Origin of the sequence: Psychrobacter sp. T6-4, assembly GCF_052258425.1 — a bacterium.
GTDB lineage: Bacteria > Pseudomonadota > Gammaproteobacteria > Pseudomonadales > Moraxellaceae > Psychrobacter.
This window is the reverse complement of record NZ_JBQQEZ010000015.1, coordinates 1-57671: the sequence shown is the minus strand read 5'-3', so window position 1 is coordinate 57671 and position 57671 is coordinate 1. Positions and strand designations below refer to the sequence as shown.

Annotated in this window: 51 protein-coding genes, 4 pseudogenes and 1 riboswitch (1 of these 56 running past the window's edge); of the genes and pseudogenes, 37 read left to right on the top strand and 18 right to left on the bottom strand. The window is 44.9% G+C overall.

Annotated features, from left to right (window positions below; all coding sequences use genetic code 11):
- Window positions 1-1016, top strand: the 3' portion of a protein-coding gene (gcvP, locus tag ACTXGE_RS11010) for an aminomethyl-transferring glycine dehydrogenase (RefSeq protein WP_443543373.1). 1888 nt of this gene lie to the left of the window's left edge; only the last 1016 of its 2904 coding nucleotides appear in the window; its start codon lies beyond the left edge, outside the window; it ends in the stop codon at window positions 1014-1016.
- A gap of 131 nt (window positions 1017-1147) precedes the next feature.
- Window positions 1148-1825: a lipase family alpha/beta hydrolase gene (locus ACTXGE_RS11005; RefSeq protein WP_443543375.1), complete on the top strand. Its 678-nt coding sequence runs from the start codon at window positions 1148-1150 to the stop codon at window positions 1823-1825.
- A gap of 2 nt (window positions 1826-1827) precedes the next feature.
- Here the strand turns inward: ACTXGE_RS11005 and ACTXGE_RS11000 are convergent, their stop codons facing one another.
- The 4 genes from ACTXGE_RS11000 to ACTXGE_RS10985 form a co-directional block, all read right to left on the bottom strand.
- A complete protein-coding gene (locus tag ACTXGE_RS11000; protein ID WP_443543377.1) occupies window positions 1828-3108 on the bottom strand; it encodes a ribonuclease D in 1281 nt (426 codons plus the stop codon).
- 174 nt (window positions 3109-3282) lie between these two features.
- Window positions 3283-3876 (bottom strand): recombination mediator RecR, encoded by a 594-nt coding sequence (gene recR, locus ACTXGE_RS10995; protein ID WP_443543379.1) that lies wholly within the window; start codon window positions 3874-3876, stop codon window positions 3283-3285.
- Between the two features lie 108 nt (window positions 3877-3984).
- Complete coding sequence (locus tag ACTXGE_RS10990) at window positions 3985-4314, bottom strand: YbaB/EbfC family nucleoid-associated protein (RefSeq protein WP_317198533.1); 330 nt, start codon at window positions 4312-4314, stop codon at window positions 3985-3987.
- Window positions 4315-4372: 58 nt separating this feature from the next.
- Window positions 4373-5656: an O-succinylhomoserine sulfhydrylase gene (locus tag ACTXGE_RS10985; protein WP_435949254.1), complete on the bottom strand. Its 1284-nt coding sequence runs from the start codon at window positions 5654-5656 to the stop codon at window positions 4373-4375.
- A 384-nt stretch (window positions 5657-6040) separates the two neighbouring features.
- Between ACTXGE_RS10985 and ACTXGE_RS10980 the strand changes: the two genes are divergently transcribed.
- From ACTXGE_RS10980 to dusA, 3 genes are all read left to right on the top strand, one after another.
- Window positions 6041-7666 (top strand): phospholipase D family protein, encoded by a 1626-nt coding sequence (locus ACTXGE_RS10980; protein ID WP_443543382.1) that lies wholly within the window; start codon window positions 6041-6043, stop codon window positions 7664-7666.
- A 148-nt stretch (window positions 7667-7814) separates the two neighbouring features.
- Window positions 7815-9143 (top strand): MFS transporter, encoded by a 1329-nt coding sequence (locus tag ACTXGE_RS10975; RefSeq protein WP_443543384.1) that lies wholly within the window; start codon window positions 7815-7817, stop codon window positions 9141-9143.
- A 66-nt stretch (window positions 9144-9209) separates the two neighbouring features.
- Window positions 9210-10181, top strand: coding sequence for a tRNA dihydrouridine(20/20a) synthase DusA (gene dusA, locus ACTXGE_RS10970; protein WP_443543386.1), 972 nt, complete (start codon window positions 9210-9212; stop codon window positions 10179-10181).
- Here dusA and ACTXGE_RS10965 read toward each other — a convergent pair.
- The 4 genes from ACTXGE_RS10965 to ACTXGE_RS10950 all read right to left on the bottom strand — a co-directional run bounded on the left by ACTXGE_RS10965 (window position 10178) and on the right by ACTXGE_RS10950 (window position 15924).
- The gene (locus ACTXGE_RS10965) at window positions 10178-10951 is read right to left on the bottom strand and encodes a CPBP family intramembrane glutamic endopeptidase (RefSeq protein ID WP_443543388.1); all 774 of its coding nucleotides are present in this window, start codon (window positions 10949-10951) and stop codon (window positions 10178-10180) included. The genes dusA and ACTXGE_RS10965 overlap by 4 nt on opposite strands.
- Window positions 10952-10961: 10 nt before the next feature.
- Window positions 10962-11849, bottom strand: coding sequence for an alpha/beta hydrolase (locus ACTXGE_RS10960; protein ID WP_443543389.1), 888 nt, complete (start codon window positions 11847-11849; stop codon window positions 10962-10964).
- A 101-nt stretch (window positions 11850-11950) separates the two neighbouring features.
- Entirely contained in the window at window positions 11951-12997 is a 1047-nt protein-coding gene (gene sppA, locus ACTXGE_RS10955; protein WP_443543391.1) for a signal peptide peptidase SppA, read from the bottom strand.
- 110 nt (window positions 12998-13107) lie between these two features.
- Window positions 13108-15924: a ComEC/Rec2 family competence protein gene (locus ACTXGE_RS10950; RefSeq protein ID WP_443543393.1), complete on the bottom strand. Its 2817-nt coding sequence runs from the start codon at window positions 15922-15924 to the stop codon at window positions 13108-13110.
- Between the two features lie 266 nt (window positions 15925-16190).
- On the opposite strand from ACTXGE_RS10950, the gene ACTXGE_RS10945 reads away from it, so the two are divergent.
- Complete coding sequence (locus ACTXGE_RS10945; RefSeq protein ID WP_317198542.1) at window positions 16191-16769, top strand: DUF2062 domain-containing protein; 579 nt, start codon at window positions 16191-16193, stop codon at window positions 16767-16769.
- A gap of 58 nt (window positions 16770-16827) precedes the next feature.
- On the opposite strand, the gene ACTXGE_RS10940 is transcribed toward ACTXGE_RS10945, so the two are convergent.
- From ACTXGE_RS10940 to ACTXGE_RS10930, 3 genes are all read right to left on the bottom strand, one after another.
- A complete protein-coding gene (locus ACTXGE_RS10940; protein ID WP_317198543.1) occupies window positions 16828-17136 on the bottom strand; it encodes a hypothetical protein in 309 nt (102 codons plus the stop codon).
- 72 nt (window positions 17137-17208) lie between these two features.
- Complete coding sequence (gene lolD / locus ACTXGE_RS10935; protein ID WP_443543396.1) at window positions 17209-17889, bottom strand: lipoprotein-releasing ABC transporter ATP-binding protein LolD; 681 nt, start codon at window positions 17887-17889, stop codon at window positions 17209-17211.
- 81 nt (window positions 17890-17970) lie between these two features.
- Window positions 17971-19206: a lipoprotein-releasing ABC transporter permease subunit gene (locus tag ACTXGE_RS10930; protein ID WP_443543398.1), complete on the bottom strand. Its 1236-nt coding sequence runs from the start codon at window positions 19204-19206 to the stop codon at window positions 17971-17973.
- Window positions 19207-19670: 464 nt separating this feature from the next.
- On the opposite strand from ACTXGE_RS10930, the gene ACTXGE_RS10925 reads away from it, so the two are divergent.
- Complete coding sequence (locus ACTXGE_RS10925) at window positions 19671-20615, top strand: hypothetical protein (RefSeq protein WP_317198546.1); 945 nt, start codon at window positions 19671-19673, stop codon at window positions 20613-20615.
- A gap of 119 nt (window positions 20616-20734) precedes the next feature.
- Here the strand turns inward: ACTXGE_RS10925 and ACTXGE_RS10920 are convergent, their stop codons facing one another.
- The gene (locus ACTXGE_RS10920) at window positions 20735-21124 is read right to left on the bottom strand and encodes an SCP2 sterol-binding domain-containing protein (RefSeq protein ID WP_443543400.1); all 390 of its coding nucleotides are present in this window, start codon (window positions 21122-21124) and stop codon (window positions 20735-20737) included.
- 697 nt (window positions 21125-21821) lie between these two features.
- On the opposite strand from ACTXGE_RS10920, the gene ccoN reads away from it, so the two are divergent.
- The 6 genes from ccoN to ACTXGE_RS10890 all read left to right on the top strand — a co-directional run bounded on the left by ccoN (window position 21822) and on the right by ACTXGE_RS10890 (window position 27690).
- Window positions 21822-23303: a cytochrome-c oxidase, cbb3-type subunit I gene (ccoN, locus tag ACTXGE_RS10915; protein ID WP_317198548.1), complete on the top strand. Its 1482-nt coding sequence runs from the start codon at window positions 21822-21824 to the stop codon at window positions 23301-23303.
- Window positions 23304-23312: 9 nt separating this feature from the next.
- Complete coding sequence (ccoO, locus tag ACTXGE_RS10910) at window positions 23313-23951, top strand: cytochrome-c oxidase, cbb3-type subunit II (protein ID WP_317198549.1); 639 nt, start codon at window positions 23313-23315, stop codon at window positions 23949-23951.
- Window positions 23951-24133 carry a cbb3-type cytochrome oxidase subunit 3 gene (locus ACTXGE_RS10905; RefSeq protein WP_317198550.1) on the top strand — a complete coding sequence of 61 codons (183 nt, stop codon included), beginning with the start codon at window positions 23951-23953 and terminating at the stop codon, window positions 24131-24133. Before ccoO ends, ACTXGE_RS10905 begins: the two co-directional genes overlap by 1 nt.
- On the top strand, window positions 24130-25278 hold the full coding sequence (gene ccoP / locus ACTXGE_RS10900; RefSeq protein ID WP_317198551.1) for a cytochrome-c oxidase, cbb3-type subunit III: 1149 nt from the start codon (window positions 24130-24132) through the stop codon (window positions 25276-25278). The genes ACTXGE_RS10905 and ccoP overlap by 4 nt, the downstream gene beginning before the upstream one ends.
- A 340-nt stretch (window positions 25279-25618) precedes the next feature.
- Window positions 25619-27025 (top strand): cytochrome c oxidase accessory protein CcoG, encoded by a 1407-nt coding sequence (ccoG, locus tag ACTXGE_RS10895; protein ID WP_443543403.1) that lies wholly within the window; start codon window positions 25619-25621, stop codon window positions 27023-27025.
- A 77-nt stretch (window positions 27026-27102) separates the two neighbouring features.
- A complete protein-coding gene (locus ACTXGE_RS10890; protein WP_317198553.1) occupies window positions 27103-27690 on the top strand; it encodes a FixH family protein in 588 nt (195 codons plus the stop codon).
- 46 nt (window positions 27691-27736) lie between these two features.
- Here ACTXGE_RS10890 and ACTXGE_RS10885 read toward each other — a convergent pair.
- Window positions 27737-28066, bottom strand: a pseudogene (locus tag ACTXGE_RS10885) (tRNA 2-thiocytidine(32) synthetase TtcA); the annotation flags it as partial.
- A gap of 120 nt (window positions 28067-28186) precedes the next feature.
- On the opposite strand from ACTXGE_RS10885, the gene queC reads away from it, so the two are divergent.
- The 11 genes from queC to ACTXGE_RS10830 all read left to right on the top strand — a co-directional run bounded on the left by queC (window position 28187) and on the right by ACTXGE_RS10830 (window position 40054).
- Window positions 28187-28924, top strand: coding sequence for a 7-cyano-7-deazaguanine synthase QueC (queC, locus tag ACTXGE_RS10880; RefSeq protein ID WP_443543406.1), 738 nt, complete (start codon window positions 28187-28189; stop codon window positions 28922-28924).
- A 151-nt stretch (window positions 28925-29075) separates the two neighbouring features.
- Window positions 29076-29405, top strand: coding sequence for a hypothetical protein (locus ACTXGE_RS10875; RefSeq protein ID WP_443543408.1), 330 nt, complete (start codon window positions 29076-29078; stop codon window positions 29403-29405).
- A gap of 147 nt (window positions 29406-29552) precedes the next feature.
- Window positions 29553-30050, top strand: coding sequence for a peroxiredoxin (locus ACTXGE_RS10870; RefSeq protein ID WP_443543410.1), 498 nt, complete (start codon window positions 29553-29555; stop codon window positions 30048-30050).
- Between the two features lie 67 nt (window positions 30051-30117).
- Window positions 30118-31611 (top strand): dihydrolipoyl dehydrogenase, encoded by a 1494-nt coding sequence (locus ACTXGE_RS10865; RefSeq protein ID WP_443543412.1) that lies wholly within the window; start codon window positions 30118-30120, stop codon window positions 31609-31611.
- 116 nt (window positions 31612-31727) lie between these two features.
- On the top strand, window positions 31728-32915 hold the full coding sequence (locus ACTXGE_RS10860; RefSeq protein WP_443543414.1) for a mechanosensitive ion channel family protein: 1188 nt from the start codon (window positions 31728-31730) through the stop codon (window positions 32913-32915).
- Window positions 32916-33072: 157 nt separating this feature from the next.
- A complete protein-coding gene (gene rlmKL, locus ACTXGE_RS10855; RefSeq protein WP_443543416.1) occupies window positions 33073-35367 on the top strand; it encodes a bifunctional 23S rRNA (guanine(2069)-N(7))-methyltransferase RlmK/23S rRNA (guanine(2445)-N(2))-methyltransferase RlmL in 2295 nt (764 codons plus the stop codon).
- A gap of 128 nt (window positions 35368-35495) precedes the next feature.
- Window positions 35496-36071 carry a TerD family protein gene (locus tag ACTXGE_RS10850; protein ID WP_317198560.1) on the top strand — a complete coding sequence of 192 codons (576 nt, stop codon included), beginning with the start codon at window positions 35496-35498 and terminating at the stop codon, window positions 36069-36071.
- Window positions 36072-36444: 373 nt separating this feature from the next.
- The gene (locus ACTXGE_RS10845; protein ID WP_317198561.1) at window positions 36445-37545 is read left to right on the top strand and encodes a DUF475 domain-containing protein; all 1101 of its coding nucleotides are present in this window, start codon (window positions 36445-36447) and stop codon (window positions 37543-37545) included.
- A 335-nt stretch (window positions 37546-37880) separates the two neighbouring features.
- Complete coding sequence (locus ACTXGE_RS10840; protein ID WP_317198562.1) at window positions 37881-38456, top strand: TerD family protein; 576 nt, start codon at window positions 37881-37883, stop codon at window positions 38454-38456.
- Window positions 38457-38617: 161 nt separating this feature from the next.
- A complete protein-coding gene (locus ACTXGE_RS10835; RefSeq protein ID WP_317198563.1) occupies window positions 38618-39370 on the top strand; it encodes a TIGR00266 family protein in 753 nt (250 codons plus the stop codon).
- A gap of 75 nt (window positions 39371-39445) precedes the next feature.
- Complete coding sequence (locus ACTXGE_RS10830; protein WP_317198564.1) at window positions 39446-40054, top strand: TerD family protein; 609 nt, start codon at window positions 39446-39448, stop codon at window positions 40052-40054.
- A 115-nt stretch (window positions 40055-40169) separates the two neighbouring features.
- On the opposite strand, the gene ACTXGE_RS10825 is transcribed toward ACTXGE_RS10830, so the two are convergent.
- Window positions 40170-41447: a TerD family protein gene (locus tag ACTXGE_RS10825; RefSeq protein ID WP_443543419.1), complete on the bottom strand. Its 1278-nt coding sequence runs from the start codon at window positions 41445-41447 to the stop codon at window positions 40170-40172.
- A 151-nt stretch (window positions 41448-41598) separates the two neighbouring features.
- Here ACTXGE_RS10825 and ACTXGE_RS10820 point away from each other — a divergent pair, with 151 nt between their 5' ends.
- Entirely contained in the window at window positions 41599-42744 is a 1146-nt protein-coding gene (locus ACTXGE_RS10820; RefSeq protein WP_443543421.1) for an ATP-grasp domain-containing protein, read from the top strand.
- A gap of 63 nt (window positions 42745-42807) precedes the next feature.
- Here the strand turns inward: ACTXGE_RS10820 and ACTXGE_RS10815 are convergent, their stop codons facing one another.
- Window positions 42808-44007 (bottom strand): sugar transporter, encoded by a 1200-nt coding sequence (locus tag ACTXGE_RS10815; protein WP_435949278.1) that lies wholly within the window; start codon window positions 44005-44007, stop codon window positions 42808-42810.
- Between the two features lie 343 nt (window positions 44008-44350).
- Between ACTXGE_RS10815 and ACTXGE_RS10810 the strand changes: the two genes are divergently transcribed.
- The 9 genes from ACTXGE_RS10810 to ACTXGE_RS10770 all read left to right on the top strand — a co-directional run bounded on the left by ACTXGE_RS10810 (window position 44351) and on the right by ACTXGE_RS10770 (window position 53667).
- Window positions 44351-45403: a S1 family peptidase gene (locus tag ACTXGE_RS10810; protein WP_443543423.1), complete on the top strand. Its 1053-nt coding sequence runs from the start codon at window positions 44351-44353 to the stop codon at window positions 45401-45403.
- Window positions 45404-45644: 241 nt separating this feature from the next.
- The gene (locus ACTXGE_RS10805; protein WP_443543427.1) at window positions 45645-46907 is read left to right on the top strand and encodes a phosphoribosyltransferase domain-containing protein; all 1263 of its coding nucleotides are present in this window, start codon (window positions 45645-45647) and stop codon (window positions 46905-46907) included.
- Window positions 46908-47005: 98 nt separating this feature from the next.
- Window positions 47006-47827 carry an HAD hydrolase family protein gene (locus ACTXGE_RS10800; RefSeq protein WP_435949281.1) on the top strand — a complete coding sequence of 274 codons (822 nt, stop codon included), beginning with the start codon at window positions 47006-47008 and terminating at the stop codon, window positions 47825-47827.
- Window positions 47828-47878: 51 nt separating this feature from the next.
- Window positions 47879-49042, top strand: a complete 1164-nt coding sequence (locus tag ACTXGE_RS10795; RefSeq protein ID WP_443543429.1) for a cysteine protease StiP domain-containing protein — start codon at window positions 47879-47881, stop codon at window positions 49040-49042.
- 80 nt (window positions 49043-49122) lie between these two features.
- Window positions 49123-50190: an HpcH/HpaI aldolase/citrate lyase family protein gene (locus tag ACTXGE_RS10790; protein ID WP_443543431.1), complete on the top strand. Its 1068-nt coding sequence runs from the start codon at window positions 49123-49125 to the stop codon at window positions 50188-50190.
- 115 nt (window positions 50191-50305) lie between these two features.
- Window positions 50306-50394, top strand: a riboswitch (TPP riboswitch).
- A gap of 57 nt (window positions 50395-50451) precedes the next feature.
- Window positions 50452-51249 (top strand): hydroxyethylthiazole kinase, encoded by a 798-nt coding sequence (thiM, locus tag ACTXGE_RS10785; RefSeq protein WP_435949284.1) that lies wholly within the window; start codon window positions 50452-50454, stop codon window positions 51247-51249.
- Entirely contained in the window at window positions 51246-51905 is a 660-nt protein-coding gene (gene thiE / locus ACTXGE_RS10780; protein ID WP_435949285.1) for a thiamine phosphate synthase, read from the top strand. Before thiM ends, thiE begins: the two co-directional genes overlap by 4 nt.
- A complete protein-coding gene (thiD, locus tag ACTXGE_RS10775; RefSeq protein ID WP_435949286.1) occupies window positions 51902-52684 on the top strand; it encodes a bifunctional hydroxymethylpyrimidine kinase/phosphomethylpyrimidine kinase in 783 nt (260 codons plus the stop codon). Before thiE ends, thiD begins: the two co-directional genes overlap by 4 nt.
- A 44-nt stretch (window positions 52685-52728) precedes the next feature.
- The gene (locus ACTXGE_RS10770; RefSeq protein WP_435949287.1) at window positions 52729-53667 is read left to right on the top strand and encodes a DMT family transporter; all 939 of its coding nucleotides are present in this window, start codon (window positions 52729-52731) and stop codon (window positions 53665-53667) included.
- 31 nt (window positions 53668-53698) lie between these two features.
- Here the strand turns inward: ACTXGE_RS10770 and ACTXGE_RS10765 are convergent, their stop codons facing one another.
- Complete coding sequence (locus ACTXGE_RS10765; protein ID WP_435949288.1) at window positions 53699-54511, bottom strand: alpha/beta fold hydrolase; 813 nt, start codon at window positions 54509-54511, stop codon at window positions 53699-53701.
- Window positions 54512-54754: 243 nt separating this feature from the next.
- Between ACTXGE_RS10765 and ACTXGE_RS10760 the strand changes: the two genes are divergently transcribed.
- The 3 genes and pseudogenes from ACTXGE_RS10760 to ACTXGE_RS10750 form a co-directional block, all read left to right on the top strand.
- Window positions 54755-55552 carry an enoyl-CoA hydratase/isomerase family protein gene (locus ACTXGE_RS10760; protein ID WP_435949289.1) on the top strand — a complete coding sequence of 266 codons (798 nt, stop codon included), beginning with the start codon at window positions 54755-54757 and terminating at the stop codon, window positions 55550-55552.
- 157 nt (window positions 55553-55709) lie between these two features.
- A complete protein-coding gene (locus ACTXGE_RS10755) occupies window positions 55710-56150 on the top strand; it encodes a transposase family protein (protein ID WP_319052147.1) in 441 nt (146 codons plus the stop codon).
- A gap of 8 nt (window positions 56151-56158) precedes the next feature.
- Window positions 56159-56542: pseudogene (locus ACTXGE_RS10750) on the top strand (transposase family protein); the annotation flags it as partial.
- Here the strand turns inward: ACTXGE_RS10750 and ACTXGE_RS10745 are convergent.
- Window positions 56537-57226 (bottom strand): annotated as a pseudogene (locus tag ACTXGE_RS10745) (IS3 family transposase); the annotation flags it as partial. The pseudogenes ACTXGE_RS10750 and ACTXGE_RS10745 overlap by 6 nt on opposite strands.
- A 155-nt stretch (window positions 57227-57381) precedes the next feature.
- A pseudogene (locus tag ACTXGE_RS10740) lies at window positions 57382-57671 on the bottom strand (helix-turn-helix domain-containing protein); the annotation flags it as partial.

Genomic DNA, 57671 nt, shown 5'->3' with positions numbered 1-57671 from the left:
ACGACAACGGCAACATCGATATCGATGATCTAAAAGAAAAATGCGAGGAGCACAGTGCCAATTTAGGCGCGTTGATGATCACTTATCCATCGACGCATGGCGTGTTTGAAGAAGGTATCCGTGATATCTGTAGCCTCATTCATAAGCACGGCGGTCAAGTCTATATGGACGGCGCTAACATGAACGCTCAGGTCGGTATCATGCAACCTGCTGATGTTGGCGCAGACGTCTTGCACATGAACTTGCACAAAACCTTTTGTATTCCGCATGGCGGCGGCGGTCCAGGTATGGGCCCTATCGGTATGCAAGCGCATCTAGCACCGTTTAAAGCCAACCATGTCCTAAGCCCTGTACACAATGCGCCAAATGACTGCTCAGCGGTATCAGCCGCGCCGTATGGTTCTGCGAGTATCTTACCGATCTCATGGATGTATATTGCGATGATGGGCCGTGACGGTCTGCTTGAAGCCACTAAACTGGCGCTTCTTAATGCCAACTACGTCGCTGACAGCTTACGGGATCACTACCCTGTACTCTATACGGGCAAAAACGGCCGCGTCGCGCACGAATGTATCATCGATATCCGTCCGCTAAAAGAAGAGACGGGCATCACTGAGAGCGATATCGCCAAGCGCTTGATGGATTACGGTTTCCATTCGCCAACGATGAGTTTCCCAGTAGCAGGTACGCTCATGATAGAGCCGACCGAGTCTGAATCTAAAGAGGAGCTAGATCGTTTTATCGACGCGCTCAAATCTATCAAAGATGAGGCGATGAAAGCCAAAGCTGGCGATGACGGTTGGACACTAGAGGACAATCCACTAGTAAACGCGCCGCATACGGCATCGATGATTACCGATAGCGAGTGGTCGCATCCGTACAGCCGTGATACCGCTGCGTTCCCGCTGCCCTATATCCGCGCGCATAAGTTCTGGCCTAGTGTTGCTCGCGTGGATGATGTCTATGGCGACAAAAACTTGATGTGTTCATGCCCAAGTATCGAAAACTATATGTAGCACTAAAAATTTTTGAATTAAAAAACCTCCATATTAATCATTGATATGGAGGTTTTATTTTGCCAGTTCGTCACGACTCCTTTATGATAGCGAAGTCTGCTCATTTTATAACCTAGGGTATCAAAACAAACATGTCACAAAAAAACCGCGTTATCCTCATACACGGTCTCCATCAAACCGCTTGGGTCATGCGCCCATTAGCCAAACGCTTGCAAGCACAAGGCTATAGGACTCACCAGTACGGCTATCGCAGCATGCGCGATGGCATCAAAACCAATAGCGCACGACTCAATGAGTGGCTTAAGAATAATCACTTTCCTGATCAGTCGATAGATCTCGTCGGTCATAGCTTAGGCGGTTTGATCATTCGAGATTTTGTTGCACATTACCCCAAGTGGAAAATCGGGCGCTGCGTCACCTTGGGAACGCCCCACTTGGGCAGCGTAAGTAGCGATTATATCTGGCGATTAGCGCCTGCTATCGTCGGTAAATCCTATGAGCAAGCGTTGGATGGTACAGTTGCGCCACTGCCAAAAGGTATCGAGCTTGGCGTTATTGCAGGCAATAAAGCGCAAGGTTTAGGTCAGCCCATTTTAAGTTATCATAATCGTAAATTACGTAAAGCGGATAGCTCATTGACTGTTAAGCGGTTAGCGCATGATGGTACCGTTTATGTGAGCGAGACTCAGCTTGCCGGCGCCACTGATCATATTATTTTGCCTGTCACGCACACGGGTATGCTTTTTAAAAAGCAAGTCGCTTGGCAAGTGGTGTATTTCTTAGACAATGGAGCGTTTAATCGTGACTAGCTCTACCGAACCCCCATGCCCTGCTTTAGCTCAACCTTGTGCTCTTCAATGACGGGTATCAAAGTCTGCGTGACCCACTCATAGCGCCAGCCTTGTAAACCTAGTGGCATATCAGACAAATCCTTGTCATAGGCAATCACTTCATATAACTGATGTAGCCACTTTTTGCGCATGAGCACGCTGGTAGGCACGCCTATCTTTTCAGCTTGTTTGTCTATTGCCTGTTGCACCGCTTTTGAGAGTACTTTGTTTTTTGAGCGATAAGGCGGCGCTATGAGCGCTGGTTGCTCGGCCGCAGGTAGCGCCTTTGCATCCTTGATGATAGTGAGTAACTCCTCACCATATAGACGCAGCATACTACGATGCATGGTCGTCTTGTGCGCCAGTTCACGCATGGTGTTAGGCTTTTCGGTGATGATCTCACGTACCGCTTGTTTTTTGATGACAAAGGTGCGCGGCTGATTGGTCGCGCGCGCCAGCTGCTCGCGCCAAGTCGCTACCGCTTGCAAAACTGCCATTTGCTGCGCGTTGTATCGATAATCTGCCATGGTCAAATACATAGCATCATCTTCGATATGCTGCGTCTCATATAGCTCTGAGGCATAGAGCTGGCAATCGGCCCAGACATAATCGTATAAACCTTTTGATTTGAGCGCGTGCTCTATACTTAAATACAGCGCAGGCAAAAAGCGCACATCATCAATAGCGTACTGCTCTTGCTCATCGGTTAATGGACGCTGGAGCCAATCGGACTGGCTGTGCTCCTTATCAATGTGCATATCGAGCTGCTCATCTAGCGCCTGCTGATAACCCATTTGCAACTGTCCTGTTAAATAAGACAGTGCAATTTGGGTATCAAAAATATTGGTCAATGGCGGGCAACCTGATAGCAAATAAAATATCCCTAAATCCTCGCCGCAGGCATGCCAAATAGCCACATCCACTTCTGTTAGCGCTTGCCAAAACTCGCTCAATTGCAATTTTGGTGCATCAAGTAAGTAAATATGATCGCCGACATTAAGCTGCACAAGTGCCAAACGCGGATAGTAAGTATCACGCTTGATAAATTCGGTATCTAATGCCACACGCCCGCACACTTTGAGCGCTTTGATGACTGCCCCTAACTGATACTGCTCGCGTACCCAAGTAACTTTGGCCTCATCGGCGATGTCTAACAAAGCATCGATATCGGGTTCTTTGGGCATTGATGTCTGCATGTCGTCTGCTTTTAAAATACTAGCATCGGACACTTGAGTGTTTGTATCAGTTAGAGCATGGGACACGGACAGATACCTGCATAGATAGGAATAAGGAGAAAACGTTGCCAGAACGGTCAAACGCTGGCAACGTTTAAGATTAGATACTAAAAATAAAGTATAGCAACACAAATGGGCAATTGCTCACTTATTATAAGTCAATTTGACTACTACAATAAGCAGCTTACTACAGATTTTAATTTATAAAAAAGAGCGATTTTGTAGCGCTTGCCCCAAGGTCATGCTGTCAAGGTACTCAAGCTCGCCGCCCATAGGAACGCCTTGCGCGAGGCGCGTGACCTTTTTGACATGGCGACTGACCGCCTCACTGATAAAATGCGCGGTCGTCTGTCCTTCTACCGTCGTCCCTGTTGCAAGTATCAGCTCATCGACAGGCTCTTGTTTGACGCGCCAAACCAGCTGATCAATATTGAGATCATCAGCGCTGATACCATCGATTGGGGACAAGTGACCCCCTAATACAAAATACAGACCGCGATAGCCTGCTGTTTGTTCAATAGCCATCACGTCAGCTGCCGTTTCTACCACGCATAGCACCGTATCATCACGCCTAGGGTCTTGGCACAGCGGACAGACGTTATCATCACTAAAACTATGACAACGCTGACACTCAACGATGTCTCGCATAGCTTCATCGAGCGCTTGCGCGAGCGCCATACCTTGTGGACGTTTTTTTGTGAGTAAATGCAGCGCCATACGTTGGGCGCTCTTTTGGCCCACACCCGGCAAAATACGCAGCTGCTTAACCATCTGATCAAATTTAGCTGTTAGCAAAATTGTTTCCTTTATCTATAAACCGTAGCTATAAAAATGGGGTCGTATCATAGTGATAACAACCCCATAATTGACCCTAGCAGGTCATAGTTTTTGGCAAATTTGATACTAGAACATGCCTTGCATACCAGGTGGCAAGCCCATACCAGAGGTCGCGCCTGTCATCGTTTCTTCGTATAACTCATCCGCTTGACGAACCGCATCATTGATAGCGGCAGCGATCAAATCTTCGATCATATCAGGCTCGTCCTCTAAAAGACTTGGATCGATGCTGATACGCTTGACCACGTGACGACCAGTCATGGTCACTTTGACCAGACCACTGCCCGCTTCTGCTTGTACTTCTTTATTAGCCAGCTCTTTTTTGGCGTTCTCGACGTTGGCTTCGACTTTCTTTTGCATCGTTTGCGCTTGTTGCATGAGTGCTTGAATGTTCATAATGGTCTCTTCTTTTGATAAATAAGTAAAATTGTAATAAGTGATTATAGCGCTATCTTTATAAACTGTCTAAACCGCGCGCCAAATCTTTGATAATATCCTCAGCGTCTTCTAGCCCCACTGACAGACGTATCAAGCTATCTTTGACGCCAGCCTCAGCGCGCGCCTCAGGGGTTAGGCGAAAGTGCGTGGTGGTCGCAGGATGGGTAATCGTCGTTTTAGCATCACCAAGGTTGTTGGTAATGGAGATCATTGTAGTTGAGTCTATCACATGCCAAGCCGCCGCTTTTGCATCATGAGTCTCAGACGCTGCAACCTCAAAGCCCATGATAGCCCCGTAGCCGTCTTTCATATGGTGCTGACGGGTCGCTAAGTCATGAGCAGGATGATCAGGTAAGCCTGAAAAATGTACGCATCTGACCTTGGGGTGATTGACCAAAAACTGCACGACTTGGTTGGCATTTTGGCAATGCGCTTGCATGCGTAATTTAAGCGTCTCAAGTCCTTTGGTAAATACCCACGCATTGAACGGGCTCATACTGATACCGCCTGAGCGTACCACAGTAAACGCCTCTTGCATGAGCTTGTCGCTACCCACAAGTGCACCGCCCAATACGCGGCCTTGACCATCTAAGTATTTAGTTGCTGAGTGAATCACCACGTCTGCGCCTAAATCTAGGGGACGCTGAATGGCAGGAGAAGCAAAGCAATTATCAACGACTAACAAGATATCATTAGCGCGGCATAGCTCACTTAAATAGCCGATATCGCAAATTTGTGCTAATGGATTGCTCGGGCTTTCGCAATAGATCACCTTAGTATTCGGTTGAACCGCATTCGCCCAAGCGTCGTTGTCAAAGCAATCTACATAGCTGACCTCGACCCCAAACTTGGCAACATAATTATTAAACAGTCCAATGGATGAGCCAAATAATTGATTGGCAGCGAGCAGGTGATCGCCCTGTTTAAGATACGCCAAACACATAGTTAAGATTGCGCCCATGCCAGAGGCAGTTGCTACTGCGCGCGCGCCGTTTTCTAACGCGGCTAAGCGGCGCTCAAAAGTGCGTACGCTTGGATTGGTATGACGCGAGTAGACATTGCCCGTCTTAGTACCATTGAAATGGGCCGCAGCGTCTTCTGCTGAAGCATAGACGTAGGAGCTAGTCGTATAGATAGGTTCTGAGTGCTCACCTTCATCGCTGCGGTGCTGTCCTGCGCGTACAGCAATCGTTTGCATGCCGTAGCCTGCGTCCAAATCTAACGCGTCAGAACGCCAGTTTGTATCTAGGCCACTATCATCACTGTCTATAAGATTACTCTGCTCTTGCGAATCACTCATAACACTTTTTTCCGTGGTTCTTGCTCTTATTAATGTTTAGTTAATGTTTGGGCTAATTTTTACTGACCGCTATCATAACATGTCACTTTATCTCAAACATCTGCTTTGATGATGTCTGTTGAATATTAAGCACTCTCAAGCTGACTTTGATAAGTTTTTGACAGCAGTAAGCAAACCAGTATGAGGCACAAAACAATGTCGATTATCACTCGCAAAAAGTAACGTAGTTTATCTAGGCAGCTTTAGATGCACCTGATAAGATGAGCGCCGAATAAAGAGCTCTATTAAAAATCTGCAGTGAGTACAGCTATTTGGTCTGATTCAATTAGTGCTATTATCCTCTTGTATCCTTTAGCACTTCAAGCTCATTAAGGTAAACCCGTTATGTCATTGTCTCATTTAACCCCAAGTCGTCTGCATCTAAGTCTGGTACTTGGACTATCTCTAGCGCTTGGTGGCTGTCAGGCTCTGCCCAATCAGCCGCACCTACCTGATAGCCAAAACCTATCAGCACGGCTAAATGCGCTTTATCAAGACAATAATAATGACAATACGGTACGTGTCAGCACTGATTTGATCAATGCAATCAGTGAGCAAAACGACATTCATCCAGAGCTTTCAGGCTATCATCCGATTGTCACTGGTGCCAATGCCTTTGCCGCGCGTAGTATCTTGACGGATATGGCGACGCGCAGTATCGATGTGCAGTACTATATCTGGCACAATGATCAAGCCGGTCAGCTCATGCTCAAAGACTTGTGGGAGGCCGCTGAGCGCGGCGTTATCGTGCGCCTGCTTATAGATGATTTTAATAGTAATGCTAATCTTGATCAGACCTTGCTACGCTTTGCCAGTCACCCTAATACCGCTGTACGTATTATCAATCCTTTGATGCATCGCAAATTTCAGACCCTAAACTTTGTTACCGGTCTGCCGCGTATTAATCGGCGCATGCATAATAAGAGCATGATTTTTGATAAGCAAATCACTATTATTGGTGGCCGTAATATTGGTAATGAATACTTAAGTAATGATCAAAGCAGCCAGTTTGCAGACTTAGATGTTTTGCTCATTGGTAAAGTCGTCGCCGATATCGACAACAGCTTTACCAGTTATTGGTCCGCGCCCATCTCCTTTGATATCGAAACTCTAGTCACTCTAGACAAAGGGGCGACTACTGACTTTTTAGACGGTTTAAACGAGCTTAAAGAAGAAGAGAAAAGCAACGCAAAGAGTAGCTTGGCGGTATACCGTAGCGCGATTGAGGACTCGACGATTGACAAGGATTTAGTCAATAAACAAGTGCCATTTCGCTGGACGGATATGCAGTTTTTGAGTGACGATGTCGGCAAGCTGACCAAATCCGTTGCTAGTGATACCAACTTGGTGCATCAACTGCGTACGCTACTTGGCAGTCCCTCCGAGAAGCTCACGATCATCTCCTCTTACTTTGTACCGACCAAAGACGGCGTTGAAACCCTCGTTGCCTTGGCAGAATCAGGTATTGAGATTAGAATTTTGACCAACTCCTTTGATGCCACTGACGTAACTGCCGTGCATTCAGGCTATAGTAAATGGCGACCTGAGCTTTTGCGCGCCGGCATCAAAATATACGAGCTAAAATCAACGGCAAGTGAAGAAAAGCGCGATAATAAACTATGGAAAGCCCGTAGCCAATCATCAACCAGTCTGCACGCCAAAACCTTTGCCATCGATGACCATCAAGTATTTATTGGCTCGTATAATGTTGACCCGCGCTCTGCTAACATTAATACCGAAATGGGCGTTATTATCAACGACGACGAGCTGGCACAGCAATTGCACCAAGCATTAAGTGATGATCTACTCGCGCAGGCCTATGAGGTCAAACTTATAGATGACGATACTCTTGAATGGCATACCATCAAAGATGGCAAGCCCATCGTTTATGATAGTGAGCCGCGCGTTGATATGGCTGATCACATCTGGCTAACTATTATGTCGCTCCTCCCTATTGATTGGCTACTGTAATTTATTCACACAACTGTTTTGACTCATACCTTTTGATATCTATTACCTTTTTATGATCAGTCATCATGATGATTGATCTATTTTTATGCTAAATATTGTTTGCGAGCAAACGTTTTGATCGCTACTTTTACTTGTGGATTGAACGCTTATGTCCCCTCTTGCTCACTATGAGTTGATGTCATCTAAAGACAAGCATACAGTTATGTTTGTCTGCTTTAGCACCGCTGTGACTTTTTTTGATTTTTTGATTTACCTCTATATAGCCGATACAGTTGCGACTGCTTTTTTTCCTGGCACCATCGATGCAAATACTGCAAAACTACAAGGGCTTGGACTGTTCGCTGTCGGTTATTTGGCGCGTCCTTTTGGTGGTATTCTCTTTGGTCGCTACGGAGATATAATAGGACGCAAGCCTGTCCTGCTCATGAGTATGCTCGTTACAGCATTAAGTTTGCTGGCGATGGCTTTTTTGCCGACCTACGCACAGTGGGGCATATTCGCTCCTGCGCTATTTATTTTGCTGCGCATGATTCAAGGTATGGCGTTTGGCGTTTTTGTACCTTTGTCATGGGTCTTTGTCGCCGAACATGTACCACGCTCGCATCTCTCTGTTGGCTGCGCCTATGTGACGGCTAGTTTTTTTGTAGGCGTCTTATTCTCTAATGGCTTTTTTATGTGGCTCAATAACGCGCTGACCTTTGAGCAGATGGTAGACTATGGCTGGCGCATTCCCTTCTTTGTCGCTGCAGCTTTAAGCTTTTTACCGCTACTGTTTTGGCGCACTATTAATGAGACGCCTTTTTTTGTTGATCTAAAAAGCACAAGACACGATATTGATAAGACTATCAGTTATACCAATAAACCTTTCACGTTATTATTTAAACACTGCAAGCACTCGATATTTATCAATATGATGTTGACCTTGATTATATCTAGCATCACTTTAGTCATCGTATTGATATTGCCTGATTTAATTGAGCTGCGTTTTGCCCCCGATAGTGATTTGTTTGGATTTGCTCATAGTCTTGGCGTAGTATTTATGATTTTGGGCTGTATTTTTTATGGCATCATCTCAGACTACCAAAACTTTGGTAAGGTTTTAGCAGTTGGTTCTATTTTGCTCATCGCTCAGATATTCGCTTTTTATTACCATCTGGAGGCAGGGGGCGATTATATCCTAATCATGTTTGCGATCTTAGGCTTTTGTGCAGGTATTGTCGGGATGGTGCCTGCTATTTTGATACAACTGTTTCCAACCAATGTACGCCTAACAGGCATGTCGTTTTCTTATAATATTACCTACGCTATTATCGGCGGCATTCTTCCGTTTGGTCTGGCCTACGCGACTATGTATATTAGTTTTGCGCCTGCTTTGTACATAGCATTCATCGGCTTTGTCGGTATTATGATGGGACTGTATTTTTATAACTTACCTGACATGAAAAAGATTGACGATCTGGTCTATTGCGCAAAATAATACCTGAACATTTAGCGACAACGAGTGCCTCCTTGACTGCTTACTAAAGACATTAAGGCAATTAATATGCTTGATATAACGCAAAAACGCCTATCTGTTGCACCCATGATCGATTGGACGACGACGGACTATCGCTTCTTTGCACGCCTGTTTAACCCACAGGTGTATTTGTATACCGAGATGATAAGTACAGGCGCGCTAATTTACGGTCATAGAGATAGGCATTTGCGCTTTGATGTGAGCGAGCATCCTTTAGTGTTACAGCTTGGTGGCGCTGATATTGACGAGATGATCCAGTGCGCTGTATTTGCCCAGCAGTATGGTTATGATGAGGTCAACATCAATGTCGGTTGCCCCTCTGATCGCGTGCAGCATAACAAGATTGGCGCGTGTCTTATGGCAGAGCCCAAAACTGTTGCAGGCTTAGTTAAGCATATGCAAGCGGCAGTTGATATTCCTGTGACCGTTAAACACCGCATCGGTATCGATGATTTTGACAGTTATGAGTTTATGAGCGACTTTGTCCAAACGGTTGCTGACGCTGGCTGTCAGCGCTTTATTGTGCATGCGCGTACTGCTTGGTTGCAAGGCCTTAGCCCCAAACAAAACCGCGAAATCCCGCCGCTACGCTATGATGATGTCTACCGCCTCAAGCAAGACTTGCCAGATCTAATGATAGAGATTAACGGTGGTATAGAAACTGTGGCAGATATAAAAGCGCACTTAGAGCATATCGATGGCGTAATGATCGGTCGCGCGTTTTATCACAACCCCTACCTATTAGCAGAAGCTAATAGCTTATGGGATGCTCCTATTCCTAAACGCTCAGATATTCTAGCCAAGCTTTATCCGTACCTAGAGCAGCAAGTGAATAAAGGCGAGCGCTTACCGACGATGGCGCGGCACTACTTAGGTCTGTTTCAAGGATTAGCGGGCGCGCGCAAATGGCGACAAGCATTAAGTGGTAAACCTGACTTGACGATCAAAGACATACAACGGGCAGCGGATGAGATTTTGCAGCTTAATCCTGATGTTTAGCCCACTTGCGAGATATACAGCCACATAGCGATGCCGTTATTGATAATGTGTAGCAAAATAGGCAACCACAAAGAGCCTGATTTGATACGCGCATAACAAAACAGCAGTGCCAACAAGACAATGGTGCTGATCTCATACCAGCCGTATTGGATATGAATAAGCGCAAATATCAAACTAGTAATTACGCTGGCAACAATAGTGCCGCGCGAGCCTGCAAACTGCTCACTAATCGCTGACCACAAAATACCGCGAAACACCAACTCTTCGTAGACAGGCGCTGCTATCACCATCGCAAAGATGAGCAGCCACACTGAGCTCACCGACTGATACAAAGGGTCAACGAAGATCAGCGGCGTCGCCTCTACCCAATAGGTCACTGCCTGACTAGCAATTGCAAACAGCAGTAGCAGCGCAAACATTCCTATACCAATACCGACTGAAAAAGGTCTAAGCGCTAAGTACTGACTTATACTACCGCCTTTTATACGGATAATACCTAGAGTAATAGCGGTGATAAGCAGGCTGGTAATGATAATTGAGACACTAACGACGGTGCCATCGTTACTGCCGATATAAAATAGCGTACCTATCGACAAAGTATCTGCATCGGGTAAAAACAGCTTGCCTGCGATGTACACGCCTATCAGTTGACTGATAAAAAAACCCATCACCATAAAGACCATCAGCGCAATCACACTAAAGGTTGAAAATAGCGGTGTGGATTTATGGTTTGTCATCTCGTTATCAGTAGCGCTTGATATAATAGGCATAATATTTTATTTAGGTTTTTAGCTGTTTTTTAATGAGCATCAGCACTTGCGCAGCCACGCTATCTGGGTACTCAAGCGGAAACATATGACCGCCTTTATGGGTCTCAAAATCTATGCCCAAGCGAGCTTTTATTTTTTGTGGGAATTTACGTTTCAAAAAAATACTCTCCTGCCCAATGATTAGCTCAACTGGTGGCTTTGGAGCATGATTTGGGGTTAGCCAATACAATGAGGGATTGGTTCTAAAGACAGCAACTTCGCTTTTTTTGGTAATAGCCAAAGTGACTTTACCATCAGCGCGAGTATGTAACCCATGCTCGATATAACCTTCAAAACTGCGCTCATCAAAATTCTTAAAAAACCCCTTATTGCGCATTTGCTCATAAGCATCGGCTCGGCTATCCCAAACATCACGGCGATGTTTTGATATTCCTGATGGCGACAGCTTATCCATCGATTGGTTATTCATCATGGGTAATTTATCTACCGTTTTAGCTAGGTGCATCAAAAAGCTGCTACGTCCATATATCAACGGCGGATCCATAAGCACTGCCTGATTAAAGCGTTTGGGCGCTTTGTATAACGCTTGCAACGTACACATAGCACCGAGCGAGTGACCGACAGCGACGAGCTGCGCGGTACCGTGCTCCTCGCAGGTACGCTCGACGCTATCTATCACTTGTTGGGTAAGACGCTGCCAATGATTATCGACAGGATAATCGGGATCTGTCCCTAATAGCGGTACATACTCAATCGTAAAAAATTCACTTAAACCTGCAAAAAAAGGCGCGTACACTGCGCTTGGCATTCCATTAGCATGCGCAAAATGCAAGACAGGTTTTTTTGTTTTGGTTGATACTGGTAGGGATGCAAAGGTTTGCGCAGTCATGACACTCATATCAGGCTCTCATCAAATAATATAAATCTTGACATAAATAAAGGCTGAGCATATCACTATACTCAGCCTTTATCATCATACACGAAATAGGTATAGAACACTTAGCGCATCTGGCCTGTGCCCGCTTCTTTTGATAATAAATCAAGGGAGATACTAGAGCCAACACCTGCACCAAGCTTGACTGCAAATCGATCCATAAACAATTGGAAGGGGTCTATTGGCGTATAATTAACGATATTGTCCAGCTCAAGCTGCTTCTCAAGGCTTGAGATACTACCCGTTTGATCCGCCAGTCCCAAAGCAATAGATTGCTCGCCGGTCCAAAATAATCCCGAAAATAGATTATTCTCTTCAGCATCTTTGAGTCGATCGCCGCGACCTTCTTTGACCGCATTGATAAAGTGCTTGTGCGTATTGGCCAGCACGCCTTCGACGTGTTGCTCTTCAAACTCAGTTAAGGGACGAGACAAGCTTAAAATATCTTTGTACTCACCTGCGGTAATCGTACGATCCTCTACGCCAACCTTGTCCATCAAGCCCTCGATATTATAGCTTGGCATAATCACACCAATGGAGCCGACCAAACTTGAGGGGTTGACATAAATCTCATCCGCCGCTGAGGCAATATAATACGCGCCAGAGGCCCCTATATCACCAATAACTGCGTAGAGCTTTTTGTCTGGATACTCAGCACGCAGATCGACCATCGTCTGCCAGATCTCATCAGACTGCACAGGAGAGCCACCAGGCGAGTTGATATCAAGAGCAACTGCCTTAGAATTAGGATTCTCAAAAGCGCGCGTTAGAGCATCATTGACATCATAAGCATTAGCCACATCAGCATTACTAATGACCCCTTGTAACTCAACTACTGCCAAATGCGGCTGACTGGTATCAAAACCATCAATACCTGCAGGCTTGTCACTGCTACAACTACGACTAAATGCTAATAATACAAATAAAATATAGCCAAAGGTGAGGAGCTTAAAAAAGATACTCCAGCGCCGTGCACGACGTTGTTCTTGTACACTGGCTAGGAGGGTTTTTTCAATGAGACGCCATTCTTGTCCATTCGGCTGCGGCGTGGGCTGCATTTGACTTGCCGAGTTGTCGGGACGTTTATTAGGGTCTGGTGGCCAGTTGGGCATAGAGATTCCTAGGTTGATAACATGCTAAATCGATAAACTAAGCTATAAGTATGGTGGCATTCTACTCCGGCTTCAATAGCTTGGCTATTAGAAACTATAAAACCTCGCGTTTAAGGATCATCGAGCGCAAGCGCGGCTGACAAGGAGACCCCGTCATGAGTAAGCGTTTGTGCTACTCGGTGCTGAGATAATACCTCGCCAGTTACCTGTGAGCGACTATGGCTGAGCCAAGTTAACTCTTGGTCAGCGGCAAAAGATTTGGCATCACATAATAGCGACCACATCTGCCAGACTCGGTTGTGAGTGGCGGCGTCTAGTACGATACGCGAATGCTTACTGTCAGATAGCAAAGGCGATTGTAGCGGATCATTTGGATTGTACTGTACTACTTGAATAGGCATACCACTATCGAGCGCTATGGCGCAGTCCCATACACTAGCATCATCAATCTCGCCCCACCCTGTCAGCGCCGTAATCGCAAGTTCACTATCTGCCATCTGCCAAGTCTTGCCTGCCTTACAGCGCTGCGCGGTAATTGATTTATCAATACCACTTTTGGATTGGTAAGCTCGTTGTTTATCTTGCCAAAGATCATGACGACCTGCCTGCCAATATTGACTGACGGGTATACGCTGCACAAGTTCAAAGACGGTTTTAGCTAGGATATCAGTAGATTCTATGTTGATAGCTTGAGTGTTACTATTTTTCTCATTGTTTGAAGCGCTTAATGCGGTTTGTACAACGATACTATTCAAGCGCTTGACAGAGAGCGTCCCCAGCTGCTGCTCCAAGCTTTTTGAGAGCTGCTGCGCATTCAGCGTACTGGCTCTAGTGCGAGTCTGAGACGGCCTATGATCGGCCAAAAATAGCCAACTGCTAGCACTTTGCTCAGTAGCTTGATGACTCATAGCTGGATAAATAAGTACAGCCGCGCTTAGATACGTATCCCCTGTCGGCAATATATACAAAGTCGGCATCTGCACTAGAGTTTGCTGATTGGCATAGACACTTATCATCAAAAGCGCAAGAAGTGGTACTGCCAGCACTCGGCTAATGAGTCCGCGTGGCAGTAGCCAAGGCAGTAGTACCAAAAAAGCCATGAGCAATATCGCTGTATTTACAGGGGTATAAACCCACGCATCAGAGAGTGCAGGCAATGACGTCAGCCACAGTATCAATGTATGCAAACTTGCTACTAGGGTACTCACAAGCGCCCAAATCATATCTGCTACAGCAGGCGCAATCAAATAACACAGTCCTGCTAGTAGATTGAGCGGCACAATCACCCAGCCAAAGAGTCCAATAGCGAACAGGTTAATAATTAGGCCCCATAGCGATGCTTTGCCAAAGAGCAATAAAGTCACTGGTAATAAAGCGATGAACAGCCAGCATTGCAACCTAAACAGGCGCTTAAAAGCTGATAGCCATCGAGCTGTTTTTTTACCCTTTAGGGTTTGAGGCTGAGAAGGCTTAATTTGCGAAGAGCTAGTCTCTGTTTTAGCCTGCAATCCATACGTGTCATCGTATTTTAATAACAAAGCGACAGCAATGAACGATAGCCAGTAACCCGCTTGCCACAGTACAAAGGGATCAACCCAAGCCATAACAATAGCTAAGCTAAGTAGCACGCGCAAAGTACTTACCGGTAGCAACGTTAAACGCACCACCCCTATAGCCAGCAGCGTCCAAGCAGTACGAGCTGCAGGCACATCAAAACCTGTAAATAGCGCATAAATAAAGGCAGCTACGATCATCACCTGCCAGCGCACCTGCCAGCGCGGCACATAGCGATAAAGCACAGGTAATCTGCGATCAAATACGAAGGTCGCAAGCCCTGCCATAACAATGGCTAAAAACAATACATGCGTGCCTGAGATAGCGAGCAGATGCGAGATACCTGCCAGCTGATACAAGTCTTTGGTGCTGCGATTGATTAGACTACGATCGCCCGTTAGCAAACTGAGCGTGACGGCTTTTGCTTGTTGCTCTGCATCAGTTTTGGTACTCCAGTCTTGATAAAAATGCTGGCGTAATTGCCAGCGCACTTGATCAATACGGGTACGAAAAACGGTAAGATAAGAGGGTGATTGCTGAGTCGTAATCGCTGATGGCTCAATGTTAAGCGCTGATGGCTCTGTAATGTTAGCAATCGGTATGCCGACTTGATTGATAGTGGCCACCCCGTCGATATGACGCGCGCGCAGCCAGCGATAACTGTCAAAACCCGAAGGATTATTCATTGCCTGCTCTGATGTCGCAAGCGGCGCTAGGCTCAAGCTCATAAACAACTGATCGCCTGGGCGCAAATCATTTAAACTATTGAGAGACTGATTTGATACTTTGGGGTAAGCGCTCAGCAGTACCTTATAGGTTGAGACATAATCAGAGCGCTGACTATTATTGTCATTTGACAACAATGTGGGGTTTAATTCAGCCGCTGTCATCTCAGCGACTTGCGGCGCGTAATGGCTGATAGTCGCCACCTGCCGATAACCACTGCTCGCCTGTGTATCATAAACGCTGTCGCTTACGCCTTCGATAGTAACCAGCGCTGACACCCGCATAGAATCAGTAATTTTTGTAGTTTCTGCTTGCTGATACTCATAAGTAGCTTGCAAGGCGCTACCAGCGATAACTGCTAGGGTAAGCGTTATAGCAAATGAGAAATAAAGCAGATGATAAAAAGGTCTAGCAGGTTTTAGGGATTCTTTATAAGCGAGAAAATCAGCAGTAGAAGAGACAGTATGGGTACGGCGGCGCGCAGTTATCAGTAATAAAATAGCGGCAGTGATTAGTAAAAAAGGTACTAATAACGAGGAAGGTAGCACCATAATCGTTAAGGCGCCAACGGGAAATACTGGACTACTGGCAACCGCCAAGACGCCGAGCATTATACTTATAATAAGCGTACCTATCAGCCAATACACTCACGCTCCTTGTTTATGCCGCAGTCGCTTATATTTAAGATAAAAAACTTAAGTTGTAGACTCTCTAAGAATAGACATCTGTTAAATATACCGCGCCACGCTATCGCTGTACAATAGCAATTTTTTTTATATTACCCTATACTCGATATCGTGTTAAGGTTATTGGCGTCCTCTTTTATGGGGACAAAAATTATAAGTACATGCCACTACTATCAGCCTCTCGTTGGACGTTGAGCGGGCTTTAAATAATCATTCAAGGCAAGCCTGTGTCTCAAAAGCGTCTTAAAAACCTGCTACCTACACCAGAAAAGATTTTAGAAAGTCGCACAATGAAGCTATTTGCGCCGCATTTGGCAGATGCACGCTTGTGGCATTTTAATCGTCATAGTTTAAATAAAGCGGTATATATCGGTGTGCTAAGCGCTTTTTTTCCGCTACCCGGTCAGATGCTGCTAGCCTTGATAGGCGCGCTGATATTTCGAGCCAACGTCCCTATGGCGCTTGGTCTGACATGGATTACTAACCCGCTCACTACCCTACCTATATTTTACGCAGGCTATTATATTGGTGCCAAAATTATGGACGTGCCAATGATCAGTCTTCGGCTGATTGGCAGAATGATTGCAGATTTTAGTTTATGGGTATTATCAGATGGTGCAAATCCCTTTGTGACTTACAAGGGATTTGTCTCTTTGCCGGCGTTTTGCTTAGGTCTTACCATATTGGCTATTATCAGCAGTATTATTTGCGGACTAGCCTTCAAAGCAATTTGGCGCTATAAGACGGTTAGTAGTTGGCAAAATCGTCAACGACTTCGAGCGAAAAAGAAAAAAAGAAAGCGTTAAAAAAAAGCGTTGATAGTAACTAACACTCTTTAAAGGTTAGGTCTTAAATGAATTACTCTTAACTTTTTTGCGTGGCGTTAATCGCTTCAATAACAAGATCTGAAAAGTTACTTTCCATAAATAGGACTATCACAACTTCACTATTTTTAGTGAGCGTATAACGCATTCTACCCTCTGTGCTGGTTTGCGCATTCAAGTCGTAATCTACGCCGCCCAAAGTAATGGCGTCAAATACCGCCTTGAGCATCTTTATCTGACTGTCTCTATCCACTGTGTCGTATAGGGTAGGATCTAGATAAGGTCTTATCGGGTCATTGCCTTCTTCTGCACTCCCAAAAGCGGCAATCGGATCATCGTACTTAAACATCGTTATTACTCCTTAACCATCAAAGTCAAATCATACTCATTTACTTGGTCAAATCCTGTTGGACAAAACAGACTAATACGCCTCCCAATGACCGTTACGCAGCAATAGCTGGCGATCAGCGAGCGCCGCAAGATTGCGATCATGAGTAACCATGAGTAGTGCCGTTTGCATAGTGCTTTGTAGCTCTGAGAGCATTCCAAAGACACTTTGCGCATTGTCATAATCTAGATTACCTGTCGGCTCATCAGCGAGTATTAGTGAGGGTTTTGTCACCAAAGCGCGGGCAATAGCAACCCGTTGGCGCTCCCCGCCTGATAGCTCCCCTGGTCTGTGGTTAAGGCGATGATCCAATCCGACATTATTTAATATCTCAATCGCCTGCGCGCGGGCATCAGTGGTTGAGACCTTTGGACGCATCAGTAGCGGCATAGCTACGTTTTCGATCGCCGTAAACTCTGCCAGTAGATGATGAAACTGATAAATAAATCCCAGATGCTGGTTACGCATTGCGCCGCGCTCAGTCTCATTCATCTGATTAAGACACTTACCATGTAACCAGACCTCGCCGCTGGTTGGCGTATCAAGCCCGCCTAATAAATGCAGCAACGTACTCTTACCTGAACCACTGGTACCAACGATAGCGATACGCTCGCCTGCATTGATGGTTAGATCCAGACCCGTCAACACCTGAGTACGTACGGCCCCTTCGTCATATATCTTGCTAATGTTGGTCGCCTCTAAAATGGCAGACATAGCGCTTCCTTTATAATCATTTTTGTCAGGTAATAAATTGATAGATAGTATCAAATTCGTGCGTTACTCAAACGTCAGCTATTACTCATAGCGCAGCGTTTGAGCGGGCTGTATTCTAGCGGCACGGCGCGCAGGATATATCGTTGCCAAAAAGCTTAGGACAAATGATACGCCAGTGATAAGCACCACATCAGTCAAACGAAGCTGCGAGGGCAAGTAATTAATAAAATAGGCGTCAAATAGATTAAGGCCAAAGCTTTGATTAATAAAGCCTAGAATATCACTCACTGTAAGCGCAAATACGACTCCAAGAACCGTTCCTGCTACCGTACCAATCACTCCTATGACGACTCCTTGCACCATAAAGACCTGCGTTATCAGGCGCGGAGAAGCACCAAAGGTTTTGAGGATGGCGATATCAGCTTTTTTGTCAGTGACGAGCATCACAAGACTTGAGACGATATTAAAGGCGGCAACTAAAATGATTAAGAACAGCAGCAGGCCAACCATTGCTTTCTCCATTTGAATGGCACCAAATAGATTGCCATGCGTCTGTGTCCAGTCATTAGGATAGAGCTGATTAGGTGCGATAGCTGCGGCATTTTGCGCAGCAAGTGGTGCATTAAATAGATCGTCAAGCTTCATACGAATACCCTGAGCGCCCTCTGGCAAACGCAGCAACTTGCCTGCATCACCCATTGGAATAAACGCCATCAAGCTGTCGACCTCTGGGCTAATGCTAAAGATACCCGTTAAGGTAAAGCGCTTAAAGCGTGGTATCACGCCTGCTGCAGAAGGTGAGGCTTCTGGCAATACCAGCGTCACTTTGTCGCCTAAGCGCAGGCCTAATGATTGCACCATCTCCTCACCCAAAACGATACTAAAATCACCATTTTTTAGGGTGTCAATGTCGCCTTCAACCATATTATCATTGATAATAGAGACGTTCTTTTCGTAATCAGGCTCGACGCCCGTCACCATGATGCCAGCCACTTGACCGTTTGAGGTCAGCATGCCTTGAAGCTGAATAAAAGGCGCGACAGCGGTAACCTCAGGATCTTCTTCAATTTGATCTGCTAATTGTTCCCAGTTGCCAATCACCTCTGACGAGATAACAGTAGCTTGCGGCACCATACCTAGTATTCGCGTTTTAAGCTCACGATCAAAGCCGTTCATCACAGAGAGCACTGTAATAAGTACTGCCACACCCAAAGTCAGACCGACCATAGATATCAAGGATATAAAGGAGATAAATCGATTACTGCGCTCTGCTCGGGTATACCGCAAGCCAATAAATAACGCTAAAGGACGAAACATAGTTAAACTCTTTATCTTATCTATAGTAGATGGCTTACACTTTAAAATAGCTCAAAGGCTGTCTGACAATTCAAGCGTTATCAAAACAGCCACCAAAAAGTAAGCCCTACTAACAGATAGGGTTTTAGACATACCATTAATGCTGGTCGCCAAAAAATGGCTAGTTTGACACAAATTAGATCATATGTGCCAGTGATTCACATAAACTGCGCGTATTTTTTTGGCAAAAATAAAGGCGATATCATTATTTTTTATGAAGGGCTTGCTATTGGTTATTTTCATACCTATATATTGTATGTTAAGAAGCATTGTATGCTAAGGACGAATTCACCCATTAACAGGACTGAAAAAGCGTGCGCCTATTATGGCTAGGTATTGTTAACCGTTATCGGTCACTTATTTATCCCTATGTAAGCAAGCTTTTATAATCAGATCCTGCGACTGACTACATTTTGAGTACTCTCATGACTATCAACTATCAATATAAAAATGTACAAACCCCCACAAAAGTAACTTTGAGCGATGAGCAAACCGCCGGTCATGGCGACCATTGGCGCATATTAACGGACGATTTAAGCCGTGATGTGCCTGAGTGGCTCCAACTCATGATCGAAAAAGCGACTATGCCAAAGGGTCTCAATGGCAATGCTAGTGCTGAGGACAAATGCTTATTGCTCTCAGAAAACCAGCCCTGCCATATTAATCAAGTGCTCGCCATGCGTGATGGCAAGCCTGAGTGCTTTATTAACGCCTACCCTTGCGTGGACGGTCCTTACGGTCTCAAATGCCGAATCGAGCGTATTATCGTTAACGAAAATACTCAAGATGCAGTGCTAAGGCTGCGCACTGTTGATGGCAGTATTATCTATGCTTTTGATCAGCTCTATACCGCCAACCATCAGCTTTACAAGCAGGACGAGCTTTACTTTGTTAATTTTAGCGCGTGGGCACATGAGATCAGTCCAAGCGAGCAAAGTGAGACTATTTTGGTTGAAGATGTCGATGCTATTCGCTATCACCGCGCTTTTAATGACATTGTCGCCGCCAATGACGGTCAAGTACCAAAAGACGTTCAAGAGCAGATCAAAGAGTGGGAGCCTGAAACCAAAGAGCAGATGGCGCCTATTGAGATCAATTTAGGTCATATGTGTGCATACTTGTTTGGTGATACTTTAGGCCAAGAAGATGAGGCGTGGTGTCAAGGACAAGTACTGGGTAAGCAAGAAACTCATTTTAATGGTCAGTCCATTATTTTGTTTGATGTGGTCATCTTGCGCGAGCAAGACGCTGATCCATTCGTCGTGCGTATTGGCGCTGTAAACACAGAACAGAACAATGCTATTGAAGTCAATGATTACATACAAGCAAATATCTGGCTGCAAGCAGCAATCTACAAAGAAAATCAGTAACTAAAAATTTTTACTACCCACTAGCACTAAAAAAGAGCCTCTAAACATTAGAGGCTCTTTTTTAGTTGGAAGCTTAACTATCATACTTCTATAGTGAACTTACTTTTCAGCCATTGCTCTTAAGCCATAGTAGTCATAGCTTTTACTTTTTTGAACAGCTTTTTTTGCTCAGCGCTTGGACGAGCAGTCTGAACAGCCATAAGCTGCGACATATCGCCTTCAACGCGAATTTTGCCACTCATAAAGGCGCCCATGATCTGGTTCATATCAAACCCTGTGATAATAGATTGCAAGGTCTCGCGATCAAGCAGCAAAGTAGTGGTTGCCTCATCATTAAGACCACGATGTAATAATCCATCGGCAAAGTTAGCTTCGATAACCTCATCACCGTCAGAGACTTTTAGATTAATGACCATGTTAGCGAGTGCTGGCGGCAAGTTAAGCTCACCTGCGTCACGGCCCAATTGCTCAACTTCATCAAACCATGCATCCGTCAAAAAAACTGCCATATTATTATCCTTAATAAGTGCCTCACTGTTTAACCATGTAGGCATTCAAGATTGTTAAAGGGGATGATACTTAGGAGTGACTCGCTTAAAATATAAGCGCTATTCGCTAAACGCCTCTGACTTGTTAAAGTCACGTGACTCTAAGCATCCTATTTTGGTCTTAGACCGTTTTCCATTTCATTATAGTCGGCTAAGCTGCGATAAGTAAAACCCCAACTTGGCACTTATCATAAAATAGTAACAAAAAGTCACGGTAATCGCTGTTCGGTAATTAGTAGCCAAATCATAATTCAAGGGCATAAGCGTTCTTTTAATAATAAGTTGTCTGCAAAATAATTTACCAAAGAGTTTGTATTTTGGGTCACAGTTCTGATGATATTTACTTAATATTGCGTTACAATACCCTTAAACAGAGTCGGGAGTTTTAACCAAACATTACGTAGACGTGATTTTAAGAGTTATGCAAACAGTTAATGATGGTCACCACCCTACTGTTTAGCTTTGATATTTATCTTATCCCCTTTGTCTTGTGTAATGTTCAGTCTTGATCGAGCACCGATATTTTGCGCTTATTACACTAATCCCATGTAAGCGTTTAAGATACTCCCTGTTTTATACGATAAGACCCTACCGCTCAATTTTCTAATGTAGTTATGGTTAATTCTGTTGATAATTTAGGCTGTATAGGAATCATCCCATGAGTTTACAAAACACAGCAATCGCCCCCGTTGATAGTGAGTATGAAATCACTATCGTGCGATTCTTTACGACGATGACCGTCATTTGGGGCATTGTCGGCATGAGCCTTGGTGTATTCATTGCATCACAATTGGCTTGGCCCGCACTCAATTTTGACATTCCATGGCTGACATTTAGCCGATTAAGACCGCTACATACGAATGCGGTCATTTTTGCGTTTGGTGGTTGTGCGCTATTTGCCACGTCCTACTATATTGTTCAGCGCACTTGTAAGACTCGGCTGTTCGCTCCATATTTGGCGTGGTTTACCTTTTGGGGCTGGCAGGCAGTCATTGTTGCTGCTGTCATTACCCTGCCTATGGGTTTAACATCGACTAAAGAGTACGCTGAGCTTGAGTGGCCGATTGATATCTTAATCGCTTTAGTATGGATATCTTATGCCATTGTCTTTTTTGGTACTTTGATTAAGCGTAAGACGTCACATATCTATGTGGCGAACTGGTTCTTTGCTGCGTTTATTATTACTATTGCGCTACTACACATTGTCAACAGTATGGCAATCCCTGTCGGCGCCTTTAAGTCTTATTCGCTATATGGCGGTGCTACTGATGCAATGGTGCAGTGGTGGTATGGTCATAACGCGGTTGGTTTTTATCTAACAGCAGCCTTTTTGGGCATGATGTACTACTTTGTACCGGTACAGATTGGTCGTCCTATCTACTCGTATCGCTTGTCTATTGTGCATTTCTGGGCTTTGATTGCAGCATACATGTGGGCAGGTGGTCATCATCTTCATTACTCTGCGCTTCCAGATTGGACGCAGTCGCTGGCGATGGTCTTCTCAATTATTCTATTCGCGCCATCATGGGGCGGTATGATTAACGGCGTATTAACGCTATCAGGTAGCTGGGACAAGCTGCGTACCGATCCGATCATTCGCTTTATGATTGTGGCGTTATCCTTTTATGCGATGTCGACCTTTGAAGGTCCGATGATGTCTATTAAGACAGTGAACGCTTTGTCGCATAATACCGATTGGACTATTGGGCACGTGCATTCAGGCGCTCTTGGCTGGGTCGGTATGATTACAATCGGCTCACTATATGTGCTACTTCCACGTATTTATAACAAGCCTAAGATGTATTCAATCAGTTTGATTACCACGCATTTTTGGTTAGCGACTGCAGGTACTATCTTTTATATCGTCTCTATGTGGATATCAGGTATCGGTCAAGGCATGATGTGGCTTGCAACCAACCCTGATGGAACACTGGTATATAGCTTTGTTGATACGGTTGAGTTCTCGCATTATCCTTACATAGGTCGTGCTTTTGGTGGTCTGCTCTATGTATCAGGTATGTTCATCATGGCTTATAACGTCTATCGCACTATTAAGATGCCAGAAGGTAAGCCTGTGATGCTCGCTGATCCTACAGATCATAATCCTAGTGTTGATGAACCACAGACCGCTAAAGTATAAGGAGCAATCATGGCTGGTACACCGCATGAAATTATTGAAAAAAACACAGGTTTGCTCGTTATCGGTATCGTCATCGCAATCAGCTTTGCAACGCTTGTTGAGATCGTACCCTTAATATATGACTATAAACCTGCTGAAGAAGGCGGGGTGAACAAGCCTTTGCCTGCAATGGAACCTTGGACAGCGCTTGAGTTTGAAGGTCGGGATATCTATATCCGTGAAGGCTGTCATGTGTGCCATACGCAAATGGTACGTCCATTACGCGCTGAAGTTGAGCGCTATGGTCCCTACTCGCGCGCGGCTGAATCGACGTGGGATCACCCTTTTCTTTGGGGATCAAAACGTACGGGGCCAGATTTAGCACGAGTGGGTGGACGTTATTCTGAAGATTGGCAAAAGCAGCATCTAATCGCGCCAAGATCTTTAGTTCCTGAGTCTGTTATGCCAGGTTTCCCTTGGCTTGCAACGAGTGAAGTTGATGGCGCTAAAGTTCAGAGCAAAATGCAATTGTTCCGTGATCGTTTCGGTGTTCCTTATACGCAAGAGGACATCGATGGCGCGCCAGATGCGGTACTTGGTGCCACTGAGCTTGATGCTTTAGTTGCTTACTTGCAGCAGCTCGGTACTGCAATGGAAGGACAGCGCTAATGGGTATTGGTGATTTACAAATATTTGCAACGGTAGCTGCTTTCATCGCTTTTATAGGCGTTGCATGGTGGGCGTATTCACCAAAAAATAAAAAACGCTTCGAAGAAGATGCACAACTTGCGCTTGATGACGAGCATATTCAATCTTTGTCTGATGAGCAGCGCAATAAGGATAAACCATGACATTTTTTTGGAGTTCTTGGATAACCATACTTAGTATTGGGTGCTGGGTTTTCATTCTTGGGGTATTATTATTTGTACTTAAGTACAAACCTGACGTAGAAGAAGACGGTACAACCGGTCATGAGTACGACGGTATTCGAGAATATGACAAAGCGCTGCCAAAATGGTGGCTGGTAATATTTTTTGGCTCTATTGTTTGGGGCGTGGCTTACTGGATATTTTTTCCAGCCATTTTGCCGTCGCATTGGAATGGCGTTGCTACTGTTGAAGTCGATGGCGAAACGGTTCCTTGGACGTCAAAGAACGAGCTTTTTAGCGAGCTTGAAGAGAATGATAGAATCTTTACCAGTAACTTTGAGCAAACTATCTTAGCTAGAGCTGGTGCAACAGAGGCGACTACTATACTCAATGAGCTTAGCGAATTGCAGACGACTATGCGTCGTAGTGAGAATCCACCAGCGGATATTCAAACCCGTATTGATGAGAAGGTTGCCCAGCTTGCGCCAGCCGTAGAGAAGCTATCACAAGATCCAAATGCACTCAAAGTAGGTAGCCGTCTATTTTTGCAAAACTGCTCTGTGTGTCATGGTTCTAATGCTAAAGGTGCTAGAGGCTATCCTAACTTAACAGACAATGATTGGTTATATGGTGGCGGTGCTGATCATATTCTTACAACGCTACACAATGGCCGCGTAGGTGGTATGACGGCATGGCGTGATCAGCTTGGTGAGGAAGGCATACGTGCAGTAGCTGAATATGTACTTTCTTTATCTCCAAACAATGGCAGTACTAGTAACGGTGAGCTTGATCAAACTCTGGTTGCTCAGGGTGAGAGTATCTTTAAAGAGCCTACTAACTGCGTACTGTGTCATGGACCTGAAGGTAAGGGCATGATTTCAACGGGCGCGCCGAACTTGACCGATAATATATGGTTGTACGGCGGTGAGCGCGAAACGGTTCGTGATACCCTACGCTATGGCCGTGCAGGCGTTATGCCTGAATGGGAAACTAAGCTTGGTAATGAGCGTATTATGCTATTGTCAGCCTACGTATATTCACTGTCTGACAGAAGTAATGCAGCTGCGCCTATGACTGCTACTGCTACTAATAGTCAAAACAACGAACAAGCAACTGTAGCTAATTAAGCATATTATTATAGACTGAGCTTTAGACGTTTATTGTATAAATGGATGAACACCAAAAGGGAGAACTGTTATTGCAGCTCTCCTTTTTTATATTTTTTTATATACCTGTATTTAGCGTTGTGATGTCGTTAGTATTTCAATCATTACTTTTTAATGCTGCGATAAGCGATTGTTTTTTTTGATTATCTCCCCATTTATAGTAGGGGTAATGATAAAATATCTGTTATCGGTAGCCTGTTTTTTAGCGAGCACAATCGAGGTTTTAAACCCGTACTTATTGAGCGGCGCTATACATAGCTATTATGGCTCATAGTAGACTGATTCTTTTGAGAGGCATGTCATGTCAGAATCGCAATCTAATAAAATCCCTATCAAACAAATTGACCTAGATGCGACCAAACAGCGTGTCCATACTCGGTTTGTGACAGGGTTTTATCAAAATATTCGCGTCGCTAGTATGTACTTTTTTTTGGCGTTGTTTTTATTGTTGCCGTGGCTGCGTTATGATGGGCGGCAAGCGATTTGGTTTGATGTACCCTCTCAGCATTATTATATCTTTGGTATGACGTTTTTGACCCAAGATTTTTACTTTATCGCCGCTTTTGCATTAATTGCTGCGTTTACTTTGTTTATGGTCACCGTATTTGCAGGGCGTGTATGGTGCGGCTATGCTTGTCCACAGACTATTTGGACACATTTGTACCAGCATATCGAAAAATGGGTCATTGGCGATCGTAATAAGCGTATCAAGTTCGATAAAGCCCCAATGAGTCCAACCAAAGTGTTTAAGCGTAGTTTAGTGTATTTGATTTGGTTCATACTCTCTGTTATCACCGCAGCCACCTTTGTCAGTTATGTCGCTGGTACTGAGTATATTTTTGGTAGTTGGCAGATGCTAGGGTTTATCCCTTTTCCCGATTGGCCGACTTGGATATGGGTTTCCATGTTTATCTTTACCTTCGCCACCTATGCCAATGCAGGCTATATGCGTGAGCAGATGTGTATCCAGATCTGCCCTTATGGCCGTTTTCAGAGCGTCATGTTCGACAAAGATACTTTGATTGTCTCCTATGATTACGAGCGCGGCGAACCACGTGGTCCACGTAAAAAGGGCACCAATCCTGACCATCTAGGCGACTGTATTGAATGTACTATGTGTGTACAGGTCTGCCCAACAGGTATCGATATTAGAGACGGTCTGCAGGTGGCTTGCATCCAGTGCGCCGCTTGCGTCGATGCTTGTAACGAGATCATGGACAAAGTCGGTTATCCGCGTGGCCTAATCCGCTATACTACTGAGCGCCAGCTGGCTGAAAAGAAACCTAGTCGCGTGCTGCGTCCTCGCCTGTTCGCGTATTTAGCACTGCTTGCTATTTTGTGCGGCGGGCTTATCTTTGCCCTGACTGATCGCGTACCCTTAGAGATCGATATTCGCCGTGATCGCAATCAGCTATCGTCTATTAACGCCCAAGGTATGATTGAGAACAGCTACATCGTCAAGTTAACGAACAAAACTCAAGATGAACACACCTACAAGATTACCTTGGAACCACAAGATGGTTTAAGTTTGCAGCTACGCTTTAATGATGTGCCACTAGTAGCTGGCGAGAGCTTTGATATGTCCGTTAGCGTTTATGGCGACCCTGCTGTCGTAGAACCTGGACAAACGCCTATTACTTTGAATGTCGTCAGCGAAGATGGTAAGTATAGCGTGAGTAAGGATAATGTCTTTATCACTCAAGACTAATGACTTGGTCTTGTTCGTTAGTACCTTGATAGTTAATAAACAGTAAGTTACGTCATTAATTATATAGCAGGTGTTTTATGTCTACTTCATCACCGAACTTTAAGCATCAGGATAGTCAGCCTTGGTACAAGAACTACATGGTGATCATCTTTGTCATTGGCTTACCCGCCTTTGTGGTCGTCGCTTGTATTTTTTTCGTGTATTACTCTTATCAGATTCGCGATAGCGTGGTGCGCGATGATTGGTATATGGATGGCAAAACTCTGTATCATGACGTATCGCGAGATAAGCTCACTTACGATTTAGAGTTGCATGGTGATATGCGCTTTTCAGAGAACGGCGATATTGTCTTTTATCTCAACTATCCTGAACAAAGTGTGCAGACAGGTACCCTCAAAAATGGCACAGCGCTTACCTACCCTGATACTCTAGAATTGTCCATCTCTCATGCCACTGATATCAAAAAAGATCGCGATGTGGTATTAAAACATCAAGACGGTAATAAATATACGGCTCAAGTCGATATTGACCCGCTCAAAGCCAAGTACTATCTACAAGTGAGTAGTGATGGCGCAGCTGATTGGCGTATGCGTGATGTGGCGCGGCTACCACGCTCTGAGGTTAGTTTTGATCCGTTGCCTGTATTTGACAAATCAAGCTCTTAAAAGCATCAAATAAAAACCAGCTTATAAACCGCTGGTTTTTTTGTGTTTAGAGGATAGGGTTGATTGTCGGAATTTTTTGCATGGCATTGTGATGTTTTGGCAAATGACTACTATCGCCGCTTTGAGTCGGTTTTGAGTGAAAGTCTTGAGTTGATGGAGCCACTGGTAGATTCATCTTTTTGAGACTAGCGCTTTGTCCCACTTGTATGTTTTGCCCCTCAAAAGCACGCTCATTATCATTGCGCGCTAAGTTTAGTCCTTCAAAATCAAACAGTTCTCGATCTGCCAGCTGTGACGGGGCTACATTTTGCATGGCTTTAAATATCGAGGCCAAGCGCTGTAGATGTGCGTCATCCCAGTCGCGTAGCATATCATTATACTATGCTTATATCTTGACGGTAAATTTGCTAAAATAGCGCGCTTTATTCGCAAATATTACTTCTAGTAGCAAGCGTCACACGTGAGACTAGACGTTACGCAATATAACGAGAGGCTTATGACTGACTCCACTTCTAATACTATCGATAGCGCACAAAATGCCGTTGTCCTACTATCGGGCGGCCTAGATTCTGTGACCTGCCTGTATTGGGCAAAGGCACGTTATGCTAGTGTGACCGCCGTCAGTTTCAACTACGGTCAGCGTCATAATAGCGAGCTTGTCGCAGCAAAGTCTATTGCGCAAACGGCTGGAGTCGATCACCGCGTCATCGATATCGATATTGCGCAACTTGGCGGCTCCTCGCTTACGGATCACAGCATGATCGTACCAGATGGCGATACTGATACCTTCTCCCACAAAAAACGTGATGAGATCGATAATGACGCGATTCCAAATACTTACGTGCCAGCGCGCAATACTATATTTTTATCCTACGCTTTAGCCGTCGCTGAAGTCGCTGATGCCAATCATATCGTCATCGGGGTCAGCTCGGTTGATTATTCAGGCTATCCAGATTGTCGCCCTGAATATATTGCCGCGTTTGAAACCATGGCGAATCTTGCGACCAAAGCGGGCGTCACAGGCCATCACTTGAGCATTCAAACCCCACTGCAACAGCTCTCCAAAGCGCAAACAATCGAGCTTGGATTATCACTTGGCGTTGACTATGCTCAAACCATATCTTGTTATCAAGCCGATGCCCAAGGCCGCGCTTGTGGTGTTTGCGACAGCTGCGTGCTACGCCGTCAGGGGTTCGCTCAAGCAGGTGCGGTTGATCCTACATACTATCGATGATGATAACAACGGTTGCAGAGCCTATCTTATAGACGAAGCTTGTGCATAAAAGCGTAACATTTGATTGCATCATGACAGCACGCCTACGGTTTTATTTATGCCCTATAATTGCTATCTTATGATGACGTTTGTTGTTAATTAAAGGATTATTATGAAGGTGTTGCACGTACTACCCTTAGCCCTGCTCGGTCTTGTGGCTATTCCACAAGCGAACGCAACTAATATCAAGCAGGACAATATCAATACCTGTGTCAATGGCGCAGTCAAATATAAAGTTGCTGATAAAAGCACTGCGACTAAGCTGTGTAATTGCACTATTGGTGTGCGCAGCAATATGACGATCGGTCAGATGTGGGAGATTGAAAGCTATGCCATGGACAAAAAAGATCCCTCAGGCCTACCTTATGTCAAAAAAATGCAGAGAGATTTGCAACAATGTACGACAGGTTTAGATCTCAAGTCACCGCAAAAACCTGCATAGTTTATATTTGCTATTTGAGCTTAAGTAAAGATTTATAAAAGACTGGTCACTACCAGTCTTTTTTTGTTGCTAGCCGTTGCCAATATCTAAGCAAAGTGTAAGACTGATATGCGATAAGCAAACTACAACAAAAAAGGTAGATCTATTATGGCAAAACCAACTTCAGAGACGATCGAGTTACCAGACTTTCCTGTCACCTTAGTACGTAAGCTTGATGGTCACTTTATTGAGGATAACATTAGTCTAAAAGAGCTGAGCGCGCATACAGACAAAGGACTGATACTTTATTTTTACCCCAAAGACAATACGCCAGGCTGCACCTTGCAAGCCACTGAGTTTACAACTCATGTGAGCACCTTTGAAGATCTAGGCTATAGTATTATTGGTGTCTCTCATGATAGCGTTGACTCTCACGAAAGCTTTATCGACAAGCATGACCTGCATATCCCGCTCATTAGCGATACTGACGAGAGACTATGCCAGTACTTTGATGTTATCAAAGAAAAAAACATGTATGGCAAAAAGACTATGGGGCTGGTGCGATCGGCCTTTATCTTTGATAAGCAAGGTGACCTGACTCACGCGCAGCGCAATCTACGTGCCAAAGGCTATACCGATAGATTATTGGATACTTTAACCCCTTAGAGCTTTAGATATCTCAAAACTAAAACACTTATGTCATTAAAATAAAAATTACTTATCTAGGACTATTATGAATAACGACTCAACGACTAACGAAAACTCAAGCAAAAAAGACATTACTCGCGAAGTTAAAGTCGCCGTTATCGGTGCAGGCACAGCGGGACAGAATGCTTTTCGTCAAGCCAACAAAGATATCAAAAATACAGTCATTATTAATGAAGGCTACTGGACAACGACTTGCGTCACTGTAGGCTGCATGCCAAGTAAACTACTCATTGCAGCGGCAGAGCGCGCCCATGAAGCCAAGTACTCTGAAGAGTTTGGAATTCATAGTGACGTGACTATCAACGGCAAACAGGTGATGGCACGCGTTCAAGCAGAGCGTAGTCACTTTGAGAGCTTTCTTGAAAAACAAGTCGATAGCTGGCCTGATGATAAAAAAATAGCAGGACGCGCGCATATCAATAAAGATGGTCTCATTGAAGTCAATGACGAGCTCATTAAATCTGACAAAATCATCGTTGCAACAGGGAGTAAGCCGTTTATACCTGAGGGCTGGGCGGACAAGCTTGGCGATACGTTACTGACTTCTGACACCGTGTTTGAGTTGTCAGACTTGCCTGATTCGATTGCCGTCATTGGCGCAGGCGCAGTAGGTTTAGAGCTTGCTCATGCTTTTAGTCGTTTAGGCGTTGCTATTACTTTGTTTAACCGTAATGACGGCGTGGCTGGTCTAAAAGACAAAAAGATTAATGCAAAAGCTATTGATTGTTTAAGTACTGATCTTGATATGAAACTTGGTAGCAAAATTACAGAAATTGATAGTGAGGTCGATGACAACAAGCAATTAGTCGCCTCTATCAAATATACTGACAAAGATGGTAATGAAGGTCATTGGCAAGGCGATTATGTACTGGTCGCAACAGGGCGAAGTAATAACATTAAACAGCTAGGAGTTGAGAATCTCGGCGTTGAATTAGACGAAAAAAATAGACCTAAAGACCTCGACACACATACAGGTCAGATTGGCGATCTTCAGGTTTACATCGTTGGCGACGCTAATGTCCATCAACCCTTTTTGCATGTCGCTAGTGATGAAGGTTATAGTGCTGGCAGTATTGCCTGTGATAATAAAAGTGATGCCTACATTCGCCCATCATCTCCTCTTTTATCCATCATTTTTACCGCGCCTCAGATTCTAAGTGTGGGCATGTCTATACCAGAAATAGAAGAGAGTCCAGAGCTTGAGTACGTCATAGGTAAAGCCAGCTTCGACAATCAAGGGCGTAGCCGCATTATGGGTGTTAACTGTGGTCTTTTGCATATTTACGGCTGTAAAAAGACAGACAAAGTATTGGGTGCAAGCATGGTAGGTCCGGATGCAGAATACATAGGTCACATATTAGCTACAGCGATTACCAATCGCATCACGGTAAAGCAGCTGCTAGATGCACCTTTTTATCACCCTACTATTTTGGAAGGACTACGCACAGCACTACGCGATGTTCAACACCAGATGGATATTCCTTACCAGGCTCTTGACACTCATAAGGATAACTCTTAGTCTTTGACAGTATAATGAGTATACAAATAACTTAGTTTGAGACTAACTGGTAATGACTCATTCATTTACTGATCTAAAACCAGTAGCTCACGACTTAACAAGGCTTGTATAAAACAATGACATTCGCTGGTATTGCTGATTTTTTTAAGGAGATATTGCGTGATCTCTATACCAGCTTGTATTTAGCAATTGGTGGCTCGGTAGAGGAGGACTCTCTTGATTGGTCCTCTCAAGTCGTTGATCTGGTCAGCACTGGTATCAAAATCCTAATACTGCTTGCGGTATTGGGGTTTTTTTATTGGCTGCTTATCTACTTAATCAAGCATAATAAAGAGCGCATTCACCTAAGTGATCGCCGCGAAAAAATCATGCGCTCAGTACTGCGCTATATCTGGATTGTGGCAAGTCTCATTGCTATTATGAGTCAGATTAATTTTGAACCTGCTACCGTAAAAGCCACTGCTAAGGCTTGCATTTGGGCGGGTATTTATTACGTACTCTGGACCTCATCAGGTCAAATTATTCATAGAGTGCTTCAGCATTATGGGCTAAATGCCTCCATTGAGCAGCTTCTCAAAAATATATTATCCGTCATCTTGCTGGTGCTGGGTCTAGCCAGCGTCATGGCGCAGTTTGGTTTTGATATTGTCTCACTGGTTGCAGGTTTAGGGATTGTCGGTTTGGCAGTTGGTTTCGCCGCGCAGTCTACGCTTGCCAACTTTATCGCGGGTATTACTATTTTGCTTGAGCAATCCTTTCAGGTCGGCGATTGGATCAATATCAATGGCAATGAGGGACGCGTAGTGGTCATAGCCCTGCGCACGACGCATATTTTGACTCGTGACAATATCACTGTAATTATTCCCAATTCCAACATGGCCTCCTCTGAGGTCACCAATTTGACCTCCAAGAACTTTGTGCGCTTTAACGTGCGCGTGCGTATCGCTTTTGAAGATGATATCAGTCAGGCACGTGAGCAAATACTTGGGGTACTTACCGACACAGAAGTGGTACTCTCGCGTCCTGAACCCTCAGCGACTGTAGCTGAAGTTGGCGAATATGGCGTGTTTTTTATCGTGCGCTTTTGGGTCAAACCCGCCTCAGTCGCCCGCATGCCCAAGATTAAAGAGGACATGCAAGAGCATATTAAAAATGCTTTTGATGCCGCTGGTATCTCAACCCCTTATCCGCACATGCGTCTGCTCATGCCAAAAGACGTTGACTACCCTATCCCGACCAAGCCTTTTGCGACAACGACGCAATCTATAGAGCCTGATGTGTCTTTAACCAAAGATAGTAAGTAGGCTTAGAGTATCTGATGTTACATCCACTCCTTTTTTTCTAAAAAGTCGTGTTGTAAATTTGCTTTAACAACTACTCTTAAGCGATAACGCTTGATGTGTGATAAAATCGTCGGTTATCTTATTATTCTTTGATTCGCTTTTTTAGCCAGGTATCTGTATGACCGAACCAACCGCGCCCGCCTCCATTCCAGTAGCATCAACGGAGCTATCTTACGATTTTATCATTACCTGTGCCGATGGCCTTGAGACGCCGCTGCAAACTGAGCTTGATAGCTTCGGTATTGCAAGCGATATCAAAAGCACTGGGCGTCTGACGGTAACGGGTACGCTACGTGACCTCTACACTATTTGTCTGTGGTCGCGTGTGGCGTCTAGAGTGCTTATGCTCATTAAGCGCAAAAACATCAATACTGAATACGATGTCGCAGAGCAGCTATATAGCCTCGCCAAGTCCGTCAATTGGACTGAGCAATTTAGCTTAGAGCAGACCTTTGCTATTCGCCTGTCTGTTGATAAGCGCGTAGCCGTCAGCCAGCAATTTGCGATGCTGCGGGTTAAAGACGCCATTGCCGACACCTTTAATGAAGCTTTTGAGAGTCGTCCTAACGTCGATAGCAAAAACCCAGATTTTGCGATATTTGCAACTGTTAATGATAAGCAAGCTGAGCTGTATCTAGATCTATCTGGTACTAGCTTGCACCGCCGCGGCTATCGCGTCGCTATGACCGACGCCCCGCTCAAAGAAAACTTGGCCGCCGCTCTACTCTATAGTGCAGGCTGGCACCAAAAAAACAACGATGGTACGCCTTTCTATAACGCTCTTGTAGATCCTATGTGCGGCTCGGGTACTTTTATTATCGAAGCCCTGCTCATGCATTGTGATTACGCAGTCGGCATTGACAAAGCAGCGAATCAGTTTGGCTTTTATGAGTGGCAGCATCATGATGAGACGCTATGGCAGGCGATGATAGATGAGGCGCAAACTCGTCATTGCGAGGCGCTAGCTATTGCCCTTGAGCAGCCTGATACCTTGCCGCTTATCTTAGGGTTTGATGCGGATGCAGGCGCTATTATCGCCACCGAAAAAAATGTAATTGCAGCAGGTCTTCAAGACTTGCTGCCCCTACTCGATATCGAGACGCAGGCGCTGAATCAGCTCAAAAGCACGCTACGTCCTATGGCGCAAGATGGTCGCTTGAGCAATCCTCTAATTATCACTAACCCGCCCTATGGCGAGCGCTTAGGTGAAGAGGATATGATAAGACCGCTGTACCAATCATTAGGACTCATTATCCAAGATAGCTTCGCAGGTAGCGGTGTTGATCCTATGCTCGGTATTTTGGCCGCCAATGTCGAGCAAGTCGATATCTTACCGATCAAAGAGCCGCAAACTCTACGCTGTCATAATGGTGCAATCACCGTTTATTTTCGCTACGGCAAACTGATTGCAGCGCAAGCAGGCAATCTGGTCAAACAGTTTGAGAAGCGCGAAATCGATGTCGAAGAAGGTCAAGACTTTATCAATCGCTTGCAAAAAAATCTGAGCAAACTCAAAAAACTCGCTAAAAAAGATAACGTTAGTAATGTGCGCGTCTACGATGCTGATCTGCCAGATTTCAAAGTCGCCATCGACCTCTACGGCGATTACGCGCACGTACAGGAGTATGCGCCGCCCAAAACCATACCACCAGAAACCGCTAAAAAACGCTTTAATCTTGCGCTAATGGGTATTCGTGAGGTGCTTAATATCAACCGTGAGCAAGTTTTTATCAAGACTCGCGCCCGTCAATCTGGCAACGATCAATACAGCAAACAGGCCACTACTGAGAAAAAAGGTAAGTTCTATATCGTACGTGAAGACGACGCTTATTTTTATGTCAACTTTACCGACTACCTCGATACCGGCTTGTTTATCGATCACCGTAATATGCGCGCGCGTATTAAGGCTAATAGTCGCGGCAAATCGGTGCTCAATTTGTTTGCCTATACTTGTACTGCCAGCGTCCACGCTGCGCTTGCAGGTGCCAAAAAAGTCACCAGCGTCGATCTGTCACAAAATTATCTCGATTGGGGTAAGCAAAACTTTGCACTGAATGGCTTAGACTTGAGCGGTAGTAAATACGCCTTTGTCGCTGCCGATATTTTTGAGTGGATCAAAGACAATACTGAGCAGTTTGACGTTATCTTTATCGATCCGCCGACTTTTTCTAATTCTAAAAAGTTTCAAGGCACCTTTGATGTCCAGCGTGATCATGCTGCCTTGATCAATCGCGCGATGAATCGTTTGACTGCTGATGGTGTGCTCTACTTCTCAAACAACTTTACCCGTTTTGAATTGGACGAGCAGTTGCTTGAGCGCTATGACATTACAGATATCACGCATCAGACCATTGGCTTTGATTTTAATATCAAAAAACCTATCCATCAAAGCTTTGAGATACGTCAGCGCTGATAACCAAAACACCGTTAATGCTGCTTTGATTCGCCCTTTTTTTGTTGTTATGATAGAGCGTTACTGAATTATGATGATATTGATTCGATGTCAGTAAATACATTTATTCTAATAAAAAGGATGCCACTATGGCTTTATCATTAAATAAAGGCGGTAATTTATCGCTCACCAAAACTGATCCCAATCTAACCAAATTGCTGATTGGTCTTGGCTGGGACGAGCGCGCGACCTCTGGTGCCGAATTCGATCTTGATGCTAGCGTGTTTTTATTAAATACGGCGGGCAAAGTACGCGGTGATCATGACTTTATCTTTTATAATCAGCTCAAATCTGACAATGGCGCAGTCGAACACACTGGCGATAATCGCACAGGCGAAGGTGATGGCGATGATGAAGTGGTTAAAGTCAATCTGACCCAAGTACCAAGCGACGTCGACAAGGTGGTAGTGACTGTGACTATTCATGACGCTGCTGCTCGTAGTCAGAACTTCGGTCAAGTTGCCAATGCTTTTATCCGCGTCGTTAATGAAGAGAGCGGCACTGAAGTGGTTCGTTTTGACTTAGCAGAGGACTATTCTGTCGAAACCGCGATGGTATTTGGTGAAGTGTATCGTCACAATGGCGAATGGAAGTTTCGCGCCGTCGGTCAAGGCTATTCAGGTGGCTTGCAAGCTATGTGTCAGCAGTACGGTGTTGATATCTAGTATAGCTTATCAATAGTTATTTAATCTAGCTGCTGGTATTTATACGATATCAAGTGATGGTCTATTACTGATCGCACTTGTTATCGTATTTTTGTGTAACGACTTGCCAAATATAAGGTCAAGCACTTTATATTTGGCATTTTGCCACAATACATATAGCTAGATTTAGAACGTAGCGTCGACATCATTATTAGTATTCATTATTAAACGCTATATAATGGCTTTTACTTAAACACTGCATGTTTAGAGACGCTATTTAAACTATCTTTGAGGTGGCTTATAACAGCTACCTTTTTATAGTGTGTGTCTTTAAAAGGCACGTACTTAGCCACTTGATTTTTATATTGCACTGTACAATCAGACAGGATGTGTCATGAGACATTTTTATTTAGATTTTATCTTCACCGCTATTGCCTTGGCAGTAGCCGCTTGGTGGGGATATTCACATGGTGGTATCGGCGGGCTAATCGCTACGCTATCGATTACTGCTATTTTGGCGGTGATGGAGATCTCGTTATCCTTTGATAATGCGGTCGTTAACGCCTCAGTGCTCAAAGGCTGGGATGAGTTTTGGAAGATGATCTTCTTGACCATCGGTATTTTGATCGCCGTCTTTGGTATGCGTCTGGTCTTCCCTATCGTTATTGTCGCAGTGACTGCTGACTTGGGTATGATGCAAGTTATTGATTTGGCATTGAACAATCCTGAAGAGTACTCAGCTCGCTTGATGGCGCATCATGCTGAGATTTCAGCCTTTGGTGGTATCTTCTTGCTTCTGGTATTTTTAAACTTTGTCTTCGATGACAAGGACATTCATTGGTTTGAGTGGCTTGAGAGCCGCCTTGCAAAGCTAGGTAAAGTCGATGCGATGAGTGTCTTTGTGGCGCTAATTGTGTTAATGATTGCCGTATCCTTTGCAGCAGAGACGCAAGCGGCTGCAGTATTGATCGCAGGAGTTTGGGGTATTTTGGTCTATTTGGGCGTTCAAGTTATCTCTGGAATGCTAGAAGGTGATCTTGAAGAGGAGCTAGATGAGCAAGGCAATAGTACCGGTCAAGCGACTAGCGCTATTATGCGCGGCGGTATTATCGGTTTCTTATATCTAGAAGTGCTTGATGCCTCATTTAGTTTTGACGGTGTGATTGGCGCCTTTGCAATTACCAACGACGTTATCGTCATTATGTTAGGTCTGGCCATTGGTGCGATGTTTGTACGTTCAATGACGATCTTTTTGGTCGATAAAGGCACGCTTGATGAGTTTATCTATCTTGAGCATGGCGCTCACTATGCTATCGGTGCGCTCGCCGTCATCATGCTACTGTCCGTCAAGTTCCATGTGCCAGAGCTGATCACTGGTCTTATCGGTATTGCCTTTATTGGTTGGGCGCTACTAGCCTCGCTTAAGCATCGTAAGATGGAGGCTCTGCTAAACCCTGCTGACGATGCTGACCCAAAGATTCGGCAGCTGGATTAGCAAAGTATTAATAATAGGTTATATCGACACCGTTGATATAACCTATTTTTTTACTCTAAACTTAGGGCAAAAGCCAAATAGCAGCGTTTTTAATGTGCAGAAGTATCGTTAAGTTACGAGTGTAGTGTGTCTTAGTAAACATATAGCGTATAGAAAAAATTCGCCTTGCTTACTCGCTATGGGATTAGTATAGTAAAACGTAACCACACGCAGTTTTGACGTTCTTATATGATTTAAATGTAAGCAATTAAATTAAAGGATAAATACGAGAGTTCAAAACTATCTAGCGTCGTGTGTTCTATCTCACTTTAATTATAAAACTAAAGGACAATTTTATGGCTATTAGCTTATCAAAAGGCGGCAACGTAAACTTATCAAAAGAAGCACCGGGCCTCACGAACATTACTGTTGGTTTGGGCTGGGATCCACGTGCCACCGACGGTCAAGAGTTTGACTTAGATGCTATCGGATTTTTGGTTGGCGAGTCGGGCAAAGTACGTAATGATCAGGACTTTATCTTTTTTAATAACTTAAAGTCAGATAATGGCGCGGTTGAGCACACAGGTGACAACCGTACAGGTGAAGGCGACGGCGATGATGAGCAAATCAAAGTCAATCTAGCCAGCATTCCTGCTGATGTGAGCAAAGTTGCGCTATGTGCTATTATTTATGAAGGTCAAAGCCGTAATCAGAACTTTGGTCAAGTCGGCGAAGCGTATATTCGTATCGTTAATGACAATGGTAATAGCGAGATTGCCCGTTATGACTTATCAGAAGATGGTAGCACTGAGACGGCGATGATCTTTGGTGAGCTCTATCGTCACAGCGGCGATTGGAAATTCCGCGCCGTTGGTCAAGGCTTTAGCGGTGGTCTTGGACCATTAGCGTCTTCTTATGGCGTTAATGTTTAGTCGCAGCTCTCTGATATTCTAATTCTTTAGAATAACTATTTTATAAGCTATCAAGGACGTCTCTTTACGTGTTTGGTAGCTTTAAAATTATTTAGGGTTTAATATTTATACGTGAGCTTTAAGGCACACATCAAAATTATCAGCATAAGGATTGGCAACTCATGGCGGCGACATTTAGCTTAATTGGTACTATTGAACCCTTTTTGCATTGTAATCTAAAAAAGGGTGATTCAATTTATTGCGAAGCCAATGCTATGGTGATGATGGAGTCCAACCTTGAGCTCAAAGGTAAATTGCAAGGCGGCCTTATGCAGTCGCTTATGCGCCGCTTTGCCAATGACGAATCCCTGTTTCAACAGCAGATTGAGGCCACAGGCGGGGAAGGCGATTGTTTGCTAGCCCCTACCCTTGACGGTGACATGCAAATCATCGATGTCGGCGCGCAGCAATATACGTTAAGTGATGGCGCTTTTGTCGCTGCACAAACAGGTGTCGATATTAGAGCCAATATTCAACGTAACCTTGGCGGCGCCGTGTTTGGAGATACCGGCGGCTTTATGGTCATGCAAACGCAAGGCAAAGGCCAAGTTGTCGTTTCAGGTTTTGGCTCCTTGTTTGAAATTGAGGTCACACCTGACAAAGACGTGATTATTGATAATGGTCATGTGGTCTGCTGGGACTCAAACCTTGAGTACAAACTCTCGGTCTCAACGAGCAAGAAAAAAGGCATCATGAGCAATATTATTAATTCAGTCACTAGTGGCGAGGGCATGGTACTTAACTTTTCAGGCTCAGGAAAAGTCATCATATGCTCGCGTAATCGCGACAGCTATCAGGGCTGGCTACAAAGCATCTTGGGTAGTAGCTCAGGTGGACGCGGCGGCGGCGGTGGATTTTTAGATAATATTTTATAACCTATTTTTTATATTCAAATAAATCTTTGCTTATTCGCGATTTATTCCACGCACACCTATTATAAGGATAACGACATGGCAGTTAGTCTACAAAAAGGTCAAAAGATCTCTCTAAGTAAAGAAGCAGGCGGCGAGCTTACCAAAGTCAAGCTAGGTCTTGGCTGGGATGTATTTCAAGGTCCTCAGGATAAAAAAGGCGGCTTCTTAGGTAAGTTGTTTGGCGGCGGTAGTGGCGGCGACTCTATCGATTTGGATGCGTCATGCATTATGTTCGATAGTAATAAGCAAGCGGTCGATGCCATCTGGTTTAGCCAATTACAGTCAAAAGACGGCAGTATCGTGCACACGGGCGATAACCGCACAGGCGATGGCGACGGCGATGATGAAGTCATCAATGTTGATCTTGCACGTGTGCCAGCTAATGTGGTCTCTCTCGTATTTACTGTCAATAGCTTTACCGGTCAAACGTTCGAGACGGTAGAGAATGCCTTTTGCCGTATCGTAAACGCCAATAACAATACTGAGGTCGCACGCTACAACTTATCATCACAAGGGACACATACGGCGATGATTATGGCAAAGGTTTATCGTCATAATAATGAGTGGAAAATGCACGCCATTGGCGAGACGGCCTCTGGTCGCACTTTTCATGACTTGATGCCAGCTATCACGCCGCATGCTTAGTACTATTTATTTAAAGATTTATTAGAGTCAAAAAACCGCCCAGCGTTAATCGTTAGGCGGTTTTTGTTAATGTGGACTGGTTTATCATGCTATTGCTTTACTTATGCTAAAGCGCTTACTTACTCCCCCGCTTCCAGCTAAAGCCCCAATTAAAAGCCTTGTCCATCTCTTGATGACCTTTAAAGTATTGGTTGATACGCTCAACATTGATACTGCCCTGCTGATTGACCAAGCGAGCAATGGCGCACATTGGCGAGTTATTTGAGCCTTCAGTTAATCTGGTCTCGATTGGCGGCTGATCAGGCACATGAATGGTTACGACCCCGTCTGTTTGTGCCCAGTTTGGCGCGCCCTCATAAATGAAGGCAAAGATAAATACCTCTTCGATTTGCGCCCACTGCTGACCATTGATATCGAGCCACTCGCCGCCGCTCACTTGTCCGGTTCTATCATCAGCACGCAATAGGACATAAGGCGCAGACTGCAAACTACCAAAACGATTGCCCAAGGCTTGGATTAACGTTTTCTCACCGTTTTTGAGATGAATCATTGCGCCAACGTCAAGATCAATACCACCTGATTTATGCTGCTTAAACAGATCACCCAGCAGCCCTTTTTTGGGCGCTTGCTTAGCGGTGTCTGGGCGCTGATTCCAATTTAAGTTGACTGATATTTTGCCAAAATCGTCGCGTTTTTTTAGATTAATACTGGATTGATTCTTGGTTAAGGTGATTTTGCTAAGGTTAATTGAAGGACTAGCGGGAATCGGCGGCGGTGTACTGGTTTGAGTGCTACCTGCCTTTTGGGTATTGATAGGCTTTTGGGTATTGATAGGCTTTTGGGTATTGATAGACTGGTTCTGGCTTTGTGCTTGCACAGGTGCATCATCGCTGATTTCAACGCCGAAATGCTCGGACAAAGGTTTTAGGCCGCCCTCAAATCCTTGAGCGATAAAGCGAAACTTCCAGCTGCCTTGACGACGATAACATTCTGCTAAGATAATCGCTTTTTCATTGCGACCGCTCGCGCTCAACTGACTCGTTAATAGCACTTGACTGCCTTGCAATACTTGGATGTCGACATCGCCGATCTGTGCCAACGTCTGCGCACTTGAGAACGCCAGAGCAATCTTATCTATAGTTGCAGGCTGCGCTGGCAGATTAATATCAAAGAATCCATCGCTGTCGTGACCGCGAAAGCTCACGCTACCATCATCGCTGCGGGTCTGCCCATAAAATATCATATCGCCATCGCCGCGCACCTTGCCCTCGCTCGTTAAGCGGTAAGCGGCGCAATCAATCGCGTTTTGACTCAAAATACGGATGCTAATATTATCAGTTGGCAGTGGCGCATTGGCACCAGCAACCAGTTGTTGGACTTGGGTTTGGCTCATGAATAATCCTTGATTGTCTATAATAGTGTAGTCTGATTGCCCTATAGTAGCATGGATGCCATCAGCTTTTTAATGCTCGATTATGGTATTTATAGCTTATGACAGTGTATATAATAATGCTGATATTCATCACCGATTCATTGGATTAATTATGCCCAGCGACACTCGTACTACTACAGATATAACCAGTGTTTGGCTTGCAGAAGGACAGTCAAGCCAGCGCGATATGCTCGCAAGCTTGCAAGCTCTCAAAGCAACATCTAACACACCATTTCATGTAATCGCTTCACATCGTCATAATAGACCTGAGATATTTGAATGTGCAGATAGTATTTATCGAGAGCCCCATTTAAGTATCAGCGATGATGAGTCATTGACAGATAACCCTGTTGAAGCTGAGCCTACTATGCCGCGTTGGCAGTTTGTATTAGAGCAAGCTCAACAACAAAAGGTAAAGGTGCTCCTCACGGGTCGCAATGGTATCGATTATGAAGCGCACCGTGATACCTTTAGCGCTGCTGGTATTCGTCTATTGACGGGCGCAACGAGCGTTGACGCCTTAGAGTCTATCGATGATAAGTTTGCCTTTATGCAGCAATGTCATGCTCATAATATCCCCGTAGCAGACGCTTGGCGGTTTGATACTACCGCTGAGCTAAAAGCCCTGCTGGCCCAGCATGGTCATCAGCCGCTATGCGTAAAGCCAGTCACAGGTATCTTTGCCCAAGGATTTTGGCGGCTTGACTCTAGCAAAGCGTCAGATGAGACCTACGATAGCTTTGAGCACTTGTACTTTACCGAAGCCAAAAAAATAAATACACAGCAATTTATAAGTGCTTATACCAATAGTCAAATGGTAAAAGAGCGCCCTATTCCTATGCTGCTTATGCCTTTTTTACCAGGACAAGAGTACTCTATCGACGTGGTTTGTGAGTATGGCGAAGTCTTGGCCGCCATCACCCGCCATAAGACGGGAAAAGTTCAGCACATTGGTTATGAGAAGCCGGTTATGGAGGTTGTCGTTCCGCTGATTAAAGCCTTTGGCTGCGACGGTATCGTCAGCGTACAGACCAAAGCTGATGATGAAGGCCTGCACCGCGTCCTTGAGATCAACTCGCGACCCTCAGGTGGTATCGGTTATACGGCTCATAGCGGCGTCGATCTGACGCAAGTGGGATTTGGTTATTGGCTTGGACTCACGGACAAGCCCAAACTTGAGGATATCGTCAAAGAAATCACACCTTGTCAGGTACGCTCGATTATGACCAGTGTGAAGATAGAAGAGCAAGCACTATAGTAAGGTCGTTTTTATTCTGGGTCATTACCTATAATAAGATGCGCCTTTATCATAGGTAATGATTTAATGGTTGTTGGCACGTAATTCAGGAAACCGCTTGATCATAACGATAACGAGTAGCAGCGCTAACACAGCAATAGCAGCGCCGACGTAACCCACGCTTGAGAGTGAGATATAGGTGACTGCGTAACCGCCTAGCAATGCACCCGTACCTATCCCTAAGTTGATGATGCCAGAGAACATCGCCATCACCATGTCTTGAGCGTTAATATCGATTTCTATCACTTTGGATTGGATGGTCAACATCAGCAGTATCATGGCGGTACCCCAAACTATGGTGACTATGCCAAATAACCATATCGACGTTGCCGTCCATGACATGAGTAGCATTGCGCCTATTATGAGCACCGTGGATGCTAGCATCATGGTCGTGCTCGATCTGTCACTCCAGCGACTAAATATATAACTGCCGATGAGTCCTGCGCCGCCAAATAATAATAAAATAAGCGTCACTAAGTTCTCACTCATCGCGCCGACCCGATTTAAAAAAGGTTCGATATAAGTATAAGCGGCATAATCTGCGGTAAAGATGATAAAGCAGAATAAATAAAGGCTGACCAACAAAGGATTATTAAGCAGTTCTGGAATTTTTCTAAAGGAGCCGTTAAACATACTGGGCAATGTGGGCAGCAGCTTTGCTTGTAGCACAAACACGATAAAAGCGATGATTCCGATACCTGCAAAGGTGGTACGCCAGCCAAACCATTGACCTAATATACGCCCTATAGGCACGCCTAATACCAGCGCTAAAGACGTCCCTGTAGCCAATATACTAAGCGCTAATGCTCGCTTGCCCTCAGGCGCTACTCGCAGCGTTATCGCTGCAGTGATGGACCAAAATATCGCGTGCGAAAAGGCAATCCCTACTCGGCTCACCAAGAGAACCTGAAAACTCCATGCAAATACAGATAAAGCATGACTGGCAATAAAGACTACAAATATAGCCAGTAGCAAGCGCTTACGCTCAAACCTACTGGTCAATAGCATCAGAGGCAATGACATAAGAGCGACGACCCAAGCGTACAGCGTCAACATCCAGCCAGTCTCAGCGGCTGTAATCGAAAAGTCTTTGGCGATATCGCTGAGCAGTGCTACAGGGACAAATTCTGTAGTATTAATCACAAAAGCGCTGACACCCATCAAGATCACTCGAAAGTACTGCGTGCGGCGAGATACTGAATCCACCTCAAAGTTATTTTCCATATCACTGACTACTATAAAAAAGTGCTCAGATAGCACGGCTGACCCAAGAATGAGTGCTAGGACCTAGGAAATATGAGTAAAGAGTAATGCTCACCAATTTGCAGTAATATAGCTCTACTTTTAAATCCAGTTTCGTTCAGCGGCATATTCTAGTACATTGTTTTTTAATTATCTATCAGACTTATGTTCACGGTAATTGATTAAGTTCATCAAAATATCTTTGCCCTCCAATTCTCTGCAAAAACCGTTAGAATAGATACGCTTATGCACAACATAACTGTATATTTATAAGGGTAAATTTAGGGACTAAGCCCATGACAAAAACTCAAGCAGAGGGTAAGCGATGAGCGCACAGACGACGCTAGTGTTAGGCGCAAATACGGTTATTGAGCAACCCAACTGCTTAGTCGCTTTTACAGCCAATAATTCGCTTACATTTGGTCAGCAGCTCGGTCTGCTTTGGTTGCCTTTAGATGACAGACGAAAAGCTGCTTGTAGTCCCGCCTATCTACACGCGCCCAAAGACTGGGTGCAGCTAGATGATGCTAACAACCCAAGCGCATGGCAACTTGATTTGCCAAAATTGTTTGAGACGCAAAACGTGAGCTACTTGCAACTCATTGCTTATACTTACTACGAGCCGAGTTTAGATTTACCAGCGGTTGAATTAGACACTATCAGTCTGACTTTGAATGATAGTGCTATTCATTATGAATTTGTAGCCAATGAGCGTCATGTCAAAGCCGCTATAATATTAGAGATTTATCAGCGTAATGGTCAGTTTAAGTGCAGGGCGCTGGGTGAGAGCTCAACCCAAGGGCTAGCGAGCCTAGAGCAGCGCGTGCAGGTGAGCTTAGATACTCGCCTGCCAGATACTCATGCGCTCATTCAATCCGCGCAGCAGCAGCAACGAGACCAGCGCAATAATGAATCGCGCCCACCGCGTCATGTCACCCCTGGCGAGACGTGGACGGGTACAGCGTTCGCGATTGATTCCTATCATCTACTGACCTGCTATCATGTCATTGAGTCGGCAGCGATGATAGGTATCCGTCAGCAAGGGCAGCCTGACCGCGAGGCGCAAGTGGTGATGAGCGACATCGGTAGTGATTCAGCTATCATTAAAGTTTGCGAGCCACTACCGAGCCATCTACCACTTGCCCAGCAGTGCTCAGATATATTAGGCGAGACCATTACCACCTTAGGCTTTCCGCTATCAGGCGTCAGTAGTCAGTTGCAAGTGACCCAAGGTTGTATCTCGGGGTTGACAGGGTTTGGCGATGATATCCGCTATATGCAATTTACCGCGCCTATCCAACCTGGCTCTAGTGGTAGTCCCTTATTATTGCCAACAGGCGAGGTCATCGGTATGGTGACAGCCAGCCTCGTTCATTAACAGGCACAAAATATGAACTATGCAGTGAAATTTCAGTTATTATCTGCCCTGCTTGCCAGCGCTGGTATTAGTTTGAATAACTCACACTCTGTATCAACCTCAACGTTGAGCACACCACAACTAAGCAAACAAAGCCGCAGTGCGCTATGGCTGGTGGGTTGTCAGGGTTAAAATCCCTTTACACTTATATAAAATTATAACGTTACTAAATATCGAAAATTAGAAACACCAAGGAATATGAATGCCAAATCAGCAACACAGTACGAGCATCACCCTACCTCGCGGTACCTTGAATTTAACTTATCAAACCAATAGCGCACTAGATAATAATACCCCTTGTCAATTAGAAGACTTACTTGGGTTTGCGCAGCGTATCAATCCCAAACGTGCTTTTTTGTTTGTCTCAAAAGTCTTAGGTCGGCATATTCCTGTCGCGCCTAGTACCATGCGCACTGCTTTTACGCATTTGGCAAGTTTAGTGCCTAACGATCTGCCTGAACCCATTTTGGTCATAGGTATGGCGGAGACTGCCGTGGGACTGTCGGCAGGCGTTCATCAAGCGCTACAAACGCGCTACCCTAACGCGCTACTACTAAACTCTACGCGTCATGCCCAGCATAGCGATGATAATAAGGAGACTTTGCTGACGACGTTTAGCGAAGATCATAGTCACGCCAGCCAGCATCTCATTTATCAAAGCTCTGATAGAATCACTCAAGAGCAGCTACTCGCCAGCAAGACCTTGATTATGGTCGATGACGAAGCCTCAACGGGTAATACTTGCGTTAACGTGGTGACCGCTCTACGTCACTCTGGTCTAAGCCAGTTAGAACAAGTGCATCTAACGACTTTGGTGGATTGGTCACTCAATCAAGAGGCACCTGATGCTGATGACTACATCTCTACTCGTTTGCCTGATATCGACTTTCAGCGTCATCATCTATTGTCTGGGGCGTGGCAATGGACGGATGCACCCAATCCTGAACCTATCGTTATGCCTTCGGTAGATACCACAGAAGCAGGCTCGCAGCCGTTGGGTAATACTGGCAATTGGGGACGCTTTCCGACACTCGATAGTACCGATGGCTTTGCTGATTATCTTGCAGGGTTTCAGTCCTCATTTACCCGTTTTAGTGGACGAGCGACGTTTGATAAAGCACAGTTGCCTGCGCGGATTTTAGTACTCGGTAGTAATGAGTTTGTGTGGTTGCCGTTTTTATTGGCAGAATGGCTTGAGCAAAATACTGACTCACAGAATAAAGTGAAGTTTAGCGCCTTAACGCGCTCGCCTATCGCACTCGGTGGTGCGATTACTACCATGATCAGTTTTCATGACAATTATGGATTGGGCATGACTAATTTTGCTTATAATGTCGAGCCTAGCGATTGGGATTTGATTGTATTGTGCGTGGAAACGGCTGCTGATAGTGTGGATGATATGTGGCAAGGTTTAGATAATGTTTTGGTGGTAGGTTGTGATGATGGAAGTCTAGATTTAGCCTAGGGTGTGGTTAGCGAAGCGTAACCCACCGTTTAAACTTACGAAAAGGTGGGTTACGCGACCAGCTTTTTTAACTTTATACTTCATTAACGGACACTTTTATGACCACCCCTTTCTTCCAGACCAACCCCGAAATCATCAAACCCTACGCGCTCATGGATTTAGACGATACGCTATTTCAAACGCAGCGTAAGATCGACGCTTGGGACTTGCCAACGGCTAAATCTGAGAGCTTAGTCTGCGCCACGGTAAATAAACAAGGCGAGCCGTTAAGTTTTATGAGCCAGCGTCAAGCGAGCTTTTTTAATTGGCTCCTTGCGAGCACTGAATTGATAGTCGTCACTGCACGCGATCGAGACGAGATTAAACGCGTTAAACTGCCTTTTGACAGCTGGCAAGTGCTGACTCATGGCGCGATTGTTTTGACCAATGATGGTAAGCTTTTGAGCGCGTGGCAGCAGCATATGTATCAGCAGCTAAGTCCTTTGCAAGACAAGCTTCACCAACTCAGCCAGCTATTTGCAACTCATAGCAAAAATGAGAACAGTCATCTGGTATTTACGCCGCATATCGACAGCTTTAGTACTGGTTCTAGTAACAAAGAATTAACCATCTATCTAGCGATAAAGCACGCAAAAAAAGACCATCAAGCGCTAAAAGAATTGGCTAAAAAATTGCCTACACTCATACGTGATTTTGAGCGACACTTTTATGTCCATGTGAACGCTAATAATCTTGCGATACTGCCACATGCGGTGCATAAGCGTCACGCGGTGCAGTTTTTATTAGACCAGCATTTAGATGTCAAACGTCCAAGTTTTGGTTTTGGTGATAGCTTAGCAGATTTACCCTTTCTACAATTGCTTGACTGGTACGGCATGCCCAATCATGGTCAAATGCATGACCATACTAGTCGCAAGTAAGTTTGATTTTAGAATATTAATAACAATCGCTTATACAAGTAAAACATCTTTATGACCCATCATAATATACAAAGATTAGATAAATACGGCTCAGGCAGCTACCTATCTTCTGACGTCACCGTACTGCTCGACATCGTCGATAAAGATGCGGTTGCCGATGTGCCTACTCAACAAAAAGAGGCGCTGATTCAAAGCGGGCAGCGTCATTATTCGGACATGTTGACTCTAGAGCAAGCACCAACGGCGATGCACGAGCAATTATACCAGCAGGCATTAGCGCAAGGTACAGATAGAACGGCGACAGATATTGCTAATTTGGCTTATACATTGCACGATATCTTTGTGCAGACAGTCGATAATGAGCATCCGCTGGTACTGATCAGCTTAGTGCGGGCAGGTTTGCCGATTGGCGTGTTATTGCAGCGTGCCCTATCAGACGATAGCGATAGCGACTATAACTTGCCCAGTGTGCATTATGGCATTAGCATCATTCGTGATCGCGGCCTGGATCCTATCGCTATGCAGATGATATTAGATGCTCATCCAAACAGTCCTATCGTATTTGTCGATGGCTGGACAGGCAAAGGCGCGATTTATCAGGAGTTGGCACGTAGCCTTCAGCCATTTAACGATAGCAGTCATCCTCATTTTGCTACTATTTTTCATCAAGGAAAAGACGTTATTCCCCTGCTGACACTTGCTGACCCAGCAGGTGTCGCTTGGCTTGCGGCGAGCGAGGAGGACTGGCTCATTCCATCAGGTCTGCTAAATAGTACGGTGTCAGGACTGATATCGCGTAGCCTGTATACCGAGCCACAATCGGGACTACATCGCAGTGTATTTTATGATAACTTAGTAGAGGTAGATCATAGCTTAGCCTTCGTCGATCATAGTGATGCCGCGCGCCGCGCATTGACGAAGCCCTTGCAACGTTTGCCAACTTTTAAGCAGCCACGCTACCAGACTGCTCGGCTTATAGATAAAATAGCGGCGGATTATCATATTACTAATCGCAATCGTATCAAACCGACCATTGCCGAAGCGACACGAGCGATATTACGCCGTGATCCTGAGCGCATTTTGCTGGCGAGCACCGATCATCGGGATACGGTCTTATTAAGGCATTTATGCGACGATCGCGATATCACTATTAACGTTTTAGGTGATAAAATATTGCCTTATCAAGCCATTACTTTGATCAAGCAGCGTAGCTAAAAAGATTAGCATTTAACGACCTAGTCCTTGATAAATCCTGTCTATTAAAATTTTATACTCACTTATTTATGATGCCTACTATGTCAGATACGTCAAACAACGAATCAAATATTTATAGCCATACTCAGTCCTATACGCATCTGATCACTGAGCGTCACGATATGATTAAGCCGATCACTTACCATCCTTATCAGTTGGGTGCTAGCCTATATATGCCAGCCACTCGTGAGGATATTTGGCAAGTGATTAAGCGCGATAAGTTACCGACGATTAACAGTATTATCATCTGCCTTGAGGATGCGGTCAGCCACAATGATGTCGAGTTGGCGCTTGAGCGTTTGCAGACTCTGCTAAGTACTTGGTCAGCGCATAAAGATACCATTAATAAGCCATCAAATAATACTCAGGCAAAACTTCAAGGCCAGCCGACGCGCCCGCTGGTATTTGTGCGTCCACGTAATCCGATGATGCTACAGCAGTTAGCAGATTATCCTCATATCGATCTGCTCGACGGTTTTGTCATGCCCAAAGTCGATATGTGTAGCTTGTCCAATTGGCGTATGGCCTGTCAGAACTTAAGTGACGATCAGCTGTTGATGCCAACGCTTGAGACTGCTGCGCTGTTTAATCCGCACCATAATCAAGAGCTGGCTATCGGCTTTAAAGAAGCCTTTAGTCAGCCAGTCTTTGCCCTACGTATCGGTGGCAATGACTTGTTTGCCACCTTGCGCCTGCGCCGCCCCAAAAACAGTATCGTCTATGACACGCCTATAGGTACTTTGGCCTATCAGCTGCTGGGCTGCTTTGTGCCGCATGGCTTTTATCTGTCTGCCCCTGTCTTTGAATATCTCGATCAGCCGATGCTGTTTATGCAAGAGCTTGGACGCGATGTTAGTTTGGGTTTGGTAGGCAAAACCGTCATTCACCCCAGCCAAATTGCCTTAGTGCAGCAGGCTTATTGTGTGCCGATAAATATGCTTGATGAGGCGCAAGCTATCCTCCATACTGAGGCAAAAGCGGTGTTTAAATTTAACAATACCATGTTAGAGCCTGCGACTCACCGCGCTTGGGCGACTGAGATCGTCAATCGCGCCGAAGTGTTTGGGACAATTAATAACAACAGCAATGAATTTAATTCAAGAATGTAAGTTAGATTTACCAAGTCTTGTATTGTATTACTTTGATAAGCTCGGTAAGATGCTTTGTATTGGTATAGATTGATTAAAACCTTTATCCTAAAAGTTATTATATAAAATATCAAAACGTTATTCACAGGGGCGCCGTTAGGCTGAGATGTACCCTTAGAACCTGATCCAGATCATACTGGCGTAGGGAGTGTATAGCCGTCACCGTATCCACTCGTGATGCTATGTGTTTTCTCGCCTGCCATTTTTAGTTATGGAGAGAAAATGCATCCTCAATCGATTCATTCTTGCTTTACCTCATTTCGTACTCAAGCGCCTTTAGTACACAACATCACTAACTTTGTCGCTATGAGCACCGCAGCCAATGTTTTACTAGCCGCTGGTGCCTCGCCTGCTATGGTACATGCCCAAACAGAAGCACCAGAGTTCGTGCGCTTATCTCATGCGCTCACCATCAATATTGGCACGTTATCGCCAGACTGGCTTGATAGCATGCTGACAACCGCACAAGTCGCTCATGAGCAAAATATCCCTTGGGTCTTAGACCCTGTAGCAGTCGGCGCTACCGCTTACCGCTTGCAAAGCTGTGAGCGCTTATTAGCGTTCAAGCCTGATGTCATCCGTGGTAATGCCTCTGAGATTTTGGCACTAGCGGGTATGAGTAGTCAAAGCCGTGGTCCTGATAGTGGCGATACCGTTGAGGCAGCCAAAGTTGCCGCCGAAGCTCTCACCAAACATGCCAAAGTCGTCGTCGTCACAGGCGAGGTCGATTGGGTCACTGATGGCACGCAGCAATGGAGCGTACATCATGGCGTACCTATGATGACTCGTGTGACCGCGATTGGCTGTGCACTGACGGCTTTAATCGGCGGCTTTATCGGTAGTAACCGCGATAATCTGACAGGCGCTGTCATCAGTGCACTCTGCTATTACGGACAAGCAGGTGAGCTGGCAGACAAGGCAGCCAAAGGTCCTGGTAGCTTCTACGTTGAATTCTTGGACGCCCTTTATCACTTAGACGCCGATCAAGTCTCTAACAATGCCAAGGTGACCATTATATGAATACCTCTACCCCAAAAACCACGCACAAATCTAGCGAGGCACTGAGCTTGTACTTAGTTACCGATAGCGCCATGTGCACGGAGCGCGGTTTGATTGATACCGTTTGCGCAGCGATTGACGGCGGCGTCACGATGGTACAACTGCGCGATAAACACGCTAGCGATGATGAGTTGTACCAGATAGCCTGCGCGCTCAAAGAAGCCATCGCTGGACGCGTGCCACTCGTGATGAATGATCGCGTTGCTATTGCCAAAAAAGCCCAGCTTGACGGCGTACATCTTGGTCAAGGCGATATGGCAATCGATGCAGCGCGAGCTATTTTAGGCGCGGACGTTTGGCTGGGACTGTCGATTAATACTCTCAATGAGCTACAAGTAGCGCACGCCAAGCATCTCTCGCAACTGGACTATGTCGGTATCGGTCCTGTCTTTGCCACTCAAACCAAACTTAATCACGCGCCGCCTATCGGTATAGAAGGCTTGAGAACTCTGGTCGCACAGAGTCAATTGCCTAGCGTGGCTATCGGCGGTATCGGTCAAGACAATGCAGCTGATGTTTATACCACAGGCTGTGATGGTATCGCTGTAGTGTCAGCAGTTTGCGCCGCTCTCGATCCAAAAATCGCCGCCAAAACCTTGTTAGGAGCAAAACAATGATCGCCAATATTTTAACGATTGCGGGTACTGACTGTACTGGCGGCGCGGGTATTCAAGCTGATATTAAAGCCATTAGCGCCAATGGCGGCTATGCGATGAGCGTGATCACCGCCGTCGTCGCGCAAAACACCCAAGGCGTCCAGCAAATCCAGATGCTACCTACCCAGATGGTACGCGCGCAAATTGACTCGGTGTTTAGTGATGTGCGCGTCGATGCGGTCAAGATCGGTATGCTGGGCAGCGCTGACATGATTCACTGCGTGGTTAAGGCCTTAGCGAAATATCAACCTAAAAAGGTGGTACTAGACCCCGTCATGGTTGCCAAAAGTGGTGACCGCCTGCTTGACGCAGATGCACTGTCAGCGATGCGCAAACTGCTACCCCAAGTCGGACTCATTACGCCCAACCTACCAGAAGCGGCAGATCTGCTTGGTGAAGATGAAGCCAAAAATCGTGACGAGATGCTAGCGCAAGCCAAACAGCTAGCAGTACCGACGTTTTTGAAGGGTGGACATCTACAGCAAGACGATTCGCCAGATTTGCTGTACGTCGACGGCGTGCATCAATGGTTTGAAAGCGTGCGTGTCAATACCAAAAACAGTCACGGTACAGGCTGCACGTTGTCAGCCGCGATTGCGACCAATTGGGGGCGCGGCGAGCCATTAGATATTGCCTGCGCAAAAGCAAAAACCTATTTAACTGGCGCGCTACAACACGCAGACAAGCTTGAGGTGGGGCAAGGTCAAGGGCCTGTGCATCATTTTTATGAGTTTTATTAAGTTTAAAACATTCAATAACTAAGCTGGTTTAAAGAGTACTTATTATGGTTAAAAATGGATTACCAGCACCTTACGTTATGCTTTTATTAGCGCCCCTACTTTGGGCGACAAGCAACGTGACAGGCAAGCTTGGCAAAGGCTGGCTAACCCCGTATGAGATGACGTTTTTTCGCTGGTTTATTGCCACCCTTATCTTGACGTTTTTTGCTCGCAAGCTTATTGAAAAAGATTGGGCGGTGATTAAGCAGCATTGGCTGTGGTTGTTTATCGTTGGCGGGGGTGGTTTTGCTTTATTTAATATTGTTCTATATAGCGCATTCTCAATGGGAGCATCCGTCGTCAACGTGTCTATTATTACGGCACTAATACCTTTTGGAGTGATTTGTTTTAGCGCTTTTATTTACAAGGATAATCCGCACCTATTGCAGTGGCTAGGCATTGGGATTGCTTTTATCGGTGTGATTTGGATTTTGACAGGGGGACAGCCTTTTATATTATCGCAATATAACTTTGCGCTTGGCGACTCTTTGGCTTTAGTGACCACAGGTATTTATATTGCCTACTCTATTGCACTACGTCATGCACCCAAGATTCATTGGGCAAGTCTCATGTGGGCGATGAGTTTGGCAGGTTTAGTGGTTGCGACGCCGTTTTATGGTTATGATTTGGCACAAAACGGTATTCACTTTCCAGATTGGCGTGGCTGGCTCATGTTGCTTTATATTGCGATATTCATCTCCATTATCTCTAAGCTGTTTTATATGGAGAGCGTCATTCAGATTGGCGCTAATCGGGCGTCATTGGCTATGAACCTACTACCTGTGTTTGGTGCGGTAATGGGGGTAATGTTCTTTAAAGACGAGATGATGACCATGAATCATATTATCGCGCTTGCGCTGGTTATGATAGGTATCATCAGCTCAGAGTATGGGGCTGCGCTAAAACGACAACCCCATATGCAGCTGGCAAGTACTAAAAATTAGCTAAGATGACTGATACTAGGACTGACGAGTACTAAGACTGGCGGGCTAAAAATTTGCTCATCACTTTATTGACGGCATCAGGCGCCTCTACCGTTGAGGTATGTCCTGAGCCTTTAATGACCGCAAGCTTAGAGCCTTCGATAGCAAAGTGCATACGCTCAGCCTTGCTATAAGGCGTTGCCACATCCTCGTCACCCACAATGATGAGCGTCGGTGTGGTAATGCTGCCGAGCTGATCATAGATGCCTTGACGCTCAATTACTCCAGTTGTTGCCTTGACGACGCCGCTCTTACGATTACTCTGTAGCATGGACAGCCACTCTTTGCGGGCAGTTTTTTGTGCTTTGTCGTTCAAAAAGGTCGTGCCAAACATAATCGGCATGACCTTTTTGCTCACCCGCTTCATTCCCAAAAAGCGAATTGCAGTCACAAGCTTCTTGTAGCCAGGAATATTGTCCGGATCCTCAGCATCAGCAGAGGTATCTATTAGCGTCAGCGTATTTAATAGATCAGGGCGCTTAATAGCGACGCGCTGCCCGACAAAACCACCCATTGATAGTCCAACATAGTGGCAGCTATCGACATTTAGTATATTGAGTAGCTCAATTGCATCACCTGCCAGCGTGTCCATATCATAGCCGTCTTTGGTAATCTGTGACTGCCCTTGCCCGCGAAAGTCAAAAGCGATACAGCGATAATCGTCTTTAAAATGCTCTACTTGATTTTCAAACAAACGCGTATTCCATAGCAGTCCGTGAGCAAAGAGCATAACAGGCTTTTGCTGATCATCTGGCGCGCTGTCTTCATAATATATATTGGTATTATTGATCTTGATAAATGGCATAACGACTTCCTTGTGTTGGTATTAGTGTTCAGGTATCCGTATTTGGATACGGTTAAAGCGACTTGACCAAAGCAACTTGGTATCCTGTATTAGGATAAGTCACAAAGACCCGCTTTTACAGTAGTATTTTTGCACGAGTCGTTTTAATGTCTTATAGTGGCGTTAAAGTGCATAGAATGGGGTTTATCCTTATCATAAACTGCTATAGTATTTGGTCACTCCCAACCTTTTAAAGGATATAACATGTCTCAGGCTCTCGTCGACTATCAAAGCGACAATCATATCGCTACTATCACCATGAACGATCCCAAAACACTCAATGCTTTTAGTACGCCGCTCAAGCAAGCAATGCTAGAGTCTCTTGAAAAAGCGGACCAAGATGATGAGGTACGCGTTATTGTCTTGCAAGGCGCAAATAATAACTTCTCTAGTGGCGGTCACATAGGAGAGATGCTTGAGAATGGTATGGAGTCCGAAGCGCTGGTCGCCAAACTTGATTTTATGCTGCGCGAAGTCGCCGAAGTCAGCCTAAAACTGCGTAATATTCATAAACCTATCATTGCAAAGCTAGAAGGTGCAGTCGCTGGAGCAGGTATGAATCTAGCGCTCACTTGTGACTTTCGTATTGCTAGTGATAATGCAAAATTCGTGCAAGCCTTTGTCAATATTGGTCTGATTCCAGATGCAGGCGGTATTTATCTATTAAATCAATTAATCGGCGCTGCCAAAACCACTGAGCTGGTCATGCTTGGTGATAAGTTAAAGGCAGAAGATGTCGCACGCCTAAATCTAGTCAATAAAGTCGTCAGCGCTGAGGAGCTAGATAGCGAGGTTATGGCATTAGCCACACGTTTGAGTCAACTACCAGGCAAGGCTCTTGCCTCTATGAAGCATATGCTAAATGTCCATGCTTACTCTGGACTCAATGAAGCACTCGATATGGAAGTCGAACAGCAAAACTTAATGGCAGTGACCGATGACTTTAAAGAAGGTATTAGCGCTTTTATGGAGAAGCGTAAGCCAGTTTATCAAGGTAAGTAGCCTGCATAGTATGCTAGTAACAAACTCAAGATCATAAAAAACCCCGTATCACTGAACTGACCCCCGAAACTTGGACGGTTTAAGTTTATATTAGACCTCTTGCAAAAGTAGTTGTAAGACACAACGTATATTATTGAACGCTACTTACTTAATAGATATGCCAAACATAGATAAGCTACTCAAACAAAGTGACGCTGGTTTTAAACGCTACACAGGCATTCATAAAGCCACCTTTTATGACATGCTTGAGGCCATGCAAGAGCATGAAGCATCTAAGACCAAATCAGGCAGACCAAGTGTGCTCAGTCTTAAGGAGCAGATACTACTAGCCCTGACTTATTGGCGTGAATACCGCACGCTTTATCATATCAGTATGGACTTTGGTATTCATGAGTCTTCTGCTAGCCGTATCATTCGTAAAGTAGAAGACACACTGATTGACTCTGGCAAGTTTGAATTGCCTAAAAAGCTGCCTAGTCGTGTCGATGAGGACATCAATTGGTCAGTCGTCATTGTTGATGCCACCGAAACCCCAATTGAGCGTCCAAAAAAAACCAAAGCGACTACTACAGCGGTAAGAAAAAACAACACACCTTAAAAGCGCAGGTTATCGTCCATTGGCAAACCGGCTTAATACTTGATGTGCAAACCTGTAAAGGGTCAATCCACGATTTTAAGCTGTATAAAGATACTTGTCCTGACTGGTTACCTTGTGACGCCAAGCTATTAGCCGATAGTGGTTATCAGGGTATAGCAAAGTTACATGATCAAAGCTTCACTCCCTTTAAAAAACCTCGTGGTGGTCAGTTATTGGAGATATGCAAACAGGCCAATCACTATCTGGCAAAGTTCCGTATTGTGGTTGAGCACAAAATAGGCTTAATCAAGTTGTTTAAAATCGTGGCTCATAAATATCGCAACCGTCGTCAGCGCTATGATCTTAGAATGAAGCTGTTTGCTGGTATCATTAATTCCGAGCTTAACCTATGACTTTTGCAAGAGGTCTATTAAGGACTGAGTTCTGTACTGTACAGGGCTTAGTCCTTTTAGTTTTAGCTGAATACGCTCATGATTGTAATAGTGAATATACTCATGAATCTGTTTCTCTAACGCTTCAATAGTTTCTGGTTTCTCAATATAAATCGTCTCACACTTCAGCGTACCGAAGAAACCTTCCATCAATGCATTGTCCAAGCAATTGCCCTTACGGCTCATACTTTGCTTAATATGATTCGCTTTAAGCGACTTTGCAAACGGCTTCATCTGATAATGCCAGCCTTGATCTGAATGTAGCATTAGCTTCTTGTCACGACTGGCTTTAGTCTTGTCCAGCGCACAATCTAGCATTCGACTGACTAAATCATAGGTGGGCCTTCTTGAGAGCGTATAACTGATAATCTCATTGTTATAACAATCGAGTATTGGCGATAAATATAATTTGTTATCACCGACCTTAAACTCGGTAATATCAGTGAGCCAGCGCTTATGTGGACGACTGGCATGGAACCGACGCTTTAAATGATTCTTCGCTATTTTACCTTGTTGTCCCTTATATGAGCGCCACTTCTGCCGTCGAATCCGTGCACTGAGCTTCAACTGTTTCATAAGCTTGGCGATAAGCTTATGGTTATGATGAACCCCTAGCTGCTTTAGTGCAGCCGTTATTCTACGATAACCATATCTGCCTCAGTGCTTGTGGTATAAGGTGGTGATACGCTGTTTTAAATCAGCGTATGTGTCTTTATTGCAAAGCTGCGCTCTATGATAGTAGAAGCTACTCCGCGCAAGCTTTGCTATGGTTAGTAAGTCAGATAACGCATATTGCTGCCTTAGTCCTTCGATGAGCCTTGCTTTATCGCGGCTTGTTCTCTTTCCCGAAGCCGTGCATCGAGCTTTTTTAGATAAGCATTCTCCGCTCGTAAATACTCATTCTCACGCTTGAGCTCTGCTAAGGTCTTTTCATCATCGGGTTTGTCTGTGATAGGAGGTGCCATAGTACTACCTTTATATTTGGAGGTGAGTCCAGACATACCGTGGAGCCTGTAAGCTTTATACCAATGACTAATTAAGCTAGGAGAGCTGATATTAAATTTGAGAGCGGTCTCAGAGTGGCTTAATT

Excerpts from the sequence above, each read along its gene's own strand:
- ACTXGE_RS10790 (WP_443543431.1), top strand. The coding sequence starts at position 49,123 with ATGTCAGATACGTCAAACAACGAATCAAATATTTATAGCCATACTCAG.
- ACTXGE_RS10980 (WP_443543382.1), top strand. The coding sequence starts at position 6,041 with ATGTCATTGTCTCATTTAACCCCAAGTCGTCTGCATCTAAGTCTGGTA.
- ACTXGE_RS10820 (WP_443543421.1), top strand. The coding sequence starts at position 41,599 with ATGCCCAGCGACACTCGTACTACTACAGATATAACCAGTGTTTGGCTT.
- ACTXGE_RS10760 (WP_435949289.1), top strand. The coding sequence starts at position 54,755 with ATGTCTCAGGCTCTCGTCGACTATCAAAGCGACAATCATATCGCTACT.
- ccoO (WP_317198549.1), top strand. The coding sequence starts at position 23,313 with ATGGCTGGTACACCGCATGAAATTATTGAAAAAAACACAGGTTTGCTC.
- ACTXGE_RS10990 (WP_317198533.1), bottom strand. The coding sequence starts at position 4,314 with ATGAACATTCAAGCACTCATGCAACAAGCGCAAACGATGCAAAAGAAA.
- ccoG (WP_443543403.1), top strand. The coding sequence starts at position 25,619 with ATGTCAGAATCGCAATCTAATAAAATCCCTATCAAACAAATTGACCTA.
- thiE (WP_435949285.1), top strand. The coding sequence starts at position 51,246 with ATGAATACCTCTACCCCAAAAACCACGCACAAATCTAGCGAGGCACTG.
- ACTXGE_RS10825 (WP_443543419.1), bottom strand. The coding sequence starts at position 41,447 with ATGAGCCAAACCCAAGTCCAACAACTGGTTGCTGGTGCCAATGCGCCA.
- ACTXGE_RS10905 (WP_317198550.1), top strand. The coding sequence starts at position 23,951 with ATGGGTATTGGTGATTTACAAATATTTGCAACGGTAGCTGCTTTCATC.
- ACTXGE_RS10805 (WP_443543427.1), top strand. The coding sequence starts at position 45,645 with ATGCCAAATCAGCAACACAGTACGAGCATCACCCTACCTCGCGGTACC.
- ACTXGE_RS10875 (WP_443543408.1), top strand. The coding sequence starts at position 29,076 with ATGAAGGTGTTGCACGTACTACCCTTAGCCCTGCTCGGTCTTGTGGCT.
- ACTXGE_RS10975 (WP_443543384.1), top strand. The coding sequence starts at position 7,815 with ATGTCCCCTCTTGCTCACTATGAGTTGATGTCATCTAAAGACAAGCAT.
- ACTXGE_RS11005 (WP_443543375.1), top strand. The coding sequence starts at position 1,148 with ATGTCACAAAAAAACCGCGTTATCCTCATACACGGTCTCCATCAAACC.
- ACTXGE_RS10755 (WP_319052147.1), top strand. The coding sequence starts at position 55,710 with ATGCCAAACATAGATAAGCTACTCAAACAAAGTGACGCTGGTTTTAAA.
- sppA (WP_443543391.1), bottom strand. The coding sequence starts at position 12,997 with ATGCCCAACTGGCCACCAGACCCTAATAAACGTCCCGACAACTCGGCA.
- ACTXGE_RS10870 (WP_443543410.1), top strand. The coding sequence starts at position 29,553 with ATGGCAAAACCAACTTCAGAGACGATCGAGTTACCAGACTTTCCTGTC.
- ACTXGE_RS10795 (WP_443543429.1), top strand. The coding sequence starts at position 47,879 with ATGACCCATCATAATATACAAAGATTAGATAAATACGGCTCAGGCAGC.
- ACTXGE_RS10985 (WP_435949254.1), bottom strand. The coding sequence starts at position 5,656 with ATGAGTGATTCGCAAGAGCAGAGTAATCTTATAGACAGTGATGATAGT.
- ccoN (WP_317198548.1), top strand. The coding sequence starts at position 21,822 with ATGAGTTTACAAAACACAGCAATCGCCCCCGTTGATAGTGAGTATGAA.
- ACTXGE_RS10940 (WP_317198543.1), bottom strand. The coding sequence starts at position 17,136 with ATGTTTAAGTACGATGATCCGATTGCCGCTTTTGGGAGTGCAGAAGAA.
- ACTXGE_RS10810 (WP_443543423.1), top strand. The coding sequence starts at position 44,351 with ATGAGCGCACAGACGACGCTAGTGTTAGGCGCAAATACGGTTATTGAG.
- ACTXGE_RS10850 (WP_317198560.1), top strand. The coding sequence starts at position 35,496 with ATGGCTTTATCATTAAATAAAGGCGGTAATTTATCGCTCACCAAAACT.
- ACTXGE_RS10920 (WP_443543400.1), bottom strand. The coding sequence starts at position 21,124 with ATGGCAGTTTTTTTGACGGATGCATGGTTTGATGAAGTTGAGCAATTG.
- ACTXGE_RS10815 (WP_435949278.1), bottom strand. The coding sequence starts at position 44,007 with ATGGAAAATAACTTTGAGGTGGATTCAGTATCTCGCCGCACGCAGTAC.
- ACTXGE_RS10965 (WP_443543388.1), bottom strand. The coding sequence starts at position 10,951 with ATGCCTATTATATCAAGCGCTACTGATAACGAGATGACAAACCATAAA.
- ACTXGE_RS10800 (WP_435949281.1), top strand. The coding sequence starts at position 47,006 with ATGACCACCCCTTTCTTCCAGACCAACCCCGAAATCATCAAACCCTAC.
- ACTXGE_RS10960 (WP_443543389.1), bottom strand. The coding sequence starts at position 11,849 with ATGAGTGTCATGACTGCGCAAACCTTTGCATCCCTACCAGTATCAACC.
- ACTXGE_RS10925 (WP_317198546.1), top strand. The coding sequence starts at position 19,671 with ATGACTATCAACTATCAATATAAAAATGTACAAACCCCCACAAAAGTA.
- dusA (WP_443543386.1), top strand. The coding sequence starts at position 9,210 with ATGCTTGATATAACGCAAAAACGCCTATCTGTTGCACCCATGATCGAT.
- ACTXGE_RS10835 (WP_317198563.1), top strand. The coding sequence starts at position 38,618 with ATGGCGGCGACATTTAGCTTAATTGGTACTATTGAACCCTTTTTGCAT.
- lolD (WP_443543396.1), bottom strand. The coding sequence starts at position 17,889 with ATGTCTGCCATTTTAGAGGCGACCAACATTAGCAAGATATATGACGAA.
- ACTXGE_RS10830 (WP_317198564.1), top strand. The coding sequence starts at position 39,446 with ATGGCAGTTAGTCTACAAAAAGGTCAAAAGATCTCTCTAAGTAAAGAA.
- thiM (WP_435949284.1), top strand. The coding sequence starts at position 50,452 with ATGCATCCTCAATCGATTCATTCTTGCTTTACCTCATTTCGTACTCAA.
- ACTXGE_RS10865 (WP_443543412.1), top strand. The coding sequence starts at position 30,118 with ATGAATAACGACTCAACGACTAACGAAAACTCAAGCAAAAAAGACATT.
- ccoP (WP_317198551.1), top strand. The coding sequence starts at position 24,130 with ATGACATTTTTTTGGAGTTCTTGGATAACCATACTTAGTATTGGGTGC.
- ACTXGE_RS10770 (WP_435949287.1), top strand. The coding sequence starts at position 52,729 with ATGGTTAAAAATGGATTACCAGCACCTTACGTTATGCTTTTATTAGCG.
- ACTXGE_RS10890 (WP_317198553.1), top strand. The coding sequence starts at position 27,103 with ATGTCTACTTCATCACCGAACTTTAAGCATCAGGATAGTCAGCCTTGG.
- ACTXGE_RS10860 (WP_443543414.1), top strand. The coding sequence starts at position 31,728 with ATGACATTCGCTGGTATTGCTGATTTTTTTAAGGAGATATTGCGTGAT.
- queC (WP_443543406.1), top strand. The coding sequence starts at position 28,187 with ATGACTGACTCCACTTCTAATACTATCGATAGCGCACAAAATGCCGTT.
- ACTXGE_RS10930 (WP_443543398.1), bottom strand. The coding sequence starts at position 19,206 with ATGTTTCGTCCTTTAGCGTTATTTATTGGCTTGCGGTATACCCGAGCA.
- thiD (WP_435949286.1), top strand. The coding sequence starts at position 51,902 with ATGATCGCCAATATTTTAACGATTGCGGGTACTGACTGTACTGGCGGC.
- ACTXGE_RS10845 (WP_317198561.1), top strand. The coding sequence starts at position 36,445 with ATGAGACATTTTTATTTAGATTTTATCTTCACCGCTATTGCCTTGGCA.
- ACTXGE_RS10840 (WP_317198562.1), top strand. The coding sequence starts at position 37,881 with ATGGCTATTAGCTTATCAAAAGGCGGCAACGTAAACTTATCAAAAGAA.
- ACTXGE_RS10765 (WP_435949288.1), bottom strand. The coding sequence starts at position 54,511 with ATGCCATTTATCAAGATCAATAATACCAATATATATTATGAAGACAGC.
- rlmKL (WP_443543416.1), top strand. The coding sequence starts at position 33,073 with ATGACCGAACCAACCGCGCCCGCCTCCATTCCAGTAGCATCAACGGAG.